The organism is Robertmurraya beringensis, from assembly GCF_042433785.1.
Taxonomy (GTDB): Bacteria; Bacillota; Bacilli; order Bacillales; family Cytobacillaceae; genus Robertmurraya_A; species Robertmurraya_A beringensis.
This window is the reverse complement of record NZ_JBHLUU010000027.1, coordinates 57672-115342: the sequence shown is the minus strand read 5'-3', so window position 1 is coordinate 115342 and position 57671 is coordinate 57672. Positions and strand designations below refer to the sequence as shown.

The 57671-nt window shown below is 38.4% G+C and carries 61 protein-coding genes, 1 other RNA gene and 1 pseudogene (2 of these 63 cut by a window edge); 46 read left to right on the top strand and 17 right to left on the bottom strand.

Annotated elements, in window-relative coordinates; translation table 11 throughout:
- The 9 genes from nikB to ACFFHF_RS09700 all read left to right on the top strand — a co-directional run.
- Positions 1-792, top strand: the 3' portion of a protein-coding gene (gene nikB, locus ACFFHF_RS09740; protein WP_377057956.1) for a nickel ABC transporter permease. Its footprint begins 138 nt before the window's first position; the window shows 792 of its 930 coding nt (coding positions 139-930); its start codon lies off the left edge, out of view; the stop codon is at positions 790-792.
- Between the two features lie 13 nt (positions 793-805).
- The gene (locus tag ACFFHF_RS09735) at positions 806-1621 is read left to right on the top strand and encodes an ABC transporter permease (protein WP_377057955.1); all 816 of its coding nucleotides are present in this window, start codon (positions 806-808) and stop codon (positions 1619-1621) included.
- Positions 1622-1625: 4 nt separating this feature from the next.
- Positions 1626-2330: an ATP-binding cassette domain-containing protein gene (locus ACFFHF_RS09730; RefSeq protein ID WP_377057954.1), complete on the top strand. Its 705-nt coding sequence runs from the start codon at positions 1626-1628 to the stop codon at positions 2328-2330.
- Positions 2327-3109 carry an ABC transporter ATP-binding protein gene (locus ACFFHF_RS09725; protein WP_377057952.1) on the top strand — a complete coding sequence of 261 codons (783 nt, stop codon included), beginning with the start codon at positions 2327-2329 and terminating at the stop codon, positions 3107-3109. The genes ACFFHF_RS09730 and ACFFHF_RS09725 overlap by 4 nt, the downstream gene beginning before the upstream one ends.
- 502 nt (positions 3110-3611) lie before the next feature.
- Entirely contained in the window at positions 3612-4772 is a 1161-nt protein-coding gene (locus ACFFHF_RS09720; protein ID WP_160547597.1) for an FAD-dependent oxidoreductase, read from the top strand.
- A 47-nt stretch (positions 4773-4819) separates the two neighbouring features.
- Positions 4820-6013, top strand: coding sequence for a GTP-binding protein (locus ACFFHF_RS09715; protein WP_160547596.1), 1194 nt, complete (start codon positions 4820-4822; stop codon positions 6011-6013).
- Between the two features lie 177 nt (positions 6014-6190).
- Complete coding sequence (locus tag ACFFHF_RS09710) at positions 6191-6442, top strand: type B 50S ribosomal protein L31 (protein ID WP_160547595.1); 252 nt, start codon at positions 6191-6193, stop codon at positions 6440-6442.
- 39 nt (positions 6443-6481) lie between these two features.
- Positions 6482-6751, top strand: a complete 270-nt coding sequence (gene rpsN, locus ACFFHF_RS09705; protein ID WP_160547594.1) for a 30S ribosomal protein S14 — start codon at positions 6482-6484, stop codon at positions 6749-6751.
- A gap of 20 nt (positions 6752-6771) precedes the next feature.
- Positions 6772-7128 (top strand): hypothetical protein, encoded by a 357-nt coding sequence (locus ACFFHF_RS09700; RefSeq protein ID WP_340903773.1) that lies wholly within the window; start codon positions 6772-6774, stop codon positions 7126-7128.
- A 157-nt stretch (positions 7129-7285) separates the two neighbouring features.
- Here ACFFHF_RS09700 and ACFFHF_RS09695 read toward each other — a convergent pair whose 3' ends face one another.
- The gene (locus tag ACFFHF_RS09695) at positions 7286-7498 is read right to left on the bottom strand and encodes a hypothetical protein (protein ID WP_340903772.1); all 213 of its coding nucleotides are present in this window, start codon (positions 7496-7498) and stop codon (positions 7286-7288) included.
- A 23-nt stretch (positions 7499-7521) separates the two neighbouring features.
- On the opposite strand from ACFFHF_RS09695, the gene ACFFHF_RS09690 reads away from it, so the two are divergent.
- Complete coding sequence (locus ACFFHF_RS09690) at positions 7522-7833, top strand: ATP-binding cassette domain-containing protein (RefSeq protein ID WP_340906231.1); 312 nt, start codon at positions 7522-7524, stop codon at positions 7831-7833.
- 110 nt (positions 7834-7943) lie between these two features.
- Here the strand turns inward: ACFFHF_RS09690 and ssrS are convergent.
- Positions 7944-8140, bottom strand: a non-coding RNA gene (ssrS, locus tag ACFFHF_RS09685) — 6S RNA.
- Between the two features lie 218 nt (positions 8141-8358).
- On the opposite strand from ssrS, the gene ACFFHF_RS09680 reads away from it, so the two are divergent.
- The 10 genes from ACFFHF_RS09680 to ACFFHF_RS09635 all read left to right on the top strand — a co-directional run bounded on the left by ACFFHF_RS09680 (position 8359) and on the right by ACFFHF_RS09635 (position 21316).
- Positions 8359-11061: a tetratricopeptide repeat protein gene (locus ACFFHF_RS09680; protein ID WP_160547593.1), complete on the top strand. Its 2703-nt coding sequence runs from the start codon at positions 8359-8361 to the stop codon at positions 11059-11061.
- 48 nt (positions 11062-11109) lie between these two features.
- Positions 11110-11499, top strand: coding sequence for a DCC1-like thiol-disulfide oxidoreductase family protein (locus tag ACFFHF_RS09675; RefSeq protein ID WP_160547592.1), 390 nt, complete (start codon positions 11110-11112; stop codon positions 11497-11499).
- 14 nt (positions 11500-11513) lie between these two features.
- The gene (locus ACFFHF_RS09670) at positions 11514-12398 is read left to right on the top strand and encodes a TIGR01777 family oxidoreductase (RefSeq protein WP_160547591.1); all 885 of its coding nucleotides are present in this window, start codon (positions 11514-11516) and stop codon (positions 12396-12398) included.
- A gap of 51 nt (positions 12399-12449) precedes the next feature.
- Entirely contained in the window at positions 12450-13451 is a 1002-nt protein-coding gene (locus ACFFHF_RS09665; protein WP_160547590.1) for a helix-turn-helix transcriptional regulator, read from the top strand.
- Between the two features lie 72 nt (positions 13452-13523).
- Complete coding sequence (locus ACFFHF_RS09660; protein WP_160547589.1) at positions 13524-16235, top strand: RecB family exonuclease; 2712 nt, start codon at positions 13524-13526, stop codon at positions 16233-16235.
- The gene (locus ACFFHF_RS09655; RefSeq protein ID WP_377057951.1) at positions 16208-19462 is read left to right on the top strand and encodes a UvrD-helicase domain-containing protein; all 3255 of its coding nucleotides are present in this window, start codon (positions 16208-16210) and stop codon (positions 19460-19462) included. The genes ACFFHF_RS09660 and ACFFHF_RS09655 overlap by 28 nt, the downstream gene beginning before the upstream one ends.
- 176 nt (positions 19463-19638) lie before the next feature.
- Positions 19639-19992 (top strand): DUF4181 domain-containing protein, encoded by a 354-nt coding sequence (locus tag ACFFHF_RS09650; protein WP_160547587.1) that lies wholly within the window; start codon positions 19639-19641, stop codon positions 19990-19992.
- An 80-nt stretch (positions 19993-20072) separates the two neighbouring features.
- Complete coding sequence (locus tag ACFFHF_RS09645; RefSeq protein WP_160547586.1) at positions 20073-20558, top strand: GNAT family N-acetyltransferase; 486 nt, start codon at positions 20073-20075, stop codon at positions 20556-20558.
- A 66-nt stretch (positions 20559-20624) separates the two neighbouring features.
- Entirely contained in the window at positions 20625-20828 is a 204-nt protein-coding gene (locus ACFFHF_RS09640; protein ID WP_160547585.1) for a hypothetical protein, read from the top strand.
- An 89-nt stretch (positions 20829-20917) separates the two neighbouring features.
- Positions 20918-21316: a YkvA family protein gene (locus ACFFHF_RS09635; RefSeq protein WP_160547584.1), complete on the top strand. Its 399-nt coding sequence runs from the start codon at positions 20918-20920 to the stop codon at positions 21314-21316.
- Between the two features lie 137 nt (positions 21317-21453).
- Here ACFFHF_RS09635 and ACFFHF_RS09630 read toward each other — a convergent pair whose 3' ends face one another.
- Both ACFFHF_RS09630 and ACFFHF_RS09625 read right to left on the bottom strand, forming a co-directional pair.
- Positions 21454-21960, bottom strand: coding sequence for a VOC family protein (locus ACFFHF_RS09630; protein ID WP_377057949.1), 507 nt, complete (start codon positions 21958-21960; stop codon positions 21454-21456).
- Positions 21961-21979: 19 nt separating this feature from the next.
- Positions 21980-22261, bottom strand: coding sequence for a toxin-antitoxin system YwqK family antitoxin (locus tag ACFFHF_RS09625; protein WP_160547583.1), 282 nt, complete (start codon positions 22259-22261; stop codon positions 21980-21982).
- Between the two features lie 106 nt (positions 22262-22367).
- On the opposite strand from ACFFHF_RS09625, the gene ACFFHF_RS09620 reads away from it, so the two are divergent.
- Positions 22368-22907, top strand: coding sequence for a helicase (locus tag ACFFHF_RS09620; RefSeq protein ID WP_160547582.1), 540 nt, complete (start codon positions 22368-22370; stop codon positions 22905-22907).
- A gap of 204 nt (positions 22908-23111) precedes the next feature.
- Here the strand turns inward: ACFFHF_RS09620 and ACFFHF_RS09615 are convergent, their stop codons facing one another.
- Positions 23112-23798: a YczE/YyaS/YitT family protein gene (locus ACFFHF_RS09615; RefSeq protein WP_160547581.1), complete on the bottom strand. Its 687-nt coding sequence runs from the start codon at positions 23796-23798 to the stop codon at positions 23112-23114.
- Positions 23799-23862: 64 nt separating this feature from the next.
- Complete coding sequence (locus tag ACFFHF_RS09610) at positions 23863-24600, bottom strand: SDR family oxidoreductase (protein ID WP_160547580.1); 738 nt, start codon at positions 24598-24600, stop codon at positions 23863-23865.
- Positions 24601-24754: 154 nt separating this feature from the next.
- Between ACFFHF_RS09610 and ACFFHF_RS09605 the strand changes: the two genes are divergently transcribed.
- A complete protein-coding gene (locus ACFFHF_RS09605; RefSeq protein WP_160547579.1) occupies positions 24755-25462 on the top strand; it encodes a GntR family transcriptional regulator in 708 nt (235 codons plus the stop codon).
- Between the two features lie 274 nt (positions 25463-25736).
- Here ACFFHF_RS09605 and ACFFHF_RS09600 read toward each other — a convergent pair whose 3' ends face one another.
- Both ACFFHF_RS09600 and ACFFHF_RS09595 read right to left on the bottom strand, forming a co-directional pair.
- A complete protein-coding gene (locus ACFFHF_RS09600; RefSeq protein ID WP_160547578.1) occupies positions 25737-25961 on the bottom strand; it encodes a helix-turn-helix domain-containing protein in 225 nt (74 codons plus the stop codon).
- Between the two features lie 10 nt (positions 25962-25971).
- Positions 25972-26448 carry a DUF2975 domain-containing protein gene (locus ACFFHF_RS09595; protein ID WP_160547577.1) on the bottom strand — a complete coding sequence of 159 codons (477 nt, stop codon included), beginning with the start codon at positions 26446-26448 and terminating at the stop codon, positions 25972-25974.
- Positions 26449-26645: 197 nt separating this feature from the next.
- Here ACFFHF_RS09595 and ACFFHF_RS09590 point away from each other — a divergent pair, with 197 nt between their 5' ends.
- The 5 genes from ACFFHF_RS09590 (at position 26646) to ACFFHF_RS09570 (ending at position 31079) form a co-directional block, all read left to right on the top strand.
- Positions 26646-26951, top strand: a complete 306-nt coding sequence (locus tag ACFFHF_RS09590) for a hypothetical protein (protein ID WP_160547576.1) — start codon at positions 26646-26648, stop codon at positions 26949-26951.
- 21 nt (positions 26952-26972) lie between these two features.
- Positions 26973-27740 carry an FxLYD domain-containing protein gene (locus ACFFHF_RS09585; RefSeq protein WP_160547575.1) on the top strand — a complete coding sequence of 256 codons (768 nt, stop codon included), beginning with the start codon at positions 26973-26975 and terminating at the stop codon, positions 27738-27740.
- A 30-nt stretch (positions 27741-27770) separates the two neighbouring features.
- Positions 27771-28382: a hypothetical protein gene (locus tag ACFFHF_RS09580; RefSeq protein ID WP_160547574.1), complete on the top strand. Its 612-nt coding sequence runs from the start codon at positions 27771-27773 to the stop codon at positions 28380-28382.
- Positions 28383-28635: 253 nt separating this feature from the next.
- On the top strand, positions 28636-30015 hold the full coding sequence (locus ACFFHF_RS09575) for a PD-(D/E)XK nuclease family protein (RefSeq protein WP_377057947.1): 1380 nt from the start codon (positions 28636-28638) through the stop codon (positions 30013-30015).
- Positions 30016-30365: 350 nt separating this feature from the next.
- On the top strand, positions 30366-31079 hold the full coding sequence (locus ACFFHF_RS09570; protein WP_160547572.1) for a hypothetical protein: 714 nt from the start codon (positions 30366-30368) through the stop codon (positions 31077-31079).
- A gap of 350 nt (positions 31080-31429) precedes the next feature.
- On the opposite strand, the gene ACFFHF_RS09565 is transcribed toward ACFFHF_RS09570, so the two are convergent.
- The 8 genes and pseudogenes from ACFFHF_RS09565 to istA (ACFFHF_RS09530) form a co-directional block, all read right to left on the bottom strand.
- Positions 31430-31786, bottom strand: a complete 357-nt coding sequence (locus ACFFHF_RS09565; protein WP_160547570.1) for a hypothetical protein — start codon at positions 31784-31786, stop codon at positions 31430-31432.
- A 108-nt stretch (positions 31787-31894) separates the two neighbouring features.
- Positions 31895-32095: a hypothetical protein gene (locus ACFFHF_RS09560; protein WP_160547569.1), complete on the bottom strand. Its 201-nt coding sequence runs from the start codon at positions 32093-32095 to the stop codon at positions 31895-31897.
- Positions 32092-32847 (bottom strand): IS21-like element helper ATPase IstB, encoded by a 756-nt coding sequence (istB, locus tag ACFFHF_RS09555; protein WP_061794326.1) that lies wholly within the window; start codon positions 32845-32847, stop codon positions 32092-32094. Before istB (ACFFHF_RS09555) ends, ACFFHF_RS09560 begins: the two co-directional genes overlap by 4 nt.
- A complete protein-coding gene (locus ACFFHF_RS09550) occupies positions 32844-33416 on the bottom strand; it encodes a Mu transposase domain-containing protein (RefSeq protein WP_377057946.1) in 573 nt (190 codons plus the stop codon). The genes istB (ACFFHF_RS09555) and ACFFHF_RS09550 overlap by 4 nt, the downstream gene beginning before the upstream one ends.
- A 141-nt stretch (positions 33417-33557) precedes the next feature.
- Positions 33558-33770: a hypothetical protein gene (locus ACFFHF_RS09545; protein WP_160547568.1), complete on the bottom strand. Its 213-nt coding sequence runs from the start codon at positions 33768-33770 to the stop codon at positions 33558-33560.
- A 7-nt stretch (positions 33771-33777) separates the two neighbouring features.
- A pseudogene (istB, locus tag ACFFHF_RS09540) lies at positions 33778-34526 on the bottom strand (IS21-like element helper ATPase IstB).
- Positions 34523-36073, bottom strand: a complete 1551-nt coding sequence (gene istA, locus ACFFHF_RS09535; protein WP_160547567.1) for an IS21 family transposase — start codon at positions 36071-36073, stop codon at positions 34523-34525. Before istA (ACFFHF_RS09535) ends, istB (ACFFHF_RS09540) begins: the two are co-directional and overlap by 4 nt.
- A 155-nt stretch (positions 36074-36228) precedes the next feature.
- Positions 36229-37224, bottom strand: a complete 996-nt coding sequence (gene istA, locus ACFFHF_RS09530; RefSeq protein WP_377057945.1) for an IS21 family transposase — start codon at positions 37222-37224, stop codon at positions 36229-36231.
- Between the two features lie 367 nt (positions 37225-37591).
- On the opposite strand from istA (ACFFHF_RS09530), the gene ACFFHF_RS09525 reads away from it, so the two are divergent.
- The gene (locus tag ACFFHF_RS09525) at positions 37592-39508 is read left to right on the top strand and encodes a 3'-5' exonuclease (protein ID WP_377057944.1); all 1917 of its coding nucleotides are present in this window, start codon (positions 37592-37594) and stop codon (positions 39506-39508) included.
- A gap of 123 nt (positions 39509-39631) precedes the next feature.
- On the opposite strand, the gene ACFFHF_RS09520 is transcribed toward ACFFHF_RS09525, so the two are convergent.
- Entirely contained in the window at positions 39632-39991 is a 360-nt protein-coding gene (locus tag ACFFHF_RS09520) for an ABC transporter ATP-binding protein (protein WP_377057943.1), read from the bottom strand.
- A gap of 123 nt (positions 39992-40114) precedes the next feature.
- Here ACFFHF_RS09520 and ACFFHF_RS09515 point away from each other — a divergent pair, with 123 nt between their 5' ends.
- The 18 genes from ACFFHF_RS09515 to ACFFHF_RS09430 all read left to right on the top strand — a co-directional run.
- A complete protein-coding gene (locus tag ACFFHF_RS09515; protein ID WP_160547565.1) occupies positions 40115-40984 on the top strand; it encodes a hypothetical protein in 870 nt (289 codons plus the stop codon).
- A 60-nt stretch (positions 40985-41044) separates the two neighbouring features.
- On the top strand, positions 41045-43111 hold the full coding sequence (locus ACFFHF_RS09510; RefSeq protein ID WP_377057942.1) for an McrB family protein: 2067 nt from the start codon (positions 41045-41047) through the stop codon (positions 43109-43111).
- The gene (locus ACFFHF_RS09505) at positions 43083-45551 is read left to right on the top strand and encodes a DUF2357 domain-containing protein (RefSeq protein ID WP_160547564.1); all 2469 of its coding nucleotides are present in this window, start codon (positions 43083-43085) and stop codon (positions 45549-45551) included. Before ACFFHF_RS09510 ends, ACFFHF_RS09505 begins: the two co-directional genes overlap by 29 nt.
- A 71-nt stretch (positions 45552-45622) precedes the next feature.
- Positions 45623-45787 carry a hypothetical protein gene (locus ACFFHF_RS09500; protein WP_160547563.1) on the top strand — a complete coding sequence of 55 codons (165 nt, stop codon included), beginning with the start codon at positions 45623-45625 and terminating at the stop codon, positions 45785-45787.
- Positions 45788-46219: 432 nt separating this feature from the next.
- Positions 46220-46819, top strand: a complete 600-nt coding sequence (locus tag ACFFHF_RS09495) for a short chain dehydrogenase (RefSeq protein WP_377057941.1) — start codon at positions 46220-46222, stop codon at positions 46817-46819.
- 330 nt (positions 46820-47149) lie between these two features.
- Complete coding sequence (locus ACFFHF_RS09490) at positions 47150-47743, top strand: TetR/AcrR family transcriptional regulator (protein ID WP_160547561.1); 594 nt, start codon at positions 47150-47152, stop codon at positions 47741-47743.
- Between the two features lie 108 nt (positions 47744-47851).
- Positions 47852-48220 (top strand): DsrE family protein, encoded by a 369-nt coding sequence (locus ACFFHF_RS09485; RefSeq protein WP_160547560.1) that lies wholly within the window; start codon positions 47852-47854, stop codon positions 48218-48220.
- Positions 48221-48231: 11 nt separating this feature from the next.
- The gene (locus ACFFHF_RS09480; protein ID WP_160547559.1) at positions 48232-48942 is read left to right on the top strand and encodes an isochorismatase family protein; all 711 of its coding nucleotides are present in this window, start codon (positions 48232-48234) and stop codon (positions 48940-48942) included.
- Entirely contained in the window at positions 48939-49748 is an 810-nt protein-coding gene (locus tag ACFFHF_RS09475) for a DUF3891 family protein (RefSeq protein WP_160547558.1), read from the top strand. Before ACFFHF_RS09480 ends, ACFFHF_RS09475 begins: the two co-directional genes overlap by 4 nt.
- A 305-nt stretch (positions 49749-50053) precedes the next feature.
- The gene (locus tag ACFFHF_RS09470) at positions 50054-51115 is read left to right on the top strand and encodes a TRAP transporter substrate-binding protein (RefSeq protein ID WP_160547557.1); all 1062 of its coding nucleotides are present in this window, start codon (positions 50054-50056) and stop codon (positions 51113-51115) included.
- Positions 51116-51406: 291 nt separating this feature from the next.
- On the top strand, positions 51407-51883 hold the full coding sequence (locus tag ACFFHF_RS09465) for a TRAP transporter small permease (protein ID WP_160547556.1): 477 nt from the start codon (positions 51407-51409) through the stop codon (positions 51881-51883).
- Between the two features lie 14 nt (positions 51884-51897).
- The gene (locus tag ACFFHF_RS09460; protein ID WP_160547555.1) at positions 51898-53178 is read left to right on the top strand and encodes a TRAP transporter large permease; all 1281 of its coding nucleotides are present in this window, start codon (positions 51898-51900) and stop codon (positions 53176-53178) included.
- Positions 53179-53229: 51 nt separating this feature from the next.
- Complete coding sequence (locus tag ACFFHF_RS09455) at positions 53230-53877, top strand: GntR family transcriptional regulator (protein WP_160547554.1); 648 nt, start codon at positions 53230-53232, stop codon at positions 53875-53877.
- A 116-nt stretch (positions 53878-53993) separates the two neighbouring features.
- Positions 53994-54221: a hypothetical protein gene (locus tag ACFFHF_RS09450; protein WP_160547553.1), complete on the top strand. Its 228-nt coding sequence runs from the start codon at positions 53994-53996 to the stop codon at positions 54219-54221.
- Between the two features lie 50 nt (positions 54222-54271).
- Positions 54272-55372, top strand: a complete 1101-nt coding sequence (locus ACFFHF_RS09445; protein WP_160547552.1) for a zinc-dependent alcohol dehydrogenase — start codon at positions 54272-54274, stop codon at positions 55370-55372.
- 5 nt (positions 55373-55377) lie between these two features.
- Positions 55378-56601 carry an aromatic ring-hydroxylating oxygenase subunit alpha gene (locus ACFFHF_RS09440; RefSeq protein ID WP_160547551.1) on the top strand — a complete coding sequence of 408 codons (1224 nt, stop codon included), beginning with the start codon at positions 55378-55380 and terminating at the stop codon, positions 56599-56601.
- A complete protein-coding gene (locus ACFFHF_RS09435; RefSeq protein WP_160547550.1) occupies positions 56576-57058 on the top strand; it encodes an aromatic-ring-hydroxylating dioxygenase subunit beta in 483 nt (160 codons plus the stop codon). Before ACFFHF_RS09440 ends, ACFFHF_RS09435 begins: the two co-directional genes overlap by 26 nt.
- A 202-nt stretch (positions 57059-57260) precedes the next feature.
- On the top strand, positions 57261-57671 hold the start of the coding sequence (locus tag ACFFHF_RS09430) for a GTP-binding protein (RefSeq protein ID WP_160547549.1). The gene runs 558 nt beyond the window's last position; the window shows 411 of its 969 coding nt (coding positions 1-411); it begins with the start codon at positions 57261-57263; its stop codon lies beyond the right edge, outside the window.

Here is a 57671-nt window from a genome sequence, read left to right as displayed (position 1 = left end):
TCTGAAGAAGCATTGATAGCCTTAAGAGAAGAATTAGGTTTGACAGAGAGCTTATGGAGTCAATATATTCATTGGTTAAAAGACGCTTTTTTATGGGATTGGGGGACATCCTATGTTTCCAAAGAACCCGTTGTAAAGGAATTAGTATATAGGCTACCCGCGACGTTGGAATTGGCATTCGCTGGATTACTTGTTATGTTTTTAGTGACGATTATTTTGGGGATTTCTACGGCTATTTATTCTAATAACTGCTTGGATTTAGTGGGAAGAATGCTGGCCATTGTCGGTTCTTCCGTTCCTACTTTTTGGTTGGGATTTCTATTTATTTATTTTTTCTCTGTTCAATTTGGTTGGTTTCCTTCTATGGGTCGTGGAACATTACAACACCTTGTGCTACCTGCTATAACCCTGGGATTGGGTTTGGGAGTGGTGTATGCTCGTATCCTTCGAACAAATATGCTCGAGCTGAACAATCAACCTTTTGTTAAGGCTGCAAAAATGAGAGGTATTTCAAGAACAAGAATCTTTATTTTTCATATTTTTAAACACGCTTTTCTACCAGTGCTAACCATGCTTGGGACTAGTTTAGCATTTATGCTAGCTGGAAGTGTAATTGTAGAAACTATTTTTTCTTGGCCTGGGTTAGGAAAGTATATAATCGATGCCATTAATATGCGAGATTATCCAGTCATTCAAGGATATGTAGTGTTTACTTCATGTCTATTTGTCACTGTCCATATAATTGTAGATTTTATATATGTCGTATTAGATCCAAGATTAACCGTACGTTAGGGGAGGGATGTCCATGAAGGTCAGAGATATATTTAAGTGTAAGAAAATGGTTGGTGTATCTCTTCTTATCTTTATTTTTGTAATTGGCTTATTAGCACCAGGGGTATCTCCTCATGACCCTCTGGAAGTAAATCTCTCTAAACGCCTATTATCGCCAAATTTCGAATATCCCTTTGGAACGGATCATTTAGGACGTTGTATCTTATCACGAATTATTTATGGGATAAGAGTAAGTGTTGTGTATTCTGTGATCATTATGCTTTTAACCTTTGTTATTAGCCTTCCTATTGCTTTATTTATAGGATATTTTCGTGGGAGGTTAGACTATTTGATCATGCGTTTCATCGATGTCACCCTTGCCATTCCAGATATTATCCTGGCAATAACGATTGTTGGCGTATTAGGTCCCAGTCTTTTCAATATGGTAATGGCTATTTTAATCGTTCGATGGACTAATTATGTTCGGTTCATTCGTAGTTTAGTAATAAAAACATGCGAAGAAGATTATATTTTCTCTGCTCGAATGTCAGGGAATTCACATTTTCGTATCATGAGGTATTATATATTTCCTGTTATTCTCCAAAATCTAGTGGTGTTTGGAACGTTGGATATGGGGAAAATTGTCCTTTTAATAGCAGCACTTTCTTTTTTAGGCCTAGGAACCCAACCTCCGACTCCAGAATGGGGAAGTATGCTACATGATGCCACTTTGTATTTTCAGATTGCGCCATTTGTCATGATTTTTCCGGGACTGGCCCTCTTCCTGTTTATGTTAGCCTGTCAATTAATAGGTGATCAGTATAGTAAACACAGTGTGAAAGAGGTGTAGGAAATTGATTTCAAACAGGCCTCTTTTACGTGTAAAAGATTTAGAAATTTCTTATTATCATAAACCTATCGTTCAAAATATATCTTTTGAATTATTTGCTGGAGAAATGGTCGCTATTACAGGACCAAGTGGATGTGGAAAGAGTGTAACAGCGCATGCAATGGTAGGCATGTTAGGAGATCGGTGGAAGGTGACCAAAGGCCAAATGATTTATAATGACCAGATCATTAACTTTCTTGACGAGAAGGAATGGCAAAGGTTTAGGCGTAAGGAAATTTCCTTACTGATTCAAGAATCTTTAAATGGTTTAAATCCCATTAGAACGATAAAAAAACAAATGGTGGAAACATTAAGACTTAGACAAAAGTGGAAGAGTAAGGAGTTAGAAGAGTACCTACATTCTCTTTTAAATCAGGTTGGTTTTTCTCATCCAAACCTAATATTATCGTCATATCCATTTGAACTTAGTGGGGGAATGCGCCAACGGATTTTATTAGCTATGATGGTCAGCATGAAACCTAAGATATTAATCGCAGATGAACCAACCACTGCACTTGATGCCATAAATAGAGAAAAGGTTTTGACACTATTAAAGAAATTACAGAAGGACTATCAGCTAACCATTTTATTAATCTCTCATGATCAACAAAGTATAAATAAATATGCAAATCGTATTATTCAGATGAATGCTGGAGGAGTGACAAGTTGATCCTATTAGAACTGAAGAATGTGACAAAAGCGTTTCCAAGAAGAGCTAGAAACAAATCATTATTTGTGATAAAGGAATATATTAAGGCGGTTCATCAAATAAATTTTACAATAGCGAGCGGGGAAAGTATTGGTCTAGTAGGGGAAAGTGGAAGTGGAAAAAGTACGTTGGCTAAACTAATCACAAAATTAGAGCCTCTCACATCAGGAGAAATTTGCTTCAGAGGTCAGTCGATAAAGGACAAGAGTAGTCAATGGTTATATAAACATATTCAACTAGTTTTTCAAGACTCTTCGTCATCCCTGTTTCCAAAAATGACAATAAAGGAAATTTTGTTAGAACCTCTTCTTAATTATTATCCAAATGAAAAATCGACATGGGAAGAAAGCTACAAGAAAGTCCTCAGGCTAGTAAATCTTGATGAGTCATATCTTTCAAGATATCCTCATCAATTGAGTGGTGGGCAGAAGCAACGGGTTTGTATTGCGAAGGCCTTGGTTGTAAGACCAGAACTGATAATTTTTGATGAATCCATCTCTAGCCTGGACCTAGATTCGCAACAAGTAATCATAAACATGTTGGAAAATATAAAAAAACAATATAAACTAACCTATTTATTTATTTCACATGACCTAGTGACAACTAGAAAATTTTGTGACCGCATAATGGTAATGTATGACGGAAAACTAGTGGAGACAATTGAGGGGAAAAATACCAATAACATCAAACACTCTTATTCACGTGTACTGTTTAAAACTCTAGATATAATTAGAAACTAAGAAGTGTGAAACATATAAATAATAAAAACCAGTTTCCAAAGGAAACTGGTCTTTCATTATATAAAAATAGTCCTCAGAATTCTTTGTTGAAACATAGTCTCCACCGATTCTCTCAGTAAAATATTGTATGGGGTATATAGTTGTATAGATTTGTAGTTTGTCACTCGTATTCTCAGTATTACTCTCTGTTGACGTAGTACTGTTACAAGCCGACAATACGAACAAAACCGGTTAGAAAAGATAATAGCGAAATCATTTTTTTCTTCAATTTCTCGTCACCCCTCTGTAAAACCATCTCTCTTTATGTTAATCGTAATAATTTCGATTTATGTTGATTATAATAGTAATCATTACGATTTGCAATTGATTATTTGAAAAATTTATGAAAAGAGCAAAGGTAGAAGCATCAGCAAAAATTTTCAAAAAGGGGGTTGTGTTTATTTTTCATTTTGTTTAGAATGTAAATCGTAACAATTACGATTAAAGGGAAGGAGGTCAAAAAATGTTTGATTGGTTAGTGATCGGAGGCGGAATTCATGGCTGTACGATTTCAACGTATTTACTTAAACATGGGAAAGTTCGAAATGAGAAACTATGTATCATCGATCCCCATTCGGAGCCCATGGCAAGATGGAAACGAAATACGGAAAGAATCGGTATGACATTTCTTCGGTCTCCGTCCGTTCATCATATTGATGTTCATCCTTTTAGTTTGCTGCAATTCGGAAAGCAAACCGATCTACATAACCCATTTTATGGGGTGTATAACCGTCCATCGCTACAATTGTTTAACGACCATAGTGAAAAAATAATTTCTGATTTCAACTTGAAGAAAAGTTGGTATAGAGGAGTAGTGGAAAAGGTTCAAAAAGCTAAAGGGGGATGGGAAGTAACAACGGAAGATGGAAAAATGATTCAATCGAAAAATGTGGTCATAGCGATTAGTGTAAATGAGCAACTATTGGTACCTGATTGGGCAAAGGAACTTGCTTTCCATTCTCCGAAACAGGTTCACCATATATTTGACGATAAGCTCGAAAATCTAAAGGAAATGAAACCTCCGATTGCAATCATTGGGGGAGGGATTACGGCAGCTCATCTTGCCATCAAGATGGCAAGAGAATTTCCTGGTGAAGTGACCTTAATCAAACGTCATCCTTTTCGGGTTCATGATTTTGATAGTGATCCAGGCTGGTTAGGGGTAAAACGACAAGGGCCCTATCGTAGGGTGATGGATTATACGATTCGTCGAGAACAGATAAAAGAGGCTAGATTAAAAGGCTCTGTACCTAAGGACGTCTTTCATAAAATAAAGGGTCTAGAAGCTAAGCAAAAGCTACGTATTGTTGACGGAGAAGTAAACTCTTATGCAATGGAACAGGAGTATCTAACCCTACACGTAAGCTCTAAGTCTTATCAAGCCCGACATGTATTACTTGCAACAGGATTTTACCCAACAAGACCTGGCAACTGGGTAGAGAAACTGATTGAAGAAGAACATTTACATTGTGCCAATTGTGGCTATCCAATTGTCAGCAAAAACCTTCAGTGGTGTCCGCATTTGTATGTGATGGGACCGTTGGCAGAGTTGGAGATCGGCCCAATTGCTAGAAATATTTCTGGTGCCAGACAGGCAGCCGAAAAAATTGTTGCTAGTTTATAAAATTTAAATCGTAATGATTCCTAAAAATGAACAAGGGAGAGAAGAGGATGAGAAAGGTACCGGTAACGGTTTTAAGTGGATACTTAGGTTCGGGGAAGACGACCTTGTTAAATCATGTGTTACAAAACAAAGAAAATTTAAAGTTTGCCGTTATTGTTAACGATATGAGCGAGGTAAATATTGATGCGTCCATGGTGAAAAAAGGTGGATTCAGCCGCACGGAAGAAAAGCTGGTTGAAATGCAGAATGGCTGTATTTGCTGTACATTGCGCGAGGACTTAATGGTGGAAGTAGAGCGGCTTGTGAAAGAAGGGGATATTGATTATATCTTGATCGAATCATCGGGGATTTCTGAGCCTGTACCCGTTGCACAAACGTTTAGTTATTTGGATGAAGACTTAGGAATGAACCTGTCTGAGTACTGTCAACTGGATACGATGGTGACGGTGGTTGACGCGAATCGTTTTTGGCATGACTTTGCTTCAGGTGAAAGTCTCCTTGATAGAAAACAGGCGAATGATGAAACCGATACAAGGGAAGTGGTAGATCTACTCATAGATCAGATTGAATTTGCGAATGTTCTTATCTTAAATAAAATTGATTTAGTGAGTCAAGAAAGCATGGAGGAATTAAAAGCCGTGCTTCAAAAGCTGAACCCAGAGGCGAAAGTGGTTGAAAGTGCACATTCTGTTGTTGCTTTATCAAATATCCTACATACGGGGCTGTTTGATTTTGACAAAGCAAGTCAAGCGGCAGGCTGGATTAAGGAGTTAAATGAAGAGCATACACCAGAGACAGAGGAGTACGGAATCTCTTCCTTTGTGTATCGCAGTAGAAAGCCATTTCATCCAGAAAGATGGAATCATTGGTTGGAAAATTGGCCATCAGAAATTGTTCGTGCGAAGGGGTTCTTCTGGTTAGCGACTCGAAACGATATGACAGGTCTACTCTCGCAGGCTGGGCCCTCTATTATCTTTCAGGGAGCAGGAGAATGGATTGCCGCAGCTCCTAAAGAAGAACAAGCGAGAATTCTGGAGGAGGAACCAGAATTACTGGAACGTTGGGATAAGGAGTATGGTGACCGAATGAATGAACTTGTTTTTATCGGCATAGATTTTAACAAAGAAGAACTGATAGAGAGCCTAGATGCCTGTTTATTAACAGAAGAGGAAATGGATCAAGATTGGAACAAGCTAAGTGATCCACTGCCACCTTTTTATGTAGAAGAAGTAACGGTGTGAGGAAGATTTATGACTCGTTGGGTATCAAATAGGAGGTTACAGAGGTCATAAAGTGAAAGTTATGACGTCTGATGCATGGGATAAGGAAGGGGAGAAGTCATAAAGAGAGTGTTATGACTTCCGTAGCGAGAAAAAGGAAGAGCATTTGTCATAAAAAATAATCGGAGGTAAAAAAATATGAAACCAAATACACATCCTACTTACAATAAAGTGGTCTTTATGGACGTGAACAGTGGCTATAAATTCTTAACCGGTTCTACAAAAAGATCGAACGAGAAGATTGAATGGGAAGATGGAAATACGTACCCCTTACTAAAAGTAGAAGTTAGTTCGGACACCCATCCCTTCTACACAGGCAAGCAGAAGTTCGCAGATAAAGGCGGAAGAGTGGATCGTTTCCTTCAGAAATACAATATGAAAGAAAAATAAATCGTAATGATTATGCTTATCATATAGGAGGAGTCTAATATGGCAAAGAAGTCTAAAGTGGCAAAAGAACTTAAAAGACAAAAGCTAGTGGAACAATACGCAGAAAAGAGAAGAGAACTAAAGGAAAAAGGGGATTATGAAGCGTTAAGTAAGCTACCACGTGATTCAGCTCCTTCCCGTCTTCACAATCGCTGCTTAGTGACTGGCAGACCAAGAGGATATTTGAGAAAATTTAAGATGTCGCGTATTGCCTTTCGTGAGCTTGCCCATAAGGGTCAGATCCCTGGTGTAAAGAAATCCAGCTGGTAAAAGAAAGAAGGGCATGGATCATGAATGAAAAAATGATGGAGGTTTTCGTAAGAAATATTGTAGCTTCCTTGCCAAGGAATCGGAGAAAGCTCTACCAATTTATTGAAAGCATTGAAGATTCTCTTGCTCAGCAATCCGATACGAGGGAAGAATTCTTAGCCCTTCTAAGGGAACATTCCCCACACCATCAAGCGGCCGAGCGATTCAACATGTCAATAGAAGAAACGGTAAGGGTCATGCATGACATTGAAGATGAAATTAGCGAAAAGCTTGAAAATAAACTGAAGAATTATAAGTGGATTGATTTTACTGAACAATTACATGGAAAGCAAGTAGAAACCAATCAACAGGTACAGTATTTCTTTGTTACCTCGTAGGATAGTAAGGCTGATTTTAAAAAGAAATCAGCCTTATTTTTTATGAAGGCTGTGGTAAATGTTAAATAGATAATTAGAAAAAAACAAAGGGAACCAAACTAGAATGGTTTCCCAATCCTTGTTCAACTAAGCATACTTTAATAAGAATATACAGATTTTAACTTTCTACCGATAATTTAGCAGATACAGCCATTAGTTCTAATTCTCTTTCCCAAACAGAAAATTGACCGATATGGTGAATTATATCCTTATCGAAAAAAAATTCAAATCGTATTTCAAAACCCGACAGCTGCTTAATCCAAAGCTGAAAATAAAAGAATCCATCTTTGAACCTTATGAACAGTATAGAAAAGAATTCGTCCTTAGTCATTTTTCCTATACCTCAAAGGACGCATTATCCGACAGCTTCTTGAAGCGGTGGAACTGCCTTCACATGTAGCGAATCAATATCCGCATGAATTAAGTGGCGGACAAAAGCAACGTGTAACGATTGCGCGTTCGATCAGTATTGAGCCAGATCTGATTGTTCTAGATGAGCCGACCGCAAGCTTAGATGTGATTTCCCAGGGGGCCGTGCTCACTCTTTTAACAGAGCTTCGTGAAACCTTGAATCTTTCTTATTTGTTTATTTCACATGATCTTGCTGCCGTTAACCAAATGAGCCAAAGAATCATGGTTATGAAAGATGGGGAGATAGTCGATTAGTTCAACCAAGAACAGCTATTTAGTACCGATCGCCATCCTTATACAAAAGAACTGATATCCATTTTCTAATGAAAAAAACCAGTCTCCAATGGAAACTGGTTTCTCTCATATGTAGTGCCGCATTTGCCGTATTAAAGGATAAGAAAGTTTTAAACCACCACTCCTCAAAGTGGGTGTTCGCAGAAACATTCCTGCCTGTCCTCCTTGTCGTATAGACGGAGACTTGTCATTCGTGTTTCGATGTTAAACTCCCTATTACAGCTTAAAGGTTAAAACTTTATTATGAATACGAACAATGCAGCTGATGTACTTATATTACTATGATTTGATGTTTAATTCAATGGTAATCATTCCTCATGCATCCTCTAACTTACACTTGCAATACTAGGAGAGGCACGATTTTTAAACCATAAGCCATTAGAAGAATGCCAGGTGGAGATATTCACTTGGCATTTTTCTTTACCCAGCTGCTAATTATTTCATGTTAAAATATTCCTATATACTAAAGCCTTTTGAGGAGTACCTATGCTAAAACCAAAACGCTCGATCAAACAATTGAAAGAAACCGCGTCTCGGCAGTTTACCGATCGTGAGGAGCCGAGACGGTCGTATATTAATGCCTTCCAATCGTTATCCCACGAGCAATATAAAGTACTCGTCTATTATGGAGTCGGGGGGATTGGCAAGTCACGATTGCAAAAAGAATTACAACATATGACCAGTACACTTGATGACACTGCCATAAAAGTGACGATTGATTTTCGCGAAGAAAAACACCGGGATCCTTCAGAAGCCCTGATTTGGTTTCGCCAGCAATTAACACAGGAGCATAACATCAAATTTACGACCTTTGATTTGGCGTATGCGATTTATTGGAGTCGGATGAAATCGCAAATCACGATGAAGTCTGAGCGAAAGTCGATTCCATTTTTAGAAGAAGGAAGCTTTGTGGCTGAATTAGTCACACAACTTGAAAATCTCCCGGTCGTTCAATGGATTCCGAAGACGATCAAGCTCATTGATGGCCTAGCCAACTACCGGGACGTGATGCAATGGTGGAATCGAATTGGCAAAGAAATACTAGCTGACTTGAAGGACATGCACCCAAAGGATATTGAAGACATGCTTTTGGTGTATTGGGCGGCAGATGTAATCAGTTGGTTGAAAAAAACAAACAAAAAAGCGGTGTTCTTTTTCGATACCTATGAAGCCTTATGGGAAAAGGATCGTTCGGTCGGTTCCTTCGATGAAAGGGACGAGTGGATTAAGGAATTGATCCTGCAATTTGACGAGGTCTCGGTCCTAAATGTCATTTGTGGCCGAGAAAAACTCGTCTGGGAAAAAAGCAATCCGGAGTGGAATTCGGTAGTTGAGCAGCATTTAATGGGGGAACTATCTCCAACGGACTGCAAAAGCTTTCTGAATTCCTGCCTCATTTCAGATGAATTCATCCAAGGGGCGATCATCCAAGGAAGCGAAGGACTTCCCTACTATCTAGACTTAATGGTAGATACGTATCAGCTCATTTCAAGAAAACAAGTGCCTGAGGTAGCGGACTTTTCAAAGCGTCCAGAAGAAGTGCTTCATCGCTTTTTAAAATATTTAGACCGTCCGGAAAAAGAAACGTTAAAAATCTTATCGGTTCCAAGATTTTGGACAGAGGATCTTTTTGTCGAGCTCGTCACTGAATTCAAAACCTTTTATCCTGTGACGGCATTTCCCGAGCTTTGTGAATTCTCCTTTATCCAAGAGCTAGATCAGGACGGATCCTGGTCGATGCATAAGTTGATGAAGCAAGGGCTGTATCATCAGGTGGAGGAGCAAACACCCTCATTGTTCCAGCAAGTTCATACGTTTCTTCATACCTATTATTCTAAAAGACTGGATCAGCAGGAGGAACTTCCAACCGCATTTGTGGAGGCCCTTCATCACGGGGAAAGGGTCCTCACCACGGATAAATTAGTTGACTGGCTTTCTCAATACTCTGTGGTGATGACCAATAACGGGCATTGGAGTTCGTTAATCAAAGAGTATGAAAGATTAGCGGAGGAGTACAGTGACTGGCAAGTACAGACGCTGGTACAACAAGGTCTATGTGAACTGTATCTGTTAAATGGACAATATGAGTTAGCAGAAGCGCGGGCGAATAGGGCGATTCAGCTTTACGAAATACAGGGTGAAGGTCAGATACAAATTGCCTATCTTCAAAAGAAGCTGGGAGACTTGTACCGAAATACCAATGACTATGAAAAAGCGGTTTATGCGTTTGTGAGTGCAATTCAAGAATTAGAAAAAGTCCAAGAAGAACCACAAGTTCTACAAGAGATCGCTTGGATTTCCACACGACTAGGAAAAATCTATAAACTTCAATCCAAATACGAGCTAGCACAACAATCGTATCAGAAGGCTTTAGACAAGTGCTCTAGGTTAATTGAATGGGGTGAACCATCAGCTGAACTATACGCCACCCTCGGGCAAGTGCACGAAAAATTAGGAGAGTTACAGAATGATGAAGGGTCACTTGGCGAGGATCTTCATCATTTTTACCAATCCATTCAATCCTATGAGCAGGCGCTGTCATCGAAGGAGCTAAAAGATACCATCACCATCCGGGCGCACCAAGGTCTGGCCTATAAACGTCTGGCAGAGGCCATTTCTAAAAAAGAAGAGAAACTAGCAAACTTCCATCAAGCGATTTCCATCTACAATGAAGTGATCGAGAAGGCACCGGAATATGTGGATGGGTATGAAATGCGAGGACATGCGTCAGTGGATCTGTTGGATTTGTATGCCGACCTCGGTCAATTCAGTCCAGCCTTTGAAAGCTTTCAACTCGCCGTGGAGTCGTTTGAAACAGCGCTAGAGCTTTCAGAAGTCCAAGGAAGTTCAAGAAATAGGCTCAGTTCTGCGTATCGCTCACTTGGAAGATTGTATAGAAAACAAAAGAACTACTCATTAGCCATTGAAGCGTTCCAAACGTCACTAATCAAAAGTGATGAATTGTTCCAGCATTCTCCCGAATACATTTATGCCCACAACAGTCGAGGCAAGATCTATCGGGAAATGGGAGATTGTTATTTAGATATGAAGGAAGAGGAGCAGGCCGTTCGTTCCTATAAAGAGAGTGTAGTATGCTTTAAGAAACAACTGGAACATTCGCCAGGGTCCAAGACAGCCATGGTTAATATTGAGAGATTAGAGAAATTAATCGTTCGTTTTTTAGCATAAGATGAGTAAGTAAAACTAGATATTCTTATATTGAAAAGAGGTGAGGGGATGAACAACATTATTTTGTTCGATGGAGAATGTAACTTTTGTGATCATAGCGTTCAATTCATCATCAAAAGAGATAAAAATGCCGTATACAAATTCACCTCGCTACAAAGTGAAATAGGGCAAGAGATAAAAAGAAAGTACCAAGTGCCTGAACATATGGACAGCATAATTTTAGTAAAAGACGATAAGTGTTACTTTAAGTCTGCGGCCGCTCTTCGGATCAGCAAGCATTTATCAGGCGGTTGGAAGCTCTTATACGTACTTTCCATCATACCAAAACCTATACGAGACTATTTCTACGATATCCTTGCCAAGAATAGATACAAATGGTTCGGAAAAAAGGATCATTGCATGATACCGTCACCAGAAATAAGAAAACGCTTTTTATAGAAAGGGAGAGGCCTATGAAAAAAGTGGTTATAGCCGGGGGAACGGGCTTTATCGGCGAATACTTTCAAAAGAGATTCGAAGACCAAGGGTACGAGGTGAAAATCATCTCGAGGCAAAAACAGCATATTTCATGGGAAGACAAGGAAGACATGGTTGAAGCTTTAGAGGATGCTGAACTCTTAATTAACCTTGCAGGTAAATCAGTCAATTGCCGATACAACGAGGTAAACAGGAATGAGATCATGAATTCAAGGGTGAAGACTACAACGATCCTTGGAGAATCCATTCAAGCGTGTACCCATCCACCTAAGACCTGGGTAAACTCCAGTACAGCAACCATTTATCGACACGCAGAAGACCGTCCGATGACGGAAGAAAACGGAGAAATCGGTTCGGGTTTCTCGGTAGATGTCGCAACCAATTGGGAGAAAACGTTCTTCTCCTTTGACCTTCAAAACACGAGACAAGTCGCCCTACGTATAGCCATCGTTTTAGGAAAAGACGGTGGAGTCATGACTCCTTATAAAAATTTAGTTACATTCGGTCTAGGAGGGCACCAAGGGAACGGAAAGCAAAAGTTCAGTTGGATTCACGTGGAAGACCTATTCCAAATTGTCCTATTTTTAAAAGATAGAAACGATCTGAGCGGGGTGTTCAACTGTTCATCGCCAGCCCCTGTTAGCAATTACGAGTTCATGAGTACCCTCAGAAAGACCATGGGAGTCCCGTTTGGATTACCAAGTCCGAAATGGATGTTAGAAATCGGATCTATATTCATCAAAACCGAAACGGAATTAGTGTTAAAAAGCCGTTGGGTTCTTCCCGAGCGATTACAACATGAAGGCTATACATTTGTCTACCCAACCCTTGATCAGACTTTACAGGACATACTGAACTAAGTCCATTAGGCTTTTATAATTTTTTCAAAGATAAAGAAAAGGGGAAATTCCATGCTTGAAGATACAACCGGTGTCCGTCTCCTCGTATTAAAAGAAATCCTTCTTCGAGAGACGGATGAAGGCAATCAGCTTTCCATTAAACAGTTGGTGGAAAAATTACAAATAGAAATACCCGGATGTACGGCTAATGAGAAAAAAGTAAAAGAATATATCGAAATCTTGAAAGATACCGGATTTGAGATTATTGATAATACCGAAAAGTATGGGAAGAAATACTACAGTCACCAAGATCGATTATTTGAAAAATATCAATTGAGACTGTTAATTGATCCGATTCTATCTGCTCGTTTTATCACCGAAGAAGAAAAGAGAAACATCGTATCCAACGTGAAAAAATTGACAAGTAGCCATGTAGCAAAGTCTCTTCCAGATCCAATTGTTTACCAGCAATCCATTAACCAAGATTACAACCTAATCAAATTACATATTGATAAAATACATGATGCCATTTTTGAAAGTAAGCTGATTAAATTCCAGTACGGAGACTTTAATATTGATAAAGAGTTTCAACTGCGTAAAGGTGGGGAGCATTACCAGATCAAACCACTAGCACTCATTTGGGAATCAGACTTTTATTACTTAATCGGCGAAGATACGAAATACAGTGAAGAAGACAATCCTCGAAACTACCGGTTGGATCGAATGAGAGATGTTGTGATTACCGAAAACAAGTTTGTGAAAAATAGAAGAGACATCAGCAGCTATGTTCAGCAATCTTTTCATATGTTCGGTGGACAAGACGAATGGATCACACTGCAATTCCACTTAAATCGTGTCGCCCTCAATGGAGTGATTGATAAGTTTGGGGTGGATGCAGACATTAGAAAGGGAGATGACAACACCTTTATCTTAAAAGCGAAAGCTAAGCTGAGCGAAGGATTGAAGGGGTGGATTCTTGGATGGGGAAGGCATGTGAAGGTGTTATCTCCTCCGTCTCTTGTAGAGGATATGAAACAGGAGCTAAAGAAGATGATGAGTGCCTATGAAGAGTAGGGTGGTCCAAAAATGGAACACCCCTTTGTTTATAATAGAAAAAAACGGTTTTAACGATAAAAAGGAGGACCAATGATGAAAATTATCCTCGGCTTTTGGCTGGATTCGGCGTCTTATCCGGACGCGCTACACGGCCAAGAGGCATCTGCGGGTACGGTGGTCACGGGATTCAACGGCTTACTTGGGATATTGGAAACACAGTTAGGCTTAACGATTCCAAAGCAATCGGAAAACCTGCGAATTGCTGAGTGGCAAGAAATGTTACGAAAACACGATAACGGGAATAGGCTATATTCTCCATCCTATCAAACCGATTCTTGGAACACAGCGAGAGAATTGCTGCGTCGTCGGGATGAACTCGTCTTAACTGGCTGGGACCCAACGATCCATATGGGCGGAAGCAAATGGTTGGAACTATTAGGAGAACTAGAGCAATCCAATCAAAACCGTACACGGGGATTGCCGGATCGCGTCCGTGCCCTACTAGCTAAGCTCAATGAACCGGTACAAGTACATATCGACACCATCACGATCGTCGATGAGGACGAAACCTTATGGGACCCTTGGTGTAAGCAGTTGATCGAAAAATTGAACCATCATGGAGTGGAAATGGTGAAAGCTCCTGTTGAAAAAGAGAACCAAGAGGAGCCCACAACAGACCTTTCTCTTCTAAAAAGAGTTCTCGCTGGTGAGTCACTGTCTCAAGAAGCAAAGGGGGACGGAAGCTTATTGCTCGTTCGCTCCGAACAAGAATGGGACGCCGCTGATTTTCTCACCAGCTGGCTACAGGAGCATGGCAACGAACAGACGGTCGTTATTAAGGACGAAGGATCTCTATTATTGGACGAGCTTCTTCACCGCCGTGGAGTGGCAGGAGCCGGGGCAGAGGGGGCTTCAAAATGGCGTGCTGTTCTTCAGGTGTTGCCTCTCACGATTGATACGTATTGGAACCCGATCCGAGTTGAGCGAATGATGGAATTGGTTACGATCCCTACGTCTCCCATTCCAGGTCGGATTCGTTATCGATTGGCGACTGCCTTAGCGAATCATCCAGGAATCGGCGGTCCTGTATGGACAGAGGCCATTGAGCAGGGACTTGGCCATTATGAAGAAGCATGGGTGGAAGAAGGACTGGACGATCAGGAAAAGAAAAAGCGCCGGAAAAACCTTGAAGAGAAGTTGGATTTGTGGGTTCGCCACGAGTATTATGACCCGAATGAAGGAATGCCGTTAGAAACCTTCGTTCACATATGTCAAAAAGTGAGCCAATGGGCCGCATCCACCTATCAACGAACGCATGACCCGATCTATGCTCAGGCCATCAAGCATGCGCAGGAAGTATTAGATGGAGTAAGAACGCTTGGAGTGACCTCTGTTTCTCAGCTGCAGGTCGGACGAATCATGGACTCGGTTTTAGGCGAAGGAGCCAAGCTATCTCATTACGGAGAGGAAGCAGCCCCATGGCAGGTGGTTAACCATCCGGGGCAGATTTGGGGAGAAGCAGACACGATCCTTTGGTGGGGATTTCTTAAGAATATGTCAGGACCAAGCATTCGAACGTGGACGGTAAAAGAACGGAATTGGCTCAAGGAGCAAGGGGTCTTTTTAACAGAGGAAGATGTTCGTCGCCGCCGAGAGGCAGCTTCTTGGCAGCAAGCGATCCGTTATGCCAACCGAAAACTGATTTTGTTTGCTCCGGCCAAAGTAAAAGGAGAAGAAATCCCCATTCACCCATTATGGGATGAAATTCGGTATGCCGTCGTGAAAGACCATCATACGGAGAAGAAACTCACCTTGGACCCAGCGGAATGGCGGAAGCAGCCAAGTGTGACCTTATTTGAGGAACCCTTTGAACGCGTGGGGTTGAACAAACGGAACATCCCAGAACCCATCCGCACGTGGCAGGTACCCGAAAAAGTGGTTATCCCTCGAGAAGAGGAATCGGCAACAAGCTTTGAGAGCTTAATTGGTTGTCCTGTTAAATGGACGTTTCGATATGCTGCGAAAGTGAAACCAGGGAGTGCCCTTTCGATCCCTCATGAGTCGCTCATGTTAGGGAATTTAGGACACGTGATACTAGAACATCTGATTACTGAAAAATCCAGCTGGAGCGAGCAAGAAGTGCGCTTAAGAGCAGGGGAATTATTTGATGAGCTCATGCCAAAGTTAGCGGCTCCTCTATTAGAACCAAAAAATAGCATTCGTCGAGATGAAACACGGAGACATTTGCAAACCTCTTTACAGCAATTTTTCAAAGTCTTACATCAAGCGGGTGTTCAGATTCAACATACCGAGCTTGAATTGCAAAAACCGTGGAGCGAAGGTGTCGAGTTCAAAGGAAGATTGGATTTGGTTGGTGAAACCCGTACCGGGAAAAAGATTCTCTTCGATGCGAAATGGTCGAGAAAACCAAGCAATTATAAAGAGCGCTTGGAAAAGGTGTCGATCCAATTAACGCTCTATCATTGGCTGTTAGCGGATCATGAGGATGAAGAACTGCCTGTGGCGTATTTCATGCTGCGTAGTGGACATTTTTACAGTTTGCCACATGAAGACTTTCCTGAAGACTACCATGTACCCGGACCATCGCTTTTAGAGAATCATGACATGGTGCGAAAATCGGTAGAAGACGTGTGGACTCAGCTTCAACAAGGGACGATCATTGCTCCAGGTGTACCATCAAGTGATGCAGAGGAAGCGGGCTCTTTTGCGTCCATCATTGACCCACCTTGTATGTATTGTGAATATCAGAATCTATGTGGAGTAAGGAGGTTGACCACATGAGCGGAAAATTAACCATGTTAAGTGCTGGGGCGGGAGCGGGGAAAACCTTCCGTTTATCAGCTGAAATTGTCAAAGCCATCCAAAATGGGGTGCCTCCGGAAAACATTATGGCAACCACGTTTACAACAAAAGCGGCCGATGAACTGATTGAGCGAGTTCGTCTGAAATTGCTGGAAGCAAACGATCCGGAATCAGCCGCGCGAATCCTCGATGGCTATGTGGGCACGATGAATAGTGTGTTTGGCCGGCTTTTACGAGAATTTGCTCTTGAAATGGGCCTTTCTCCCGTTCAAAAGGTGTTAGCCGAAACAGAAGCGACCATCCTTTTTGATACGGTGGCCGTGGAGGAAATTGACAAATTCTATCGTGATTACCGACTTGTTTTTGAACGATTGGCTCAAGAAGATTGGCGTAAAAAGGTGCTTGAGATATTGAAGCTCGCTCGTGAAAATGGGCTGAGCGCAGACGATGTGAAAGCCTGTGCCGAATATTCGTGGACGACGATGTCGAATTGGCTTCCCGCTCCCCTCGAAAACCCTGGAAAGTTGGACAGCGAGTTAAAGGCGGCCCTGAACTTTGCGAAGCAAGAACTTCCTGGGGAAGATACCACAAAGAAAACCTTGGATGCGGTAGAGTTGATCAAAACATCGCTTGCTGATTGGGAGCGGAACGGATCACTCACCTGGCAAATGTGGGCGAAACTAAGTAAGCTCGATGTTGGGAAAAGCAGTCGTGACGTCGCCTACCCTATACAAGATGCGGCTTCCGTTCATTTCCGTCATCCCGGCCTGCATCAAGATATGAAAGACGCCATTTATGGCTTATTTCTTTGTGCGTCGGAAGCGATGGAAACGTATAAAGTCGAAAAAAGCAAACGAGGCTTGATCGATTTTACGGACCAAGAGTCGCTTGCTCTTCAATTATTAAAGAATGAACCAAATATCGAGGTGTTAAAGGACCGAATTTCGGATGTGTTCATTGACGAATTTCAGGACTCGAGTCCTCTACAAATCGCTTTAAATATGCAGCTTCGTGAAATCGCCCAAAAGGCCACATGGGTGGGAGACGTGAAGCAGGCGATCTATGGCTTTCGAGGCACAGACCCTGAGCTCATGCAAACCGCGATGACGAGCATTCCTGATTTGGACATTGAAATACTCGATGCCTCTTATCGTTCCCGCAAATCTCTAGTCGATTTTGTGAATGCGATATTCGTGCCTGTGTTTGAAGCCAGAGGGATGAGAGCGGACCGTGTCGCATTAGACCCAAAGCGAGAGGACAAGCCGGAACAAGCCGTTGCAGTAGAAGCTTGGTCCTATCTACATTCAAAAAATCAACAAGCCGACGCTGCTCATTTAGCAACAGGTGTCCAGACCATCTTACGTCAAAAAGAACAGTACATCCTTATCGATAAAACCACCCGTGAGCCGCGATCGCTGAAAGCCGGGGATATGGCGATTCTATGCCGATCCAATGATGAATGCGTAAAAATCGCCACCGCACTGTCTAAATTAGGCATTTCTGCGACCGTTGGAGAAGGCGGATTGATGGCGACATCCGAAGTCGTTTTTGCCGTTGCGGCTATGCGTTACTTAGTAGACGCCAATGATACATTGGCACTTGCTGAATTGGTACACTTTTCTTCAGACACCTGGGGAGAAGGACGTTGGCTGACTGATTGGCTTCAAACAGACAAAGGATTGGACACGATCAAGACGGAGCCATTGATCCAAGGTTTGGACCAGGCTCGTCAGAAAATCGTTCAAATGAGCCCTTCCGAAGTGTTGGATTTGGCATTAGTTACATCAAAAGCGGACGAGGTCGCCCTAAGCTGGGGACAGGGAGATCAACGGTTAGCCAATTTGGATGCCCTTCGAAAACTAGCGACCAAGTACGAGGATTTGGCGGGAACCAATGGAACAGCGGCTACCGCGGTTGGATTTCTGTTATTTTTAAATGAAGTCGAAAGAGACAAAGAGTTAAATCTGGTGGCAGAATCCACGGATGAGCATGCTGTAAGAGTGCTCACGTATCACAAGGCCAAAGGGTTAGAGTGGCCTTTCGTGATTCTGAATTCCTTGGAGAAATCGTCTGAAAAGAATGGTCCTCCTCCGGTATTCGATCGACCGATGGCCGTCAGCACCACCCCATTTAATGTGGAAGATCCGCTTCATGGTCGTCGGCTGTATTATTGGCCATGGCCGTATGGAAAAACCTATAGCAAGGTCGGACTAGACGCGCATGTAGCAGAGGCACCAGAACTACAGCAACGCAAGCAACAGCTGCTAGACGAAAATCAACGATTATTATATGTAGGAATGACTCGGGCAAGAGATTATCTCGTGTTTGCCGCACGTGATTTTTCAAAAGTAAAATGGATTCAAGAAATGACCGATGTGTCCGGTCGTCAAGTGCTATCCGCCATTGGAGTGCAAAACGACAATCAAGAAGAAGTGCCCCTTCATAATCGAGACGGAAAAATGATTGTAGATGGGGAGGAATTCCCTTGTAGGGTAAGGGTGCTGTCGATCGAGGAAGCACCAGAAACAGCATTTGAAATGAATGAAGAACAGGATGTTGTCTATGTGGGCAAAACGGTTGAAAGGGTCACCTTTGTCCCTGCAAGATTTAGTCCGAGTGCACTAAAAAGTGAACTGGGCACTGAAGAAACAGATATAAACCTAGAGACAGACACGAATCAAATTCATCCAATCGGTAGCCGTCTGCCACTCTCTGGGAACCCGGACATGGCTCTATTGGGAGAAATGGTGCACGCCTTTTTAGCTGCGGACAATCAGAAGATGGAAAAAGAAGAGCGATTAAGCCTGGCTCAAGCCATTCGGGGCCGCTATAAGATCTCAGCTCTATCCACCGAGTCGATGCTAGAAGCCTCCGACCGACTGGAGGAGTTTTTAACAGAACACTATCCTGAGCTTCTGAAACGACATAGTGAATGGCCCGTTCACTTGCAAAAAGGTCTACAAAAGGCATCCGGCTGGATTGATTTACTGCTATTAACTCCAAAAGGCTGGATTATTGTCGACCATAAAAGCTTTCCGGGAAAAGAAGCCGACTGGGTCTCTCAAGCGACGAGTTACCTCCCGCAATTGCGTACCTATGCAGAGGCCCTTCAGAAAGCAACTGGACAACCGGTCTATGAAGCTTGGATTCATATGCCAGTCGTTGGTGCGATGATTCACTTTTCGGAAGAAGAGTTCATCTTTTAAGGAAATGGCCTATAAATGAGCAAAAATACTCGTATTCGTTCACTAACGACTACGGGTATTTTTTGTTTTATAGGAGGGACGAGGGAGGGGGACAATTCTTATCCTCTTTTCGTATCAGTCAAAGTAAATATATGGTAATATTTAGTTGTATAAAATCTTAAAGGAGTTTCCCTTTTATGAAAATCCTCGGGTTATTTGCGTTGTTTTTTCTGTACGATTGGATACTGAATCGGTATCTACGTAAAAAGTTGCAAATTGAGAAAACTCCATGGGGCATTTACAAACCCTTGAACAACACTCAGAAATGGCTAGAAAGAGCCTTATTAACGGTTCATTTAATTTTACTATTGATTATTGATGACATCTTTCTATTAACCATCCTCTTTTTTGCATTGTTAAACAGTCTACGAGCTTTTATGGAATGGAAATATGAGAAAGAAAAAAAGACATTCGTGTTGACGTTACTTGCAGTCTTTAACATTCTGTTATACGCAACCATCTTTCTAATTTTTAGAGATACGATTGTCTAGTTGCATTCTCTTTAACTGAGAAAGTCGTAGAGTCTTAGGTTTGTATATTAGTTAAATTCAATTTTAGGGGTTGAATCGAGTTGTTTGAAACAGAAAGATGTTTTATCCATACTTTGCAAAAATCGGATACCATGGATGTGAAAAAATTATATATAAATCAGGAAGTAAGAAAATATCTTGGTGGTACACGCGAGGAACATTCAATTGAACAAGTATTAGAAGACATGCTGAATGCAGGCTCGGACTCTTTGTATTGGGTGGTTAGAGAAAAACACACAGAGGATTTTATTGGTTTGGTTTCTCTGGACCCTCACCACGACGGCGTTTACCAAGAAATTTCCTATCAACTGTTACCCTATTGGTGGGGAAAAGGGTATGCATCAGAAGCAGTTCAGGTACTATTAAATTATGCATTAAATGAACTAAACCTATCAAAAGTAATTGCTGAAACGCAAACGGCCAATACATCCTCTTGTAAGCTATTAGAAAGACTAGGGATGGAATTAGAACGAACGATTAGCCGATTTGGGGCTGAGCAAGCCATTTATTCTAAGAAGAACAAATAACAAAACGAAGAAAATGGTTGTTCAGTAAAAAATCTATTCAATTAACTTAAAGAGGGAGAAATAGAATTGGAAAAAATAAAAGCATTACCTGAAAAGATCTCATTTGCTATAGGCTTAACTTTACTATTAGGTAGTGGAGTCTTGTTATTCTTGTTATCACTTTTGTTTCCTATCGGAAAGGTGACTATGATGGTTGTTGGAGGGATTGTTTTTTGTATTGCTTTCTTATTTATAGCGAATGCAGCTGATAAAAGACATAAGAAAACGTAAGAGCCATATGGCCCCCCACAAGCACAAAGTGAAAATGATTTAATTCTCTCCTAATTTACTTTATATTATTACTAACAAGGGGGAGTTAGATGGAACAACAAAATACTTTAACTAAATTAAAAAACTACGCAAGAAATTTAAAACAAAATATATTCATCCTTTATTTATCATACAAAGATAATAGAGTTCCTTGGTATGCTAAATTGGTTGCTATTTGTGTGGTTGCTTATGCTTTTAGTCCTATCGATTTAATCCCTGACTTCATTCCTGTTTTAGGTTATCTTGATGACCTAATTATTGTTCCACTGGGCATTTCACTGGCTTTAAAATTAATACCAACTTACATTATGGAAGAAAACCGAGAAAAGGCTGAAGAAATTAGGAAAAATGGTAAACCAAAAAACTGGTTTGTTGCAGTATTCTTTATTCTAATCTGGATTTTACTTGCGTTTTGGGTTGGTAAATTATTATACGGTTTATTTCATTGAAATTAGTTTAAATACATATAGGGATATGCTTCTTTGCATATCCCTTCTTCAACTAACCCCGTTGAAGCTATAAGTTCAACTCTTAGTGTATATTTTGAGGCAAATTCGATTAAAGTCGCAGTACATCCAGAAACACTTTAATTAGAATTCCCTTCATATGCTTGTCTTAATTTTCCCATATCAATTTTCGTCTTCGTTTGGAGAAGAGCATTCATCACTCTTTCCGATTTTTCAGGATTTTCATCACTTATCATCTCGTTAAGGGATGCAGGAATCACTTGCCAGGAAACTCCGAACTTATCTTTCAACCATCCACAAACTTGTGCCTTTTCGTCTCCACCTTCAGAAAGTTTTTCCCAATAATAGTCTAGTTCTTCCTGTGTCTCACAATTTATAATAAACGAGATCGCTTCTGTAAATGTATAGGTTGGACCGCCATTTAACGCGACAAAAGGGATGCCTTCCAATTCAAATTCAACAGTCATTACCGCTCCTTCTGTACGGCTTTCATGACGTTCTTTTCCGTAGCGGGTGATTCTGCGAATGCTTGAATTCTTAAAGATGGACGTATAAAAGGTGGCTGCTTCTTCTGCTTGGTGATCAAACCATAAATTTGTGGTGATTTTTTGAATTTTATTGTTCACACGTTCGACCCCTAAACCATTATTTTTTATCACGATTGGTGGTTTTGTATTTTTCACCTTTGCTATCATAGGTGATCCATTCACCAACAGGTTCACCCATTTCAAAATACCCGGACCGCTTTATCGTTCCATCGATCCGATACCATTCCCAATAGCCATCTGGCATTTCATCGATGATTTTACCTTTTGACCATATGGTTTTTCCATTGGCATGGTATTTGATCGTGTAATCATCATTCACCTCTAGTTTCTTTTCCTTCACACCGTTTGTGTGTATCATGTCACATTTTTCATTTTCCATGACGAACCTCCGATACCTATTTTAAAATGATACCGTTAACTATTATACAACCAAATAATGAATATTATCTTGATGATCGCTCATCCTTTGTTAGGAGGGAATAGAAATGCGTATTCCACATAAAAAGATCTACCCTGAATGCCCATTTATATCGAGAACCGTAGAGGTGGGGGGACTCTCGAAAGGGGAACTGATCGAGAAGTTGAAGCAATCTTCGATCATGATGAATGAATATGGAAAGAGGCTATTCGCTTCTGATCGGTTTACGACTTCTGAAACAAAATACAGCCTGGAGACGGTGGAATTAACCGTGGGCAACCTTGGCTTTCATGAGGGAGCAACTACCAATCAAATCTATAAAAGAGCGAGCGAACTGGGTTTGGATTTGTGTCCGGTAGAGCTTGGACCTCATCTAAGACTAGCCTATCACGATCAGCCTGAAGGGGAAGTAGGGAATCCATTACAGAAACAACAAGCTCCATCCGGCTCCATCACCATCGCATCTGAAATTCTAACGGAAGAGGACGATTTTCCAAAAGGCTTTTATCTGAGACGAATAAATGGGGTGTTGTGGTTACGCGGATACCGTGCAGATCATCTGCACGTTTGGAATGCTGATGATCATTTTATCTTTTCCAAAAAGTGAGTTTACATCTTCGGTATATCCTTTTTATTACCGAAAAATCTAAATAATCGTAAGGAAACTATAGCAGTAATACCGAGATTCCAGTAGAAGAGATGAAATGATAAGATAAAAGATAAAGAGTGAACAAGAAATAATTCTTGTTCACTCTTTTCTGTGATGAACGACTGCGGGGGTAGTCGTAACTGGTTTCAAGGGTTTAACCGACTAAACTACTTTTACAGAATCCTTATTTGCTACCATTTCTTCTTCTTCATTGATAAGATCATATTTTCTTAAAACGGGTTGAATCTTCTTCATAAAGAATCCAATTAACGGTCCCATAAGGAGCATACCAATTACGGTTCCTTCCCTTATAGTAAGCGATAATGAGAACCCAAATGTTAGTAGAACGACAAGAAGGATACATAAAAGATCGACCGATTGTCTGATGTAAACAAATTTCCATTTGGTTTTTTTGGACAAGGTCATACAAAATCCTTCCAATGGAAAAGTGACTACATCTAATACCAACATGATCGCTAATGCAAAAGCTACCATGGTTAACGCAGCAATTAACAATATCACTCTAAGTATATAACTATCTATTGTAATAGATCCCCAAACTTCATAGAAAAAGAAATTGATTACAACCCCAATGAGAATGGTCAAAGGCAACTGTAATAGATGGCGTATTTTAAAACCCTTTCTAAGAAGAATCATTTGGCCTACTATACAGCTACTATTAAAAATCATTCCAATCGTTCCTACTTTAATTCCAGATAGGAAAGAAATAGATTGTGCTAATGCATCATATGCCCCCACACCAACCGAAACTTTTAAAGATAAGGATGCAGCAATCCCTACTGAAAGGATGATTAATAATAGGAGAAACATGATCTTTATTTGTTTCATTATTTTTCCTCCATGAAAGAACCAACTTTTAGTTTTTATTTAAAAAAGGTGTCCTGAGCACCCGTTAGTCCATTGGTGTCGCTGGGACCATGAGGATTTCACCTATATTAACCGATTTTGGTGTACCAATGGCATAAGCGACGGCATCTGCGACATCACTTGATTGTAACCCGATCTCTTGTTGAAGATTCTCAATCCATTCTCGTCTTTCAGAGTCACTGATCGTTAAATGAAGTTCCGTGTTGACCGTTCCTGGAGAGATGAGTGTGCTTCGGATTTGGTTATTTCGTTCCTCTTGGCGCAATGTTTCCATGATGGCGCGAACGGCAAACTTTGTTCCACTGTAAACAGCCCCTTGTTGAAAAACAACATGTCCCGCTTCGGAGGCAGTTGTGACAATGTGACCTGATTTTTGCTTTTGCATAATCGGTAACACGGCAGCGATTCCATTTAAAACACCCATGACATTGATATCAAGCATTTGGCGCCATTCATCGATTTTTAAGTCTGAGAGCAAAGATTGTGGCATGATTCCGGTGTTATTGAAGAGGACATCGACACGGCCGTGTTTTTCGATTGCTAAATCGACCACCGCTTCAACTTCGTCTTTATTCGTTACATCTGCAACCATAAAGGAAATATCAGTATTTGGTAATGATTCGATAAGCGCTTTCAAACGATCTTCACGACGTGCCGCGATGACTAGTTTTGCTCCTTCTTGTGCAAGTTTTTTTGTCGTAGCCTCACCAATTCCGCTCGAAGCACCCATAATAATAACCACTTTATCTTGTATATTTGACATTATAAAGTAACACCCTTCCTTGTTGTTTGTATATTCACATTATAATTGTACAGGTATAATTTTTCAATACATGAATTATTTTTTTATTCATGTAATCTTTTTGCTTGGTTTGTGCTATAATATGGGCAAATGAATGAACAAATGAGGGGACGAAATGTTAAAGTACCAACAAATTGCAAGCGAAATTGAAAAATATATAGTTGACCATAACCTGCAGCAGGGAGATAAGCTTCCAATATTAGAAACGTTAACGGCGCAATTTGCCGTAAGTAAGAGCACGATTACGAGTGCCTTAGATCTTTTGGAGAGAAAAGGGATTGTTTTCCAAGTGCGAGGAAGCGGAATCTTTGTGAGACGCCATAAACGGAAGGGTTACATCAGCCTGTTGTCCAATCAAGGATTTAAAAAAGAAATGGAGGAATCTCAGCCAACGTCTGAGGTCATTGAATTAGATGTGGTTAAGCCTACACAAGAAGTGATGGACAATTTAAATATTGGACCAGAGGAGGATGTATATTATGTCAAACGGATTCAATATATTAATGGGGAAACCTTGTGTCTGGAGCATTCCTATTATAATAAAGCCATCATACCTTATTTAAATAAAGAAATTGTGTCTGAATCGATCTTTCATTACATTCAAGAGGGATTAGGATTAAAGGTTGGATTTTCGGATATGTACCTCCAAGCAGATAAATTGAATAAGGAAGAAGCTGAGTATTTAGGTCTAGAACCTAGCGACCCAAAGTTTTGCCTCGAAGTTATTTTTCATTTAACAAACGGACAGCCCTTCGACTACTCGAAAAACATCTATAACTACAAACAGTCGCAATTCTTTATTCAGGCGATTAGTCATTATTAATTATGAAAGGTTGTTTTTCGTAAAGTTTGTTGTTTTGGAAAAATCCCAAATGCCGGATTTTTCCCCGCATAACGCTGGATTTATTGGTCTATTTGTAGAGTAGCTCTTTTCTAAGGATGAAAATATTCTGATTGGCTGTTGAAACAAATAGTTAATTTCCTAAAAAGTGTGTATATAGCAACAATGTTTTAGAAAAATGCCTTTTGAAAAAAAGGATTAATAGAGCATTTCTTATCTGCTCATTAATCCTTTTTATTTGTTGCAGGAAATGTGTCTACGATTCTTGATTTTCCTCATCCCTTTGATACTCCAAAATATCCCCAGGCTGACAGTCCAAAGCCTTACAAATGGCATCTAACGTGGATAATCGAATCGCTTTGGCCTTTCCATTTTTCAAGATCGAAAGGTTTGCCATCGTGATTCCCACTTTCTCTGAAAGTTCGGTTACACTCATTTTCCGTTTCGCCAACATCACATCAACATTAATAATTATCGCCATTATATTCACCTCAGACCGTTAAATCATTTTCAGATTTGATATCAATTGCTTCTTTTAATAGTCGTTGGAGAACCGCAGCGAAGACAGCGATGACCAAGGAAGCAAAGGTAGGAACCATTCCCATAAGGATGAGACCGGGTGCATCGTCAATTTCTGCGACCACATACACAAATGGCAGAACGAGCACATACAACCCACTGAAGGTCAAGGCACAGAATTTGATCTTCTGTAGTGCTTTCACAGACAGTTCAGAAAAAGCTTCGTTTTTATCAATATAGTTCAACAGCTTAAACGCCTGATACAGTGCACCGAAGAACGGAATCACCGACACATACATGCCGACTAGGATCGGATACAGGATGTGGTCAAAATCGGCATTGAATGGATGTTTCGGTAACCATGTTAAACCAAATATAGACAAAGCCAGAACAGGAATCGCAATAAAAACAAGTGCCATCCTTAAAAATAACGTTGAACCTCGTTTCATAAATAACACCTCGCTAATGTATTTTCATATTGATTCTAATACATTTTTTATCGTTTTACAATAAGTAATTGTTGTTTTGTTATATTTTTTCTATTAGTGATGTGAAAAAATTATAAAAATCATGCAAAGGGGGTCCGAAAATGGACCACCTTTTTTCTTATACTTCAACTATAGGAATTTTGAAGAGGAGAGAGCGTATGAACCAACAGCAGATCAGAAGTGCCATTGGAGTATTGGCAGACTTGTTTTACTCCGACAAAAAAAATCAAGAACTCGCGATGTTAACGATGGAACATTATATTGACGATTTGAAGATGTTAAAAGATGTTCGAACGGTCGCAAGGGAGCTCGAGAATCTGCAAGCCTTCTCGTTGCTTGCACCGATGAAATGGTTTGATATGAAAGCAGCAGAAGAAATTGAAGAAGTGCTTAAAGGGGATGTATCTTTTCGCAGGAAAAAAAAGCGACTGGATCAGACCACTGGTGACTTACTAGTTTTATAGAAAAAATGAATGAGGTGGAAGATGATGAGAGGTTGGTTGAATGTTTTCTTTGCAGTAACTTTAATGGTATTTCTATCCGCATGTGGCAATGAACTCGCAGGAGATACCCATTCTTCGGAAGGGACCAAAGAGCAAGCCGCGTCAAAACAAGAAGAAACAAAAGAAGTTCAAGAGGAGCCAAAGCTTGAAATAGTCCAGTCCACTGGGGGAGCCTGGAAGGATTCCATTGATAGCGTTTGGGTACATTCCTCTGCGATCTTTGAAAATACAGGCGATGTGCCGGTCTCAATTGGAGAAACGCAAATGAATTACAAAGATCAAGAAGGAGGCATTCTCGGAACCTCCACGATGATCTATTCTGTCCCAAGCGTGGTAGGTCCTGGTGAACAAGCCTATATAACCGAAACGACGATTCTAGAAGGAATGACCGACCCTTCCCTATACGGTGAAACTACTTATAATTATGGGTTTGATCCAACCGAAGAAAGTGCTAATTTACTAGAAGTGTCAGGAACGAAAGGAATTCCTTCCACCGATGACTATAGCACTCCGTACACCGTAACAGGAGTAGTGAAAAATACCACAAGTGAATTACAGGATGACATCCGAATTTCTGCAGCGTTATTTGATGAAAGTGGAACGTTACTTGGTGTGTTAAATGGAAGTGTGGATGTGGGTGTTAATCCAGGTAGCGAAGCCGGATTCGAATTAAACTATCCAGAAGTACCGAGAGAGATCGCAGGCAAAGTCAAAACGATTGATGTAAAGGCATATGGTTGGACTTGGTAATCTAGTGAAATATTATTAGGAGGAATTAAAATGAAAAAATTTATATTAATGATGACGGTTCTTAGTTTTACTCTTTTAACGGGGTGCTCGACATCGGACACATCGAAGGCAGCTGACAAAGAGAACAGTGAGGCAACGGATCAAGAACAAACCAATGAAGCGGTGGAAGTGGATAAAGGGTTACTCAACGTAGAAGTCACTTTGCCCGCTTCCATGTTTGAAGGAGAAGATGTGGATGCTTCCATTGCTGAAGTAGAAAAGGAAGGCGTTAAAGCAACCAAGAACGAAGACGGTTCCGTCACGTATAAAATGTCCAAATCAAAACACAAGGATATGATGAAGGAATTAGAAACAGGGATCATCGAGTCCGTTGAGGATATGAAAAACAATGAAGACTTTGTTTCGATTCAAGAGATCAAGTACAATAAGTCATTTTCAGAGTTTACGATGGTGGTAGATCAAGCAACCTATGAAAACAGCATGGATAGCTTTGTTGTATTTGGACTTGGTTTATCTGGAATGTACTATCAACTTTTTAATGGTGCAGATAGTGAGGACTATCGAGTGAAAATCATGGTCAAGGATCAAGCAACCGGAGAGGTGTTTGAAGAAGTGGTTTATCCGGATGATTTGGAGGAATAGGGGGTCTATGCCTAACCTGCTTTGATAAGAGTGGGTTAGGCAGATTCTTATCTTTATTGGCAAAAGGGGAAGGGCAATAAATTGTAAAAATTCTCCTTAATTAGTATACTCCTATAAGGATCTATCAGAGAAAGAGCGTGGGAATATGCACCTACGATCCTATGAAAATAGTAAATAACTGACCAAAGGCCTGTTTGTTTAAAAGATAACGTACGGAGGATCAGATACATAATACATAATGGAGGAATCAACAATGAAATCACTAAAACGAATGCTCTATGAATTAACGATGGATAAAGAATTCGTCGCTTTAAAATTCCTGATTGACCGTCCGAATGTGTTCCATGTCGTGGGGGCTACCCATTTAGAAACCTGGCATTCACGGTTCTTAACGTGGCTGTTGGATCCGACCGAAAGACATATGCTAGGATATTATCCGTTTCAACGATTCTTAATGGCCGTGGCCGAATCGGCGGATGAAAATTTAGATGATATTACGGATCTGGCCATGCTGAATGTGAATCAATTCAGACATCCGGAGGTTATCGCTGAAAAGGATATAAACAAACTAGATATCGATGAGCAGGAAACATTAGAGGAATCTGAAAAGAATGACGACAAAGGAAGGCTGGATGTTTTCTTTAAGGTAAATATCGTTGATGAGAAAGATCCTAGCCAGGAGAAAAGATTAATCCTAGCGGTCGAGCAAAAGGTTTACGCAAGAGTGGACGTGAATCAATGTAACAAGTATTTAAGAAAGTTCGAAGAGAAATTCAAAGACGAAACGTTTTTATTGGTCGGCTTAGTACCAAAAAGCCAAATCAAAGAATCCAATGAAGCAACGTTCGGCAGCTCCAAATGGAATGGAATTGATTATCAGCAATTAGTAGACATCGTTCTCATGCCGTGCCTGGAAAACCCAGATTTAAGCATTTACGCCAAACCGATTATTCAGCAGTATGTAGATGCCTTACGTATGCCGTATAAAGGTAAACGTGAAAAATTAGCAACGATTGAAGAAGAACGCATCCTTGTCCGCTCGATTTATGATCGCTTTGAAGACGTGTTTAAAGCCATTACGAACATATCAAATGAAGACGACAGCGAAGAAAGAAACTATGTGAACACGGTTGTGAACGAAACTTACGGGGAAGTATTCAGAACCATCAAATGGATCCTGAACGAGGAAAACGATGTAGAAGAGCTATGGAATTTCTCAACCCCATTCCAAAGAACCATACACAAAAGATGGGACGAGCTTCATATCGTCATTAATCATAAGAATGAAGAAACCGTTATTGATGGAAAAACAGTGGCGGAACTTTGGAAAAAGACGTTGCAGTGGATTGAAGAGAAGCATCTTCCTCTTCATCAGCTGGTCGAAGAAGGCTTTATTCTTGGAGGTGGGGACAACGGAAAGCGGTATGCATTCGCGTTACAGCCCATTCACAAAAGAAGAAAAAAATTCGCGTCGATCCATACTTACGAATCCATTCTAACAGGTGAGACTTACTATTTGGAAACTAAAATTAATCCGGAAAGTGGTATGTTGACCATTGCTAAACTGCTACAGAATCTGGGAGTAGGTGTGGAAACCCCTTTATTACAGAATAGTGAAACAGTAAAAGTATAAACCTTACTAGGACCCGTACCTTAAACTTAAGTTTACTTCTTGTTCTTAGAGTGCATTCCCCTGGTAAACGAATAGAACGAGTGGCTAGCCAGGATCGGCGTACATTATGAAAAGAATCTTACACTATTAGAATTGTAGATGACACATGCTAAAGGTATGAACACTGCTCCACCAATTGTTTGCCACAATTAACAATTGGAAGGGCAGTTCTTATTATTCATGAACCTTATTTTATTTGCAGTCATTTATCTGGTTTTCTAATTATCAAAGGTATTTTAGATAGAGAATCTAGTTTAATGAGTACTCCTCCCTTGGTATAATGAGAATATTGAACGCAACAGGAGGAGAAAATGAAGGAATTAACATTTAAACAAGGCCATTACTCTATATCTTACGATGAAAAGTCCAATGGATATTATGTGAGTACAGGACATGGAAAGATCTTAACTTCGAAAGCTCTAGTTGAATTATGCGAAGGAATTATTAGATTTTTAGATACATATACAGATGAAGAAGTAGAAGAAGCAAATAAACAAAACGAAGAAACCTGGTATGCAAGTGTGTATACCGAAAACGATCATTTAAGCAAACCATACCATACATGTACCTTCAAAAAAAACGGTCATGTAAGAGAAGGCTTGGTCTATATATACCAGGATAAGGCATCAGGACACGTGAGAGCAGTAAAAACCACAGAGCAATCATTTGAGAAGAGCGTGAGAAATAAACAAAATAATTCCTATGAGGGGATTAAGGTCCTGTATAAAATACATACCAAACATCAAAATCTCCTGTGGGAATTCTTTAATATGAAAGCAGAACACATTCGAAACCATCCTGAATTTGTAACAAAGGAAAAGTACTTTGCTGATCTTAACCAATGGATTGCTACAAAAGTAACTGTCACCAAATACAAATGTAAAAAATGCAACGATGTCATGAGCAGTTTGGAAAGGACGTCTTATATACGTTGTTCCACTTGCTTAAGTAACTTTTGCTCTGTAGATTGCTGGGAACATCATGAATGTAAAAGTAAAAAAACAACTCAACATAATAAGTCTTAAATAATGACCAAAATTAAGTAGAAATAAAACTAGAGGAATGATTAGTGACTACACAATACGAAGCTATTCTTGAAGGATTTAAACAACCAGGTGGTGTACAAAGTAAAAAAGAAAAACATGATGGATACAAAAATATTATCAAAAAAACTATAAGGATACAGGTACTGCTATGGCAGATATGGTACCTGTTACACATGGGGGCAATAATAGCTCGACCGTATCACCAAGGTTCCGTATTTTACTAAGGATATCAAGAGGATGTTATTGTATCATTCCCGAAAAGTATAATAGCTTTTATTAATAAGAGAAAAGCGTTTTTCCACCAAAAGGAGAAACGCTTTTTCCTGTTTTCAATAGGGGTACCGATTAAAAACATAAAGATTACTAAACTGCGACCCATTCTTCCTGACACTTTCATATACAGTTATTATGCCAAACTTAATCGCCTTTTGAAGCATCCGTTTAAAGGAGGAACGTGAAATCATACCAAGTTCTCCCCGATCCTCATAGATACTCTTAAGCATAGTACCTATTTTCGCGTTACAAACTCCTGGCACCTTTTCAGCGAAAAGTATCAGTCGCTGCAATGCAATCTGCTCATTTCTTGTGAATTGATTCTTATAATCTACCATCCATAAAGTCACATCCTCACGAAACTCCTGAGTATTGCGGATAGATTGAGCCGGCAGTGCGGAATTTTGAGCCACTGTTTGCGGACATCTGAGCCAGTAAGTGTGGAGGAAAGAGCCACTGCTATCAAAATACAAAATAATTTAGAGCCATTAGAACAGAATTCGTTCCAATAGCTCTTTGTATTATCTAAATCTTTTATCTCCTAATTGCTTATCAATAATCTCAATTGCCCAACGAACGAGTTCATCTTGATCTAAATCCTCTTCTTTATTCCATATGCAGGAGGGTAATAGTCTTTCTTCTACTGCTATCCTCACTTCATCGGGTAAATACATATGCAAAAAATACCTAGCTATTCGACTTTCAACTTCTGATGGAATCATTTTGATGCCCCCAATCCATGACGTTCTCTCATCGAAACTTCACCATCAACTAGAATCTTATAAGAATCATGAACAATTCGGTCAAGAATCGCATCTGCTATTTGTGCCTGTCCTAGTTTTGAATGCCATCCTTCTGGAGAAAATTGAGAACAGAAAATAGTCGATGCTTTCTTTAACCTTGCTTCAATAATTTCCAACACGTGAAGCACGTTTTCCTCTGAAAGCTCTGTAAGTAACCACTCATCTAGTATCAATAAATCAATCTTTTTATATTTTTGAATTAACTTACGAAAACTACCATCTGCTTCATATTTTGCTATAGCTAATTCATCGAGTAACTCTGGTAATCTAATATATTTTACTTTGTAAAATTGGCGACATGCATGAACCCCAAAGGCATTTGAGATCCACGTTTTTCCGTTCCCCGAGGCCCCCATTAAAATAATGTTATGGTGATTTTGAATGTAATTTCCTGTTGCTAATTCTAGTATTAGTTTCTTGTCTAGATTACGATCTGGATGATATTCAATGTCTTCAATAGCTGCCGTTGGTTCGCTGAATGTCGCTTGCTTAATTAATCGTTCAAGTTTATTTGATTTACGTCTATCATACTCATAATCTACTAAGAGGTTGAATCTATCATCAAAATCCATACTTTTGTAATCTTTATTTTGACTTTGTTGTTGATATATTTCTGCCATTGCACCCATTTTCATATCTATTAATTTACGTAATGTTTCGTGATTCATCATTTATTATTCCTCCCAAAGTATTTAGCCCCACGGACAAATCCATAGTCTTCAGAGGTAGTGGGCTGCCTGTTAATATCCGTTTTTTTATTTTGCTTTTTCTTCTTATTTCTCTCCAGTACGCTTTTTAAAACAGAAACTGTCGGGTTTGTTGATATTTCAAGTAAAGTTTCCGTTGCTGTTTCTATTTCTTTATTTGTGTATTTCGTAGATACATTCCTCAGTGTGCTAAGGATGTTTAATGCTTTTTTCTCCACATTCATTTCCAGGATATTAGAAACAAATCGAGTCATAGATGGTCCAATTGTTTCTGCCCACTTCCGATTATTTTCGGAATTATGTTCTAAATATAATCGGTGATTATCAGGCATATGGTCCGTGTTCGTAGAAAACTGGCCAATTTCACCATTTAATCGTTTATGTGATGCAATACGGACTTCTTTGAAGTAAACTTCAATTAAATCCGTGGTTAGTCGTATATCGACATTCTCTCGGACATAATCATACGGAACGGAATAATACATTCGTTCAACTTGGATGTGGTAGTTCAGTTGAACCTTGATTACAGCCAAGAGATTTTACCACCCTTGCCATCTTTTTTACCACTCATCGCCAAGGAATTTACCAGGCTACGCCAACGCGTTTACCAATGGATAAAAAAGCCCTACAGATTAACACTCTAGTAATCTAGTAGGGCTTTTACTGTTAATTAACTACTTAGAGTGGTTAATGAAATAATCGAAGATTATCTTTCTAGATCCTTCATAAATATCTTGCTCAGTCCAGCTATAAGGAACAGGTTCTTCGCCGTATACTTCTAAAAGTTTTTCATTTAATTCCTTTGGGAAAGGAATCCAGTTTTTGAATCCCACCCAATAATAGTATTCTTCAATCTTCTGAATCTCTTTTGGAGTTAATGTGGTCATATCTTGGTTACCTGCCTAACCCATGACGCTCACGCATAGAAACTTCTCCGTCTAGTAGAATTTGATAGGAGTCATGAATAATGCGATCTAGTATTGCTTCCGCAATTGTTTCTTTCCTAGTTTTAAATGCCACCCACTAGGATCAATCTGTGAACAGAATATAGTGGAACCAACCTTATGTCGAGCTTCTGTAATTTCCAAGAGGATTGCTGCTTCATCCGTTGTTAAATCTGTTAAAAGCCATTCATCTAGGATAAGGAGGTCTACTTTCGTATATTTTTTTATGCTCTTCCGATAGCTTCCGTCTGCTGCTAATTTAGCGAGTGAGAGTTCATCCAGTAATTCTGGTAACCGAATATATTTAACGTTGAAAAACTGTCGACAAGCAGATATTCCGAATGCAGTAGCTAAGAATGACTTTCCTGAGCCAGTAGGTCCTTTTAATATTATATTGTGACTATCAAGGATATAAGTACAACTAGCCAACTTCAGAATCAACTCTTTGTTTAATCTTCGATCCTCATGATATTCCAGGTCTTCAATACATGCATTGGAGTTAAGAAAAGTCGCAGTTTTGATTAACCGTTGAAGTTTATTACTCTTTCGGCGGGCATGTTCTAAATCGACAAGTAAACTAAATCTATCTTCAAAAGTCATTTTTTGAAATTCTTTATTCGCTGCTTGTTCCTTATAGGCTTCTGCCATCCCACTTAATTTCATCTCGATTAATTTGGTTAATGTTTGTTCATTCATCATTTATCCGTTCCCCCATAGTAAGAAGCTCCACGTGTAAAGCCGTAATTATTTTTGTTGATATCTGTTTTCCGTTTTAATTCTTGCTCTGCGTCATTCTTTTTGTTAGTCTTCAGTAGCGTTTGAATACTTTTGACCGTTGGTCTTTTAGTCATTGAGAGCACCATTTTACAAGCACGTTCAATCTCATATTTTGTGTAACGACGCTCAAACTTCTTTAAAGAAAATATAGATTGTAGGGCTAGCTTCTCTGTTTGTGAAGTATCTAGAAGATATCGAATTACGCTTAATGTTGATTCTCCGATATTTTCTGCCCATTCAATCGCAACTTCTGGGGTTTGATCAACGAATAACTTGTGATTATCTGGCATATGATCGTGAATGGTGGTCGTCTGTCCAAATTTCCCATATAATCGTTTATGAGAGGCAATTCTCATATGGTTAAAAAATACTTCTATGAGGTTATCTGTCACTCTCACCTCGACTTCTCGATTGATATATTCGTATGGCACAGAATAAAACATGCTATCGAAAGAAACGTGATAGTCAGGGGCTACAGTTGTCTTTTTCCATTCAGACATTTTATAAGGTGCTAGTGGAAGGGGAGAAAGCGCAAATTTCTCCTCTTCTTCAAATGCTGACCAACGAGACCCTTTTTTTCGAGTAAAGGGTCTCTTATTAAATTCATCTAATTTCTTCCATACCTCTTCGTTCAATTCATCAATAGTGAAACAATGCGTATTTCTTAATGCTGCAATAATCCAGGTAGAGATAACTCCAACCGAACCTTCTACACTAGCTTTATCTTTCGGAGTACGCACCCTCGCCGGCATGACGACAGTGTTGTAGTAGTCCGCCATCTCTTTGTAGGCAGGATTTAATATCAATTCACGCGTCGTATGCTTCGTAACGCTCGTTTTAAGGTTGTCTGGAACTACAATTTGTGTCGTTCCACCAAAATACTTATACGCATTATTGTGAAGTGTAATCCATGAATGCGAATCCATAGATAAGCTTGCTTCTGCGTATGATAACTGGCTGCACGGCAGTGTCGCAACGAACACATAGGCTTTTACCTTTTCTCCAGTATCTCTATCAATGATGAATGCTGTGGAACCCGCCCAATCGACTTCCATGATTTCGCCTGGTTTTCTGCGAATGCGCAAAGTAGCTTTGTACTTATCTGCATAATTGCTGTAATGACGCAAAAAACTACGATAAGAGTATGGAATCTTCTGGCTGGCTCTACATTCAGCTTCATATTCATGGTGGAGGAGTGAAAGTGTGACATTGGGCTTTGCCAACTCTTCATGAATATAGTCAAAATTCAAGGGTTGTCGACCTGAAGCCTCCAGTGTCTTCTCAGGAAAAAGAAATTCCTCAATCCACTTATCCGTCATTTCTTCCTCTAACGGACAGACTAACCCCTTCTTTTCGGCAAGGCCGATGATCTCTGTTACTTTTTGACGAGAATGGCCAGTACTTGAGGCAATGCCTCTAAGGCTGATGCCCTCATCGTGTAATTCCAAAATCTTTCGATAATGAACCATACAAAAATACCTCCTGAATAATAATGGCACACCCGATGGTGTGCTCACTAATTATACAGAAGGCATAGTGGTAAATAGCTTGTCGTTTACTGGTACATTTCTTGTCACTAGGTGGTAAATAGAATGTCATTGGTGGTACATTTCACTGGCCGTAATCAAACCTTTGCTGTTTTCCATTCCGCAAGTTTATAACGCGTTTGAGGAAGCTGTTGAAGGTAGGATTTCTCTTCTTCCTCAAACACCTTTTTACGTGAACCTGGTCGCTTTTGAAAATCGATGGTGTTGATTTCTTCTAGCTTTTCAAAGATTTGCTGGTTTAAATCTTCAAGATGGAAACATTGATAGTTTCTTAGTGGAGCGATAATCTGTCTGGAAATATATCCAACAGTCCCTTCGACACTTGCTTTATCTTTTGGTCTTCGGACACGGCTCGGAACAATGACTGTGCGATAATAATCCGCAAATTCACGATAGGCTTCATTCAGAAGAGGCTCTTCTCGATGAGCTTTCGTAACCCCTGTTTTCAAATTATCGGGTACCAATGTTTCAGGAACTCCCCCAAAATACTCCAATGCATGGATATGGGCGATAAGCCAATTAGCTGATTTCATATCTAAAAATGCTTCAACATAGCTAAATTGACTATAAGGTAAGGTCGCAATAAAAACATACGCTGGAATCTTTTCTCCTGTAGAACGATCAATAATCTGCAACGTACTCCCAGCCCAATCTACTTCCATGACTTCACCTGGTTTTCTTCGAATAGGCATTGTTAACTTATACTTCTTCGCATATTTCCCATAGTTTTCGCAAAAAGTACGATAGGCATAAGGAATCTTTCCACCATCACGTGCTTCCATCGCATACTCGTGATGCAATAATGCCAAGGTGACATTCTTTTTTTGTAGCTCCTTATGCACTTTTTCCCAATCGACTGGGAAGTAACCTTTCTCAACAGCTTGTTTCTCTGGAAAGAGAAACACTTCTAGCCATGGATTGGTCATTGTATCATTCAAGCTTTCCACACCAAGTTTCTTGGCACGTTGAACGACATTTGAAACTGTATTCCTTGAATGCCCAGTGCTAGAACTAATGGTTCTTTGACTGACTCCTTCAAAATACAGTTCCAGAATCTTACGACAATTAACCATGAAAAAACCTCCTGTATAATAATGTCATGCTTGTTTGCATGCAACATTATTATACAAGAGGCTTTTCTTGATTCTTATTAAAGTGGTTCTCCTTTCCGCAAAGGGTGGCTCTTTACTTCGCATTGACTGGCTCAAAATTCCGCATAACTGGCTCAATTCATCTGCAATAATCAACTCCTCAAGATGATTAAACTGCGAATAATCCACAAAAGCCTCGATTGTACTAGCCTTGATGACATATGCTTACACCTCCTTTTATTTCTAAATATAAGGAAGTGGTTCAAAAGGACAGGCTATCTCTAAAATATGTAAAGAACTGAGACTTTTGTTGTATAATGGAAAAAATCGCACTTTATGGAGTGGTAACATGGCCTACACGGTACCAGAAACAATTCGTTCTACGGCAACAATGGGAGAAAGATTACTATTTCGCACCCTTAAAACGTATTTGCCGGAAGATTACATCGTCTATTACGAGCCTGAAATTCAAGGGAAAAGACCAGATTTTGTGATAATTGGCCCAGACCTGGGGATTGTAGTATTAGAAGTAAAAGATTATACAAAAAATACATTGTTACAACTTAACCATGAAGAATGGACATTACTGACCTCTTCTGGTGAGACAACCACGACAAAAAATCCATTAAAGCAAGCTAGGGAAAATATTTTTCACTTAGTTGATAAGTTAAAGAAAGATAAAAACCTAGTGAACCTGGACGGTAAATATAAATACCAACTCAAGTTTCCATTTGGGTATGGTGCGGTCTTTACGAGGCTGTATCAAAAAGACTTTATCGCGGATGGATTATACTCCATTATTGAACCACAGTTCTGTCTTACACGTGATGAAATTGATCCGGAAAAAGAAAACTTCTCAGAGGAGATTTTGTTCGAGAAGATATCCAATATGTTTATTGTTCCTTATCGTTTAAGAGAGCCTTTATCCAAGCAAGAAATTGATGCGATTCGTTACCATCTATTCCCTGAAGTGAGGATAAGTGCGGAATTTAAACAACCAGTACCTTATCAAGATCAATTACTGCTATCTTTACACGATATAAAAGCCATGGATTTACATCAAGAGAATCTTGCTAAGCAGCTCGGGGATAAAAATAGGCTGATCCGAGGAGTAGCTGGTAGTGGAAAAACATTAATTCTTGCTAGTCGAGCGAAGATGCTTGCGAAGGAGCATCCTGATTGGAAAATTCTCATTCTCTGCTACAATATCTCTCTTGCTAGGAGCATCGAACAAATGATTGTTCATATGATGAATGAACCTGACGACTTGTTTGATTTAGATTTCTCTTCGGGAGAGGGAAGGGTCATTAACAAGCATAATGTAACGGTGAGAAACTTTCATGCTTGGTTAAAGAACGATCTCAAGATAAGTGAAGATAAAATTCCAGCAGTCATTGAGAAGCTTGAAGCGAAAGAAGCCATTATGCCAATGTATGACGCTATTTTAATAGACGAAGGCCAAGACTTCGAGTCAAGTTGGCTCGGGCTAGTGAGCCAACTACTAAACCCTAGTACCAAATCTCTACTATTAGTGGAAGACCGTGCCCAGACCATATATAAAAGAAAGAATACTTATTTAAAAGATACCGGATTGAGTTTTCAAGGACGATCTAAGGTATTAAACATTAACTACCGTAATACCGCACAAATTGTAAAATTCGCGTGGGATTTCTACCGTTCGCATTCATCACTGAAGGAGAAAGTGGTCTCACATGATTATGAGGGAGAGATAATTGCTCCACAAAGCACGAAGCGAAAAGGATATGAACCCGCCATTCTTAAAGCAGACAGCTTTTTTAAAGAAGCTAAAATTGTTGCTAAGCAGATCAAAAAACTAAACGAAGCGAGAAAAATTCCTTTCTCAGAGATGCTTATATTGTATCGAGTAAAACGAACACACCACGTTAATTATGTGGATGTACTGACTAGAGCATTAAAAAGTGAAACTATCCCATACTACTGGATTACTGAAAATAGTGAAACGAAACGAAACTTTGATAAGGATTCGAATACGGTTAAGATCAGTACGATTGATAGTAGTAAAGGCTTAGATTTTCAAGCAGTCTTTATTGTTAATGTTGATAATATGCCATTTCAATTAGAAGAAGATAAAAATAGAGAAGCATCTCTTCTTTATATCGGGATGACTAGAGCAAAGGACCTTTTATGTTTATCCTATTCTGGTGAATCGGAGTTTACTAAGTATTTCGATCAATTAAAGGAAGCTCAAAAGACTAATACGCTTCAAAAAGAACAATCCAGTTAAAAGGGCAAAGAAAGGTTGTTAAGTATAAAATTGTACTTTATGTAGATTGGGTATGATAAATAAAGTTTACCTTGTTGAAGTTGAGAAGTAAAAGCCCCGAAAAAAACTTCGGGGCTGCACTTGTTACTTTCGTATTAATACTCCCTTTTTCTCTAAATTAACGAGAGCACCTTTGTTTCTATACTTACTATAAGCAACTAATCGGTTTAAATCTTTGACTGTTAATTTTGATGAATCAATACCAAGTATGTAATTTCTGTTTAACTTTTCAACCAAGGAAAGTGCAAAAATTCTTTGCTTTTCTGTAAGTGTATAATCTTCATCGGATAGTTGCTTGTTTTGAGCATTAATTAATTCTTGGTGTTTTTCTTCAAGAGCTTGAATTTTAGACAGGATTAATTCCTTTTCGAGATCCTTAGCAGAATTATTTTCAACCACCTTTAGAGTTGGTTTTTTAAATATATCAATTATTTTTTTAATCATCAATAAACTCTCCCTTTTGTACTACAGGTAAATGTACCTAATATATTAATAGATTATGTTGAATGAAAATACAAGAGCTAACGAAAAATTAATTCTTAATAGTATATATACTGGAGGGAAAAAATGGATTATATAAAATTAAACAAAATTACATTAAAAGATTATCCCGGAGTAAATGAAATTTGGGTTCAAAATGTAATCGCTAATGATCCTTCTATAATTGGGTTGGGTGATATAGAACTTAAGGACAAAGAGAGAAAACAACCAAGGGCAGGTCGTTTAGATTTGTTGTTTCAAGATGAGAATAATAAAAGATACTGTGTAGAAATACAGCTTGGAAAAACCGATGAGAGTCATATTATAAGAACGATTGAATACTGGGACATTGAGAAAAAGAGGTACCCGCAGTATGAGAATGTCGCAGTAATTATTGCTGAGGATATTACGAGTAGATTTTTAAATGTAATTAGTCTATTTAATCGTAGTATACCGATTATTGCCATTCAAATGAATGCAGTAGAAGTAAATAAACAGATAGGATTACAATTTGTGACGGTCCTTGATGAAACAGCGCTACAAACATATAGTGATGAAGAAGAGATAGCCCAAACAGTCGTTGATCGAACGTATTGGGAGGAAAAAGCTACACCAGCTACTGTTGCTCTTGCCGATAGTTTATTGGAAATTATTCATGAGGAAATTGAAACGAATATTAACTTGAAATTTAATAAGTTTTATATTGGATTAGAAAGAAGAGGTCTTACGAATAATTTCATAACCTTTAAGCCTAGGAAAGATTACATAATTGTTCAACCAAAACTAAGCAAAACTGAAGATTTTGATAACATTCTCGAAGAATTATCTTTGGATGTTCTTGATTACGACACAAAAGGCAAATGCTATAGAATACGAATGAAACGAGAAGATATTAAAAATCACAAAGAAAAAATCGGTCAATTATTTATAGAGGCCGAGAAATCATTTAATAATTAAAGAATAGTTATTGTTTGAAAAAATTTGTACAAGAAAAGTATTAAGAAGTTGGTGTTCTAATTGATAAAGGAAGTACGAAGTTGGTCTAAGCCTAATATTGGCAATTTAATTGGAAGAAAAAAAGTCGATTGGTCCATATTGGAATACGGTACACATATTCCAATAGAGTTTCATGATGATTTTGCTATTGCTAATGCTAATCATTTTTTAAAGGTTGGCGAAAGAGTTGACATCAAGTTATTAATTGAGGATAAGTCATTTGTTGTACAATTGGTAAATTTTAGGCACAAAGACTCCGATAAAGGGTCTCTACAGCTCCGATATGATACAAACCGTCTTCTTAAAGAATATCTAATCAGCACTTTTAACACTTCTTATAAATATTTAGAAAATAATAGAGAGGAAAAATCAAAAAAACCGGTACATACCCCTAAAGAGATTGAAGAGTCAATTGATTTTTTACAAACCGATGAACCCTATGTTTATCGACTGATACTAAATACGAGTAAGGTTTTTTCAATTTGGTGGGTTAACCAAGGCCAAACACACAAAGAAAAAAGGGATAACGAGTTTTTGTGGGCTCCACAAAAATCTAAACAGGGAATACCTCTCCCGCACCATGTAGGTTTATTAAAACCAAAAGTAGGAGACATTGTATTCTGTTATTCTTCCATGGAAATAAAATCTGTAGGAATTGTACAAGAGGAAGCGGTTGAAGCGCCAAAACCCTCAGTGATTGCCACTCATAACTGGGAAGAAGATGGGTATTTAGTAAAACTTAATTATTTTGATATCAATCCTACTATTAGAAAGGAAGATATTCCTTTAGAGTGGAGACTTGAAGAAGGTGGACCTTTTGATAGAAACGGAAATCTGAAGCAAGGATATTTTTTTGAGTTAACAGAAGTGTTTGCTCGAAAGATATTCAATTTATTTAAGGAAAGGTTTCCAACGGAGGTACGGAATAAGTTGCTAGAATATAAGCCTAAAGAGCAGACAATACAAATTACTGAGAATCCAAAAACGTATTTATCTAATGCAGATCTCGTCAATCATATATATACATATATAAAAGCAAAAGGATTATATTATAAAAAAGAAGAAGTAATCAATCTATTTCTATCCTTAAAAACAAAGCCCTTTGTCATTCTCTCCGGCATTTCTGGTACTGGAAAAACAAAGATGGTTCAATGGTTTGCAGAAAGTGTAGGTGCTACCGAAGAAAATGGACAATTTGCTTTAATTCCGATTCGTCCTGATTGGAATGATGGCTCTGACCTACTTGGATATGTGGATATAAAAGGAGAGTTTAAAGAAGGACCACTGACGAGAGTGATAAAGAGAGCAGAAAACCATCCTGAACTTCCGTACTTTGTGCTATTAGATGAAATGAATCTGGCACGGGTTGAGTACTATTTCAGTGATATTCTCAGTGTAATGGAAAGCCGTAAGTGGAAGAACGGAGATATTGTTTCCTCAAATTTACTTTCCGAGGAAATAGCAGGATTCGACTTAAAACTACCGAATAACCTTTATATCGTTGGAACAGTCAACATGGACGAAACAACCCATCCATTCAGTAAGAAGGTATTAGACCGTGCGAATACCATTGAGTTTAATCGGATTGCTCTTGGTAACCTGTCGTTTTTACAGGAAATAGAGCAAGTGGATCCAATTGTAAGTGATCAAGATTCGTTTGCTTCGACTTACCTCCATCTAAAAGATCTTTATGTAAAGAATTCAGGTATTGTCGAGAAGGTTACAACCGAGTTAGAACTTATGAATGCGGCTCTCCAGTTAATCAATGCACATGTTGGTTATCGTGTGCGTGATGAGATTTGCTTCTACATGGCATATAACGAAGAGGCAAGACTGATGGAATTCTCCAAGGCACTTGACCATTGTATTTTACAGAAGATTTTACCTCGTGTAGCTGGTAGTGACATGAGAGTAGATCAACTTCTCAAAAAGCTTTATGTCCAATTTACCAACAAGCAGTACGAGGAAGATGTTGATTTGACTGAGCAAGAATTACAAGTTGCGATTTATCCGAAAAGTGCTACAAAGGTTGTGGAAATGCTAGGGAGGTTAAGAGACGATGGCTTCACTTCCTTCTGGATCTCGTGAGGATGTTGAATTAGTTAAGGTGGAAACAGATGATTTAACCTTAGTGTTAAAAGGAAAACCGTATCATGAGCGGTATGAAGGGCTAAAGCAATATCGAAGCATGGATTACCACGATGTCATGGAATTCAATGTCGAAGGTGTAAATATTCAGGAGATTAAAGTTTACGACATTAACGAACAACAGATGGTCAATCCAGTCAATCTACGACCCATCTTTTTCGAAAATGGAGTGTATCAGCTAGTCGTTTGGTCTAAATCTGGCCAGGAGCTATCCTTCTATCATGAGCATCCTTTATTACGGCAAGCTGTTTCATCAATGGAATTTGGAACTCAGTCCGTGCTTATGGGGAACTTGCAATTCCAGAATGAAGTGGGATTTACAACCTTTCAAATTCTACAGGACAAGAAAAAATTATTAGAAGTAACTCTAGAGATTTATCCATCGAAGCTTGATTACAAAAACGACTACAAGAAACTTCTAGAAGAAGTCAATGACGAGATCTATAATCTGGCCTATCACTTCATACGAAAAACGTATTTAAGAGCTTCGGTTAAATTGGAGGGGAAGCCATCTAGAGCGGAGTTTTACCGATTAATTTCTGAGCATTTCCGTCAGTTTACACAAGCCATTTCACGCATTGAACATCAGCCCCATCATACACTTCAAAAAACGTATGAAAAGGCAAGAGGGGATCAACTCAAGAAAATTGATAGTACGAGTAGGGCATACCTGCGAAAGAGATCCAACTTGTTTGTTGAAGTTGAAAAAGGAATCAATATTAATAGTAAAAACTTGATGCCTCATGAGGGATTAAAAAGTAAGAAAGAGTTAACTTTTGACACACTCGAAAATCGGTATGTCAAATGGATGATGGAGAGATTGATACATAAGCTAAATGATCTATTAGAGACCGTTCAAAAGATGAACAAATTTATGGTAGAACCCGATCCGGATCTAATGGAAAAAATCTCAAAAATGATTTTTCAACTTCAAGCCAAAATGAAGAATCATTTCTGGTCAAGAATCGGAAAGCTGGACCGATCAGTCATGAGTCTCGTGTTACAAATGGCTCCAGGCTATCGAGACGCTTTTCAAATATTCTTAACGGTATCAAAGGGACTTGCCCTACAAGGAAAGCTGTACCAAATGTCAGTAAAAGATGTAGCTACCCTTTATGAGTATTGGACCTTCCTAAAGCTTGGAGAGATATTGGGACGAAAGTATACTCTCGTAAGTCAGGATATTATCCAGGTGAACAGAGATGGATTATTCGTGAATCTGGAAGCAAATCGAATGGCTAAGCGTGTCTTTAAACATCCCCTTACTAATGAAGAAATCGTCTTAACCTATCAAAAGTATGAGGGGAAATTACCTACCATTCCCCAAAAGCCTGACACGATGTTGAGTATTGAGAAAAAAGGAAAAGACTATACATTTAACTACATCTTTGATGCTAAATACCGGATTAATTATGCACAAGAAGGTAGCTACTATAAAAATCGATACAACACACCTGGTCCTATGGAAGATGATATTAACACTATGCATCGATATCGAGATTCAATAGTTGCTGAGAATAATGGTCCTTATGAAAGAATAGCTTTTGGAGCGTATGTACTGTTCCCTTGGTTTGATGAACATTCTTACCAAAATCATCATTTTTATCAAAGTATAAATAAGGTTAATATCGGTGGGCTTCCATTTCTGCCAAACGCAACAGCATTAGTTGAGCAATTTGTAGAATGGTTAGTAAATAAAAGTCCAGAGGAGATTCAAAAAGAAGGAATCTTGCCAAGAGGTACATTAGAGGAATGGAAATCCAGTCTAGACGAAATGGTATTAGTTGGACTTGTCTCAAATGGTGAGGAGTATCTCCGGTTTATTAAAGAAGGATACTATTCTATCCCGGTTAGCAAATTGAAAAAGGGATGGCAGGAAGCGAAATATATTGCTTTATATGTTAAGAGTGGAATTGAGCAGCAGCAAAATGGAATCAAATACTACGGGAAAATAGAAGAAGTTAAAACAGATATATTTGATGGCGTGAACTGTATATGTTTTCATATATCAAATTGGGTTACTTTAAAAAACATGATTAAACCAGTTGGTTATGGGATTACTAGTTATATGTTAACTACCTTACATAGTTTAAAAGAATCGACGGAGCTAACGGAATTATTTATGAAGTCTACTGAGGAAATGATTGTATGGCGAATGTTGAGAAGGGTGTCTGATAAAATAGTTCTTAAGTTAGAAAATGAAAATTTGGATCATGCAAATAGAGTAACTTACTTCAAAATTAAAGATATTTTAGTAAGTATAGATATCCAAGAACAAAGTCTTAAATTTGTTAGCAAACATAATGAACTAGAAGTACCTAAAAATAAAATAATACAGAATCCTAGTGGTGTCTTTAAATTGCTAAATACCTTGTTTTAAAGCTTGTTAAATAAAATTTGATTTAATATATCATCCAAAATCGTGTTTCTTTGAGGAATCACAATGTACGGTTGGTTGAAAGCGGGATCCCGTCTGTATATCGCGCAAAACAGGTAATTATTGCAGGCGACGAGAAGCAGCTACCACCATTCTATATGTTTCAAACGTCGGTTGTAGTTGATGAGGACGAAGATGAGCAGTATGATACAGACCAGCTATTGAATGGAAAAAGGTAGAAGGAAGATGGATAAATCAATCAAATGAGATAGAAGCAGTTGAAGTAGTAAAAACTCTGAAGGAGATTTTATTACTTCAACCTGGTAAAACAGTTGGGATTATTACCTTTAACGCCAAACAACAATCTAAAATAATGGACCTGATAGAAGATAAGGCAAATGAAGATGAGCAATTTAATGCAGTTTACAATCAAATGATGAAATCTGTTAGCCGATTGAAATTTGGCGAAAAGAAGGTTTCCTGAGAAAATTCTTCAATGGCATTATCGATCGAAATATGAAGAGCTGAAGAGCTCATTAACTTCTCGCATCATGCTTTTTACAATGGTCATGTACAGTTTACACCTAATGTAATTTCATTTAGAAAGCCTAAAATAAGTATCATCAGGTGCTATAATAATTCTGAATAATATGAATAAGAGGAGTGATAGTGTGAAAATTCTTATAGTTGGTGGTACAGGGACAATAGGGAAATTTGTGGCGGAAAAGTTAAAATCTAATCATGAAGTTATCATTGCAAGTAAATCAAATGGAGATTATTTAGTAGACATTACATCTCCAGATCGTATCGAACAAATGTATAAAGATATACCAAATATTGATGCTGTGATAAGTACAACAGGAGCATCTCACTTTGGTCAGTTGAGTGACCTTACTCCTGAACTAAATGATATCGCAATAAATAGTAAACTCAAGGGTCAAGTAAATCTAGTATTGATAGGACAACATTATATCAATGATAGCGGTAGTTTTACACTAACTACTGGAATTATGATGGATGATCCTATTTTAAGAGGTAGTTCTGCTGCTATGGCTAATGGTGCAGTTGCTAGTTTTGTCAAATCTGCTGCGATAGAATTAAACCGTAATATAAGAATTAATACCGTCAGTCCGAACGTTCTAGAGGAATCCTTGGGAAAATATGGAGTGTTTTTTAAAGGCTTTAATCCAGTATCAGCTAACAAGGTTGCCAATGCATTTGTAAAGAGTGTTGAAGGTGCTCAGACTGGCCAAGTTTATAAAGTGTATTAAGTTCATTTAGCTATATAATAGAATTTCTATCAACCACTAAGCATCGCAAAAGCGGTGCTTTTCGTATTGGATCGATTGTTACATATTCATCCAAATTCCTAGAAAAATAGTAGTAAATAAACATTTTTAAAAATTCTATGTTAGAAAATGCAACAAATTTTGAGACAAAGCGTATTTCTCTGCTAAGATAAAAACATAGAAATAAAACAAGGGTAAATATAAGGTAATAGAAAGGTGATATACTAAATATTCTGAAAATACAATTGACAAAAATATAAAATATTGGTAAATTGTTAGTGAGTACTAACAAACAATAGGTGGTTAGCAAACATGACAATTAATGAAAAGATCTTAAAAGTAGCAATTGATTTAATGGCTAAGAAGGGCTATAAAGGGGCCACTACGAAACAGATAGCAGAGAAAGCTGGGGTTAGCGAGATGACTCTTTTTCGAAACTTTGGAAGTAAGAAAAAGATTTTAGAAGCTGCCGTAGATCGTTATTATTACAGCATTCAGATGAAAGAAATTTTCGAACAAAGAATTGTATGGGAAATAGAAAAGGATTTGCAAATGGTGGCAGAAACTTACCATAAATTAATGAAAAAAAATAAAAATGTCATCAAAATCGCTCTACAAGAAGGAGGTAGTGTACCAGGTTTGCACGAGCAAGTAAATAAACATCCCCGACAGTTAAAAGAATTGCTAGTAAAGTATTTTCAAGAAATGAATAGCAAAGGTCTAGTAGTTGAAACAAACTATGAGCTACATGCGATGAACTTTTTGTATATGTGTTATGGACACTTTATCTCACGTTCATTTATGCAAGGAGAAAATATCACACAAATTTCTGAGGATGAAATTGTTCAAGGTGGAGTAAGAAATTTTGCCCAAAATCTATCTACTATTTATACGTATACAAGATAGAAGTTGGAATATTATTGGTGAAATGAATATATTATGTTAGTGGGTACTAACTATCGTGCGTTATGATTATTTGAACATAAAATGAAAAGTGAGAAAGGGGAACTATTTATGCATTTGTTTATTCATTTAACACATGGTATTGAATCTCCAACACAGGCAGATCGAGCATTCTTAATTGCTAAAACAGCACTTAGGGATGGACATCAAGTATCTATGTTCTTAGCTGGAAGTGCAGTTGGTCTAATGAAAGATGAAAACCTTGATTCAGTATTAGGAGTTGGAGTAACAGCTACCGAATTAAGGAATTCGGTCAATGAAATTCTAGGAGCTAATGGACGAATTGTTCTTTCGCAGATTTCATGCGGGGCAAGAGGTATAACCGAAGAAGATTTAAAAGACAAAAATATAGAATTAGGTTCTCCTAGTGTACTAGTGGAGATGACAGCCCAATGTGACAAGGTTATTACATACGGATAGGGGGAAGTTGAATGGCGAGGATATGGGAGAAATTTCTAGATGAGCGGGATGGAAGAGTGTATAGTGGAGCAGGTCTAGGAAAAAGTTATGGATTGGGGAAGAGGCCAGCGTTAATTATCGTTGATGTTCAATATGGATTTACCGGCGACAAATCAGAAGAAATTGAAAAATCAATCGAAAAATATCCTACTAGCTGTGGTTCAGTAAGTTGGGAAGCCATTCCACAGATTAAGAGAGTGCTAGATAAAGCGCGTGAGGTTGAAATACCTGTTATCTATACAATTATTGAAGGAGATAAAGACAGCAATAATGACAGGGTTGCGATTAAGGGTCAGCTGTTTAGCCATCCAGAGTTGCTGGAGGGTGCAAAAGGTACAAAGGTTGTGGAAGAGCTACAACCATTAAAGGGAGAAGTAATTCTATCAAAAAAGAAGCCTAGTGCATTTTTTGGTACTCCCTTAGTCACTCAATTAACTAAATATAATGTTGATAGTGTGATTGTTACAGGCTGTACGACTAGCGGGTGTGTAAGAGCAACAGTAGTAGATGCATTTTCCTATAATTATACGGTAATCGTACCTGAAGAATGTGTATTTGATCGTGGGATTACCACTCATGCCATGAATTTGTTTGATATGCAGCAAAAATATGCTGATGTAATAAGTACTGATGAAGTGATTGAGGAACTGGCAAAATTGAAAGTGAGGGAAAAAATCAAATGATTATCTCAAATCAGAACGGGAAACTAGTGTTGGTTCGACAGGATGACCATGCGATTCAAATGGGTGAAGTAGCAAGAAGATGGGGAAATGGAGAGTTTGAGAAACTGTTAAACCATGAATCTGTCAGTTTAGGAATTGAAAAGCATGACTCAGGCTGGAAAGGACCAGATGATGAGGTTTTGTTCAATCCTGATAAAAAAAGGCCGCGAAATTTTATGGATGTAAATCTAAAACAACATGTCGAATTTTACGAGTTAGGGTATCGTAAAACATTACAGCAGGATCCCTATGCAGGGATGATGTTGGGGATGCATTGGATTGGACTTTATACAAGTAGATTCGGGTATGATCCTACTTTTACATACAAGGTCGCTGACGATTTAGTAGATTTTATGGATGAAACAGTTTCTACTATTCAAAAAGAGTGGGTGGATGTAAAGCTTCAGTATTGGAAAAAAAATCAAAAGCGTAGCGAGTTTGAAGATAATGTATGGATGCAATACGAATTTTTCCAAGTTATGGATCGAATGGGATTATTTATGGGCTTAAATGATCCAAATATAGAAAATGAAGTTACATTAGGTCCGATTAGAACAAAACGAAAAAGTAATCCTATCAATTTAACTCTCCAAGCTAAAGGGAATGGAACACTTCTTGTTCATCCATTTCCGTTTGACGAAGAATTTGTAACGACAGTACCAGGTAGAATCATTGAAGATCGCGACTATGAAAATCATCAGGAAGCGAAAGATATAGTAGAGCATACGGAAACAGAAACAATTGCTTGGAGGATAACCGGGAAGTAAGCTAGAAAATAAACTAGAAGAAGAAATTGCTTTTTTATAATTTATTTTCACTATATTAAAGGTGGGAATAAGATTAAGTGTTTTCGATAAATAGTGCCTAATTAGTTGAAACAAGGTTGGGTACAAAAGTAAAATGTACTCAACCAATTGTGTTTTTAATTTTTTGAAAATAAAAAATAAACAAAAAATAACACGGAATACACGTACACTGTTCTCTGTCTACATCATACTGTCTACACCATACAAATGGGATTTGCGCTTTAGAGTTATTCAAAAGGATCATTTAATAAATAGGAGGATTTATCTTGAAGAGAATAAAGCTTAGGTACTCTAAAATAGTTAGTCTTACACTCATTTTAATCCTATTTTTAACCGGATGTGGCAATTCATCATCTACCACAGGTGCTGGGAATGGAAATACAGGTAGTGAAGCAGAAAGTCTAACGATTAAATTGGCAGGTATGACTCCAACAGGTCATCCATTAACAGTAGGTGCTGAAAAATTCAAGGAGCTTGTCGAGGAAAAATCGGGAGGGAGAATTAAAGTAGAATTATATCCGAACCTTCAGTTAGGTGCAATAAGAGAGCAAACAGAACAGGTTCAACTAGGTACCATACATATGACCCAAACATTGCTTTCAACTGTTACCTCCTTTAATGCAGAAACTCTTCAAGTTTTTGAATATCCATTCTTATGGCCTAATAATGAGGATAAGATTTGGGAGGTATTATCAGGGGAGGCAGGTACAAAAGCATTAGATCATCTCGAGGCCGTTAAATTTAAGGGTTTTGGTTTTTGGGCAGGGGGCTTTAAGTCAATGACAAGTAAAGGTGACCCTATCCTTACTCCCTCAGATTTAAGTGGGAAAAATATGAGAGTTATACCTTCTGAGATTTTAATTAAAACATATGAAACATACGGAGCAAATCCTGTACCTATTGAATTTGCGGAGCTATATAATGCCTTGCAGCAAGGGGTCGTTGATGCACAGGAAAACCCATTAGAAACAATTAGTTCTAACAAACTCTATGAGGTCCAAGACCATTTATCAATAACTGAACATGGCTACCAATTTTATATGATTGTAGCTAACCTTGATTGGTTTAATGGATTAAGTCCGGAGTTCCAACAAATCATTATGGAATCTGAAGAAGAATCCAGAATCTATGCCCGTGATTTGACACAAGAAATGTCAGACACTCGAATAAAAGAATTTCCAGAACTAGGACTTGAAGTTCATACACTTTCTGAAGAACAAAGAAACGAATTTGTGGAATTATCATTACCTTTGCACGAAGAATTTAGCAATACCCCTGAGAAAAAGGAGTTATTAGACATCATTTATAAAGAATTAGGAATTCAATAACTAGTATTTCTTGTTTAATCTATGGATTTATGGAAAAGGCTGTTTATTAACCTTTGTTGCTATTTTAACTAAGGTAGGTTGATTGAAACTCCAGGTGTGTGCTTTCTGCGGTGCAGGAGTCACACTCCTTAAGTCCAATCAATATAACCACCTTAAAAACAACAATTTATTAGAAAACAGCCATTGAAAATTAGGGAAACTCAAAACATAATACCTACGAGTTAAGAGTAACCCTAATTTCTACTTTATTATTTTAAGGTTGTTACACGAAAATCCGATGGGGGGATACTAGTGAAAATACTAAATAGAATTGAAGATATATTTATAGCAATGAGCATATTGATAGCTACCTTGCTGGTAATAGTAAATGTCATTCTTAGGGTAATGGGATCGGGTTTAACTGGGTCAGAAGAATTAATTCGCTATCTCTTAATATGGGTAACATTTGTTGGAATGAGTGTATGTGCTAGAGAAAGTGAACATATGAGTATTGAGTTTATACCCCAACTACTCAAAGGGAAATCATATAAGCTCCTCATGGCAATTATTTATGTAGTATCAATCATATTTAGCTTTATGTTGGTATGGTATAGTTACCTGTTGGTTGATTTCAGTTCACAAACAGGGCAAAAGACTTCAGGATTAGAAATCAATTTTTCAATTGTATACCTAATCATTCCTCTTTCAGGTTGTTTATTGGCCATTAGATACATCCAGCTACTAGTTCATTTGTTTCGTCGAAAAAACTTATTAAATACACCAAATTAAGGAGTCAGATATATATGATAGTTGCTATAATTGTTCTCTTATTTGCGATGTTACTTTTAGGTGTACCAATATACATATCATTAATTTTGAGTACCTTTTTGTCTCTTATATTCTTTACCGATATAGATTCAATGGTTGCAGTTCAAAGAATCTTTGGGGGAATTGATAAATTTGTACTTATGGCGTTACCATTCTTTATTTTAGCAGCAAATGCAATGGATGTAGGAGGGTTATCGAGGAGAATATTAAATTTTGCAAGGGCACTTGTAGGTCATTTATATGGTGGTATGGCAATGGCCACACAAACAGCAGCCATGTTTTTCGGTGCTTTATCAGGATCTAGTCCTGCAACCGTAATTGCGATAGGGAGAATAATGTATCCAGAGCTTTTAAAGCAGGGATACCCGAAAAAATTCGCTAGTGGCCTTATTATTCAATCTGGTGCAGTATCATTAGTAATCCCACCTAGTATTACCATTATCTTGTATGCTAGTGCAACAAATACATCTGTGAGCTCATTATTTTTAGGTGGTTTAGGTGCAGGCGTATTTTTCGGTACTTTCCTTCTTCTTTATATCTATCTTTATTCAAGATTTAAAAAATTCCCAAGAGGTGAGCGTTCTTCTTCAAGGGAAATCTACAAAGCTATTAAAGAAGCATCTTGGTCTTTAGCAGTCCCTCTCATCATTATTGGTGGTATATCCTTTGGAATATTCACTCCGACAGAGGCAGCTGGTGTATCAGCAATCTATGCAATCTTTGTTGGGATGTTTGTCTATAAAGAGATAACATGGAAAAAGCTATTTCAGTTAAGTCTCGATTCAGCAAAAACATCTGCACAAGTAATGATATTAGTTGCTGCAGCTTCTGCCTTAGGTTGGGTCCTTACTATAGGTCAGGCACCTCATATGCTCGCAGGATTTGTAGCAGAAACCTTTACATCTCCATGGGCATTTCTAATCTTTTTAAATTTATCGCTTCTCCTTATCGGAATGTTTGTAGATTCAACAATTGCTTTAATTGTTATCGCTCCATTAATTCTTTCTAGTGCAACCACACTAGGTATAGATCCTATTCATCTCGGGATTGTAATGGTAGTGAACTTAGCAATAGGAACATTTACTCCACCATTCGGTTTAAACATCTTCGTTGCAAACAGTATAACCCGCTTAAAGATGATTGAAATGCTTCCAGGCTTAATGCAATTTTTTTGGATAACATTTGTAGCACTTCTAATCATAACTTTTATCCCAATTATTACGATGCTATTACCAACTATAGTATATGGTTCATAAAAAAACTGTAAGAAGGATGATAATAAGGATGGAATAATAAAGGTGATTATAATGAAGAAAATTGAAAAGAATGCTCCACTTCATGTTCAAGTATATAAAGTGTTAAGAAAAAAAATTATCGATGGTGTTTTTTGCCCTGGTGAACCGGTTATAGAAGCTTCTCTAGCAGAAAATCTTGGTGTGAGCAGAAGTCCAATTAGAGAAGCTATTCGATTATTAGAACAAGATGGATTAATAAAAAAAGAGGGTAACCATAAGATCATACGTAAATTTACAAGTAAAGATATAGAGGATGTGTATAAGTGTCGGCTTGCGATAGAGGCCCAAGCAGCGATCCTTGCTGTAAAAAATATTACAGCAAGACAGCTGGCACATTTAAATGAGATATTTGAAATGGCAAAGAAGGTTTCTTTTGTAAATGATCAAAAAAATGTACTTAAATACAATACAATGTTTCATGAAACTATTGTTCAAGCATCAAAAAATCAAACACTGATCGATTTATATGCAAGTTTATCTGGGCTATTTATGTATTATACGAATGCTAGATTAGTTCATTTCTACCAAAATGATGATTATTTAATTGAGCATCAGAAAATCATTCATTCTCTTGAATCAGGTAAAGAGGAAATAGCAGAGGCTTGTATGAAAGGTCATATAGAGTCAGAGCTTAACAGATTTCTTAATTTTTTATCATAATAAGAAATTTAATTGCAAGGTGAACAGTATTATAATCTCATTTTTTTTCGACAGAATGTTAGTGAATACTAACTAACATTACATTTATAATGACGTTTGAAAGTAGGTGACAAGGGATGGATAAAAGTGTAGTGCTTAAAAACGAATTTGCACATGTGGTAGTTCAAGTTGATAAATCTGCCAATGGTGACAGGCTAATGATAAAGGATATCCGTACAGGAAAAATCTCGTTCTTTGATCCCTTGGAATTGGAGAGTTTACTATGGAGTACTCACAAGGATCTTACTAATTTACTAGATCCCTCCAAAACTCGCTGGATCAATGAAATAGACGATGAGGAATAATAGCACAAAGCTTATAGCTCAACAAAATAATAAATAAAGGGGTAGAAAAAATGACTCAAACATCAAAAGCAGCTGTATTAACAGCTAAAGAAACGATAGAAATCATGGAATTTCCCATTCCAGAAACTGGTGACAATGATGCGCTTCTTCATGTGGAGGCCTGTGGAGTATGTGGGTTTGACAGTGAAGCCTATTTATATGGAGGAAATGGTGTCTTTAATCTACCATGTGTCATTGGACATGAAATCGTTGGTCGAATTAAAAATATTGGTTCTGTTGCATCAAAACGCTGGGGTGTCAAAGAAGGGGATCGGGTAGTGGTGGAGGAGTATATTCCATGTGGTTCATGTAATAATTGCTTAACCGGAAACTATCGTCAATGCTTTGACCTTCGATATGGAGCGATGAAAATTGATAATGAGAAAACAGCCCTATGGGGTGGATTTGCTGAATATATGTATCTTCATCCAAATGCGATCGTCCATAAAGCAAGTAGTGATGTTTCCCCAGAATTACTACAACTATACATTCCGATTTCAAATGGATTACATTGGGTACAAGAGGTAGGAAACACAAAGGTAGGAGATACAGTAGTTATTCAAGGACCTGGTCCTATGGGATTAGGGGCTGTAATTGGAGCAAAGGAAGCAGGGGCCGGAACCATCATCGTTACAGGAATGTCAAAGGATGAGCATCGCTTAAAGCTTGCGAAAGAATTCGGTGCAGATCACACGTTTTATGCAGATACTCAAGACCTTGTAAAGGAAATAGCTGCAGTTACGAACGGAAAGATGGCCGATACAGTAATAAATGCAGCCACAGCACCACAGCAAATTGTCACATCATTAGATTTGGCTGGCTTACGCGCAACAATTATTCATTCAGGAACTGATGAAAATCTATCTAATAATCTAATGTCTAGTAAAATCACGTGGAAGCTTTTAACGATAAAGGGAGTACTTGGTCGTCCAACACGTGCAGTTGGAGTCGCACTAAGAGTGATAGAGTCGAGAAAGTATCCACTTGAAAAAATGGTAACTCATAGTTTCTCAGTAGAAGAGGCTGCTGAAGCCGTTAGGACGCATGCATATGGTCTAGATCAGTGTATACATGTAGCTGTGGTAAATGAAAACATAAAGATGGAAGGGTGAAGGATATGATCAATTCAGAAAACATTACGCAGTATATCAAAGATACGGCAGTTCACGGAGATATTTATACTGATGAAGAAATTTTTAAGCAAGAGATGACAAGCATCTTTGAGAAAACCTGGGTTTACGTAGGGCATGAAAGTGAAATTGCTAACTCAGGAGATTATAAAACAACTGTCATTGGTACGCATCCTCTTATTGTTACAAGGGATTCCGATACGGATGAAGTACATGTGGTGTTTAATCGTTGTAGGCATCGAGCTGCAACAGTCTGCCAACAGGAAAAAGGGAATGCGAACTATTTCAGATGTGCTTATCATGGCTGGACATATTCAAATAACGGTGATTTAACAGGTATGCCTTTCCAGGATGGTTACGGTGAGGAGTTTGATCGTTGCAAAATGGGATTAATTAAAGTACCTAGAGTTGGTATATATCAAGGCTTTATTTTCGCTAGTCTAAGTGAGGAAGGTCCTACATTAGAAGAACATCTAGGAAACGCACGCCCGTATATTGACTATGTTGTAAATACTTGTCCAGAAGGGATTAGTTTAAATGCTGGTGCACATAAATATCGATTTGATGGTAATTGGAAATTGCAAGTTGAAAATACGATCGATCCTTATCACTTAAGTGTTACACATAGAAGCTTCTTTAACCTGATGAGTAAAAAAACAGGGAAGAAAATTAATTTTTCTAAGATGCATAAAAACGAGAAAATTCGAGATTTAGGAAATGGGCATTCATTATATGAATTAGATGGTGATCTTGGAATTGGTGCATTACCGTTTAATTTAATTGTTTTCCCTAACCTAGGCTTCTTAGGTTCACAAGTGCGGGTTACATGGCCTGTGTCTGTAAACAAAACGAATGTATTTTTATATCCAATTATGTTAAAAGGAGCTTCAGTGGAAGAGAATGCAGCCCGTTTAAGAAAACATGAAGGGTTTTATGGCCCAGCTGGATTCGGAACGGTTGATGATCTGGAAGTGGGATTTGACCGGGTAATGGAGGGTCTGAATGCAAAAGGAAAGGATGGCGAATGGCTTGAAATCAGCCGTGGCTTGGAAAGAGAAGAAGTGGATGAAAAAGGAATTATCACAGCCACTTCAAGTGATGAAATATCAGCAAGGGCGCTTTATAAAGCCTGGAAAAAACTAATGACAGCAGATGATTCAAATGTTGAAACAAGGGGGAAGAAGCATGAGCCAACTGTTGGTAGACCGTAAGCAGATTGAGGAGTTTCTTATTGATGAAGCAGCGTATTTGGATGAGGGAAAATTTAGTGAGTGGTTAGATTTATTTACAGAGGATAGCTTTTACTGGATTCCATCTAATCAAGATGATATTGATCCAAATACACATGTCTCGATTATCTATGATGATAAAAACCGGTTAGAAGAGCGGGTTTGGAGATTACAAAGTGGATTGGCTTATGGTCAGGAGCCTAAATCAAGAACTAGACATCTAGTCACAAACGTCAAGGTTCTACACTGTGAGGAAGACAAGGTTATTGTCACATCTAATTTTATCCTTGTAGAACTAAGACGTAGTATTCAAACCATTTATTCAGGTAGACTTGAACATCATTTAAAACAGACTGATACAACCTGGAAAATAGCTTCAAAAAAGGTGGAGTTAATTAATAATAATGAATTTCTTGGTAATTTAAGTTTTCTATTTTAATGCTCTTTTCCTCAAAAGCTTTTAGTCGCGACTAGACAACAACATGTTTAAAAAAGTAAACAGTAGAAAAAAGATGCCATACTACTAAGTTCAGTGAAATAAAAACAGTTTAACAAAGCAACAATGTTTACGAAAAAAGCCATTATTAAATGATTTAACATAGCCAAATGATTAAAAGATTAAGAGAATAGGGGGTGAGAAATTGGATCGTATACCTGTGATACTCCTCAGTGGATTTTTAGGAAGTGGAAAGACAACTTTATTAACGCAAATACTTGATCAATCGAAACAAGAAGGGTTGAATGTTGGCATCTTAATCAATGAGATTGGTCAAGTTGATATAGATGGCCATATTATTGCTGATAAACATTCAACAAGTGTTGAAACAATACTTGATGGATGTGTGTGTTGTAGTAAAAAGAGTGAAATTATCAAAAGTTTTGAGATACTCCTGAAAACAAAGCCAGATGTAATTTATGTAGAACTTACAGGAGTTGCTGAACCTCATGAAGTGATCATGGAAATGGAAAAAAAGGAGATTATCGCTAAGGTTTATTTGAACAAAGTCGTTACAGTGGTTGATGCATTGAACCTTAATAGCAATATGAACCAT

What these genes read in the sequence shown, in the direction of transcription:
- ACFFHF_RS09600 (WP_160547578.1), bottom strand. Translation starts at nt 25,961, where the DNA reads ATGGCGATAATTATTAATGTTGATGTGATGTTGGCGAAACGGAAAATG.
- ACFFHF_RS09475 (WP_160547558.1), top strand. Translation starts at nt 48,939, where the DNA reads ATGATTATCTCAAATCAGAACGGGAAACTAGTGTTGGTTCGACAGGAT.
- istA (WP_377057945.1), bottom strand. Translation starts at nt 37,224, where the DNA reads ATGGTTAATTGTCGTAAGATTCTGGAACTGTATTTTGAAGGAGTCAGT.
- istA (WP_160547567.1), bottom strand. Translation starts at nt 36,073, where the DNA reads ATGGTTCATTATCGAAAGATTTTGGAATTACACGATGAGGGCATCAGC.
- ACFFHF_RS09480 (WP_160547559.1), top strand. Translation starts at nt 48,232, where the DNA reads ATGGCGAGGATATGGGAGAAATTTCTAGATGAGCGGGATGGAAGAGTG.
- ACFFHF_RS09450 (WP_160547553.1), top strand. Translation starts at nt 53,994, where the DNA reads ATGGATAAAAGTGTAGTGCTTAAAAACGAATTTGCACATGTGGTAGTT.
- ACFFHF_RS09700 (WP_340903773.1), top strand. Translation starts at nt 6,772, where the DNA reads ATGAATGAAAAAATGATGGAGGTTTTCGTAAGAAATATTGTAGCTTCC.
- ACFFHF_RS09710 (WP_160547595.1), top strand. Translation starts at nt 6,191, where the DNA reads ATGAAACCAAATACACATCCTACTTACAATAAAGTGGTCTTTATGGAC.
- ACFFHF_RS09580 (WP_160547574.1), top strand. Translation starts at nt 27,771, where the DNA reads ATGAAAAAATTTATATTAATGATGACGGTTCTTAGTTTTACTCTTTTA.
- ACFFHF_RS09660 (WP_160547589.1), top strand. Translation starts at nt 13,524, where the DNA reads ATGATGAAAATTATCCTCGGCTTTTGGCTGGATTCGGCGTCTTATCCG.
- ACFFHF_RS09460 (WP_160547555.1), top strand. Translation starts at nt 51,898, where the DNA reads ATGATAGTTGCTATAATTGTTCTCTTATTTGCGATGTTACTTTTAGGT.
- ACFFHF_RS09595 (WP_160547577.1), bottom strand. Translation starts at nt 26,448, where the DNA reads ATGAAACGAGGTTCAACGTTATTTTTAAGGATGGCACTTGTTTTTATT.
- ACFFHF_RS09590 (WP_160547576.1), top strand. Translation starts at nt 26,646, where the DNA reads ATGAACCAACAGCAGATCAGAAGTGCCATTGGAGTATTGGCAGACTTG.
- ACFFHF_RS09675 (WP_160547592.1), top strand. Translation starts at nt 11,110, where the DNA reads ATGAACAACATTATTTTGTTCGATGGAGAATGTAACTTTTGTGATCAT.
- istB (WP_061794326.1), bottom strand. Translation starts at nt 32,847, where the DNA reads ATGATGAATCACGAAACATTACGTAAATTAATAGATATGAAAATGGGT.
- ACFFHF_RS09720 (WP_160547597.1), top strand. Translation starts at nt 3,612, where the DNA reads ATGTTTGATTGGTTAGTGATCGGAGGCGGAATTCATGGCTGTACGATT.
- ACFFHF_RS09620 (WP_160547582.1), top strand. Translation starts at nt 22,368, where the DNA reads ATGCGTATTCCACATAAAAAGATCTACCCTGAATGCCCATTTATATCG.
- ACFFHF_RS09605 (WP_160547579.1), top strand. Translation starts at nt 24,755, where the DNA reads ATGTTAAAGTACCAACAAATTGCAAGCGAAATTGAAAAATATATAGTT.
- ACFFHF_RS09435 (WP_160547550.1), top strand. Translation starts at nt 56,576, where the DNA reads ATGAGCCAACTGTTGGTAGACCGTAAGCAGATTGAGGAGTTTCTTATT.
- ACFFHF_RS09615 (WP_160547581.1), bottom strand. Translation starts at nt 23,798, where the DNA reads ATGAAACAAATAAAGATCATGTTTCTCCTATTATTAATCATCCTTTCA.
- ACFFHF_RS09490 (WP_160547561.1), top strand. Translation starts at nt 47,150, where the DNA reads ATGACAATTAATGAAAAGATCTTAAAAGTAGCAATTGATTTAATGGCT.
- ACFFHF_RS09655 (WP_377057951.1), top strand. Translation starts at nt 16,208, where the DNA reads ATGTGGAGTAAGGAGGTTGACCACATGAGCGGAAAATTAACCATGTTA.
- ACFFHF_RS09445 (WP_160547552.1), top strand. Translation starts at nt 54,272, where the DNA reads ATGACTCAAACATCAAAAGCAGCTGTATTAACAGCTAAAGAAACGATA.
- ACFFHF_RS09515 (WP_160547565.1), top strand. Translation starts at nt 40,115, where the DNA reads ATGGATTATATAAAATTAAACAAAATTACATTAAAAGATTATCCCGGA.
- rpsN (WP_160547594.1), top strand. Translation starts at nt 6,482, where the DNA reads ATGGCAAAGAAGTCTAAAGTGGCAAAAGAACTTAAAAGACAAAAGCTA.
- ACFFHF_RS09570 (WP_160547572.1), top strand. Translation starts at nt 30,366, where the DNA reads ATGAAGGAATTAACATTTAAACAAGGCCATTACTCTATATCTTACGAT.
- ACFFHF_RS09560 (WP_160547569.1), bottom strand. Translation starts at nt 32,095, where the DNA reads ATGATTCCATCAGAAGTTGAAAGTCGAATAGCTAGGTATTTTTTGCAT.
- ACFFHF_RS09545 (WP_160547568.1), bottom strand. Translation starts at nt 33,770, where the DNA reads ATGACCACATTAACTCCAAAAGAGATTCAGAAGATTGAAGAATACTAT.
- ACFFHF_RS09650 (WP_160547587.1), top strand. Translation starts at nt 19,639, where the DNA reads ATGAAAATCCTCGGGTTATTTGCGTTGTTTTTTCTGTACGATTGGATA.
- ACFFHF_RS09635 (WP_160547584.1), top strand. Translation starts at nt 20,918, where the DNA reads ATGGAACAACAAAATACTTTAACTAAATTAAAAAACTACGCAAGAAAT.
- ACFFHF_RS09625 (WP_160547583.1), bottom strand. Translation starts at nt 22,261, where the DNA reads ATGGAAAATGAAAAATGTGACATGATACACACAAACGGTGTGAAGGAA.
- ACFFHF_RS09735 (WP_377057955.1), top strand. Translation starts at nt 806, where the DNA reads ATGAAGGTCAGAGATATATTTAAGTGTAAGAAAATGGTTGGTGTATCT.
- ACFFHF_RS09520 (WP_377057943.1), bottom strand. Translation starts at nt 39,991, where the DNA reads ATGATTAAAAAAATAATTGATATATTTAAAAAACCAACTCTAAAGGTG.
- ACFFHF_RS09525 (WP_377057944.1), top strand. Translation starts at nt 37,592, where the DNA reads ATGGCCTACACGGTACCAGAAACAATTCGTTCTACGGCAACAATGGGA.
- ACFFHF_RS09505 (WP_160547564.1), top strand. Translation starts at nt 43,083, where the DNA reads ATGGCTTCACTTCCTTCTGGATCTCGTGAGGATGTTGAATTAGTTAAG.
- ACFFHF_RS09585 (WP_160547575.1), top strand. Translation starts at nt 26,973, where the DNA reads ATGATGAGAGGTTGGTTGAATGTTTTCTTTGCAGTAACTTTAATGGTA.
- ACFFHF_RS09455 (WP_160547554.1), top strand. Translation starts at nt 53,230, where the DNA reads ATGAAGAAAATTGAAAAGAATGCTCCACTTCATGTTCAAGTATATAAA.
- ACFFHF_RS09670 (WP_160547591.1), top strand. Translation starts at nt 11,514, where the DNA reads ATGAAAAAAGTGGTTATAGCCGGGGGAACGGGCTTTATCGGCGAATAC.
- ACFFHF_RS09715 (WP_160547596.1), top strand. Translation starts at nt 4,820, where the DNA reads ATGAGAAAGGTACCGGTAACGGTTTTAAGTGGATACTTAGGTTCGGGG.
- ACFFHF_RS09610 (WP_160547580.1), bottom strand. Translation starts at nt 24,600, where the DNA reads ATGTCAAATATACAAGATAAAGTGGTTATTATTATGGGTGCTTCGAGC.
- ACFFHF_RS09680 (WP_160547593.1), top strand. Translation starts at nt 8,359, where the DNA reads ATGCTAAAACCAAAACGCTCGATCAAACAATTGAAAGAAACCGCGTCT.
- ACFFHF_RS09440 (WP_160547551.1), top strand. Translation starts at nt 55,378, where the DNA reads ATGATCAATTCAGAAAACATTACGCAGTATATCAAAGATACGGCAGTT.
- ACFFHF_RS09695 (WP_340903772.1), bottom strand. Translation starts at nt 7,498, where the DNA reads ATGACTAAGGACGAATTCTTTTCTATACTGTTCATAAGGTTCAAAGAT.
- ACFFHF_RS09485 (WP_160547560.1), top strand. Translation starts at nt 47,852, where the DNA reads ATGCATTTGTTTATTCATTTAACACATGGTATTGAATCTCCAACACAG.
- ACFFHF_RS09575 (WP_377057947.1), top strand. Translation starts at nt 28,636, where the DNA reads ATGAAATCACTAAAACGAATGCTCTATGAATTAACGATGGATAAAGAA.
- ACFFHF_RS09665 (WP_160547590.1), top strand. Translation starts at nt 12,450, where the DNA reads ATGCTTGAAGATACAACCGGTGTCCGTCTCCTCGTATTAAAAGAAATC.